We start from the raw sequence: 57,671 nt of genomic DNA on the forward strand, positions 1-57,671 counted from the left end.
CCGCAGCAGCACCGAAGCACCACCACAAACCACCCATAGCACCTGAACACTTTTGCGCTCAAGTCTCAGTAGCGAAGCCCTCGACTATAGCACGGTTTAGGCGGATGCAAAGAAAATCAAACGCGCCACTTTTCCAAAAGCTTTTCAGGACTCAAGCTGTCATAGCCCTCGAAAGGCTGGTGGATCCAAGGATTGCTCGGCAAAAACTCCACCGAGTAGTCCGGAGAAAACGTCGACAGCCCCTTCGTCCAGATCACGGCACTGCGCAATTCGGTGATGGGCGCGTAGTTGGTCTTGAGCATGTTGATCACCGCATGCAAGGTGTGCCCGGAGTCGGCCAGATCATCGACCAAGAGTACTTTTCCGGCAATTTCACCCTTTGGTGTGGTGATAAAGCGTGCGATATCAAGATGCCCTTGCACCGTACCTGCCTCAGCCCGGTAGGAGCTGGTCGACATGATGGCCAGCGGCTTGTCAAAGATACGACTGAGGATGTCACCTGGTCGCAATCCACCGCGCGCAAGGCAGAGGATTGTGTCGAATTCCCAGCCCGACTGGTGCACCTTGAGTGCCAGTTTTTCGATGAGGCTGTGGTATTCGTCATAGCTGACGTAGAGATGTTTTCCGTCTTCGGTCAACATGTGGGATGACTCCTGAATGGTGGGCGCTTAGTGGGTAGCGGCAGAACAAGGCTGTAGATCAGACGGCCACATAAGGGTGGCGCATCATGATCGTGTGGTCGCGATCAGGACTGGTTGAGATCATATCGATCGGCACGCCTGTCACCTGCTCGATCCGCTCAAGATAGCGACGCGCGCTTTCTGGCAGCTTGTCGTATTCAGTCACCCCAACTGTGGAATCGGTCCACCCAGGCAATGTTTCATAGATCGGCGTGCATCGCGCAATGTCCTCTGCACCCATAGGTAGCAAATCAATGTGCTGGCCATCGAGCTCGTAGCCAGTGCACAACAGCAACTCGCTCAGTCCGTCCAGCACATCCAGCTTAGTAATACAAAGGCCCGTCAGGCCATTGACTTGGGCACTGCGCTTCAACAGAGCCGCATCAAACCAACCACAACGCCGGCTACGCCCTGTCGTCACCCCCTTCTCGGCACCCACAGTGCTCATGTGATAACCAGGGGTGCCAGGGACTTCCCAATCCAGTTCCGTGGGGAAAGGCCCGCCGCCAACACGAGTGCAATATGCCTTGGTGATACCGAGAATGTAATGAAGCATGCCCGGGCCCACGCCAGACCCCGCTGCAGCGTTCCCAGCCACACAGTTACTGGAAGTGACATAGGGATATGTGCCGTGGTCCACATCAAGCAGGGTCCCTTGCGCGCCCTCGAAAAGAAGATTCGCGCCCACGCTATTGGCTTCATTCAGTTCGCGCGACACATCCGCCATCATGGGCTTGAGCAACTCTGCATGGCGCATGGCTTCGGCGTAAACCACATCGAACTGCACTTTGCCATCTTGGATGTAGGGCTTCAGCGCGTCGCCGAAAACGAACTTTGCAGAACCCAGATACGTGGTGAGCACATGGTTGTGCAGATCCAGCAATTCACGCAGCTTGGCGGCAAAACGCTCGGGATACTTTAAGTCCTGCACGCGCAAGGCACGGCGGGCGATCTTGTCTTCATAAGCCGGGCCAATGCCACGACCCGTAGTACCGATCTTCTCTGCGCCCCCCTGCTCCCGGGCGGCCTCGCGCGCGACATCGATTGCAGCGTGAAAAGGGAGGATCAGCGGGCAAGCCTCACTGATACGCAGACGCGAGCGGACCTCGACGCCTGCTTTTTCCAAGCCCTCGATTTCTTCGAACAACTTGGCTGCAGAGAGAACCACGCCATTGCCGATGTAGCACTTGACCCCCGGACGCATGATGCCGCTCGGAATCAAATGCAGTGCCGTCTTCACACCATTGATCACCAGTGTGTGACCAGCGTTGTGCCCCCCTTGAAAGCGCACAACACCTTGAGCGCTTTCCGTCAGCCAATCGACCAACTTGCCTTTGCCTTCGTCGCCCCACTGGGTACCGACCACCACCACGTTGCGACCTTTGGTTGCTTTCATCTCAAACCCAATTCAAATGACAATTGCTCAAACAGCCTGCACGACCCAACGGCCCGCAACCTGAACCAGTTCACGATCACAGTGGAACTCGTCCACCTCACTCTCGTGCCCAGGCAACACACACACCACCGTCTCGCCGGCGGACCGGAGTTCCGTGATCGCCGCATTCACATCCGCAGCCTCACCCCAAGGCGCACGGATCGCCGCCTTCAGCGCACGTGGCGGCACCACGCCAACCACCTGTTTAATATCCAAACTGAATCCCGCTGCAGGGCGATTTCGACCAAATACCGCCCCCACCTCGTCGTACCGTCCTCCACGCACCAGGGCATCGCTGGCACCCGTCGCGTAGATCGCGAAACGCGCGCCGCTGTAGTAGGCATAGCCACGAAGATCGGCTAAATCGAAAGTGACAGAAGCCCCCTCGAGGCGCGAAGCCAACCATTTCAAATTTGATAGCACCTCAGGCATGCCTGATATGCGCTTGAGCGCCTTTTCTGCCTCTGCCAAAACAGAAGAATCCCCATACAACTGCACCAGGGCAAGAAGGCCCTGTCGGGACTCCTCAGGGAAACCCTGCGTCAGAGAAGACAGCTCACCCGAATCCTTGGCGGCCAAAGCGGAATGAATGCTGCGCAACAGTTGCGGACTTACACTCACGCCAGCGAGCAGATTGCGAACGATGCGAACGTCCGCCAGATCAATGGTGGTGTCGCGGACATTGGCGACCCGCAGACACTCCCTGGCTAACTGCAACGCTTCCAGATCAGCTTCTACCCCAGTATGCCCATAGATTTCAGCTCCAAACTGAAGCGGCTCGCGGGTAGCGTGCGGGCGATCAGGGCGTGTGTGCAACACCGGGCCACAGTAGCAAAGACGTGTCACACCTTTGCGATTGAGCAGATGCGCATCAATGCGAGCGACTTGCGGAGTGGTATCAGCCCGCAGTCCCATGGATCGACCGGAAAGCTGATCTACCAGCTTGAAGGTCTGCAGATCCAGCGCTTCACCGGTGCCGGTGAGGAGAGATTCCAGATGCTCCAGCAGCGGTGGCATCACCAGCTCATAACCGTAACAACGGGCTGTATCAAGCAGCCCGCGACGCAATTCTTCGATGTGCCGCGCTTCGGACGGCAAGACATCGGCAATGTGATCCGGAAGGACCCAAGCAGACATGGAGAAAAGGGGAGGCTGTTAAAACCGTGATTCTACCGGGACCGGGCGAGACTCCCCAAGGAATCTCCTGGTCGGGACGTGTGACAGCCGTCAGAAGCAAAGCATCAGAACGCCCGTTACAAGAGCTAGCAATGCGAAGAAGCGTATCTGACCATCCTGCAATTGCGCAATCTGCCCAATCACGCGTTTCCAGATTTGAGGGGAAAGGAAAGGCAGAAAACCTTCAATCACCAGCACTAAGGCAAAAGCCGTCCAGAGACTGTCCCACATCATTCCCCCTCGCCTCCGGCACTATCTACTTGCGAGGTGTTGCAGGTACCGACGCGGCAACCGGGCCACGAAAGACCTTGAAGAAATCAGAAGACGAGGGGTCTACCACCATCACATCGCTCTTCTTGTTGAAGCTGGCTTTGTAAGCTTCCAAGCTGCGATAGAACTGAGCAAATTGCGGATCCTTGCCAAAGGCTTCAGCATAGATACGAGCCGCTTCCGCATCACCTTCGCCCTTGAGCTTCTGAGCGTCCCGATAGGCGTTGGCAATCGCGATCTCACGCTGACGATCCGCATCTGCACGAATTTTTTCGCCTTCGGCCGCACCGGTGGAGCGCAATTCGTTAGCCACGCGTTTGCGCTCGGCTTCCATGCGCCGGTACACGGACTCGGTGATAGCTTCCACATAGTCCACACGGGTAATGCGGACATCCACCACGTCAACCCCCCAGGGCTTGGAACCGCGAACTGTCTCCAATACTTCGCGCTTGACATCAGCCATCAGCGCCTCCCGCTTCAGAGAGAGCAGCTCTTTCACCGTGCGCTTATTGATTTCTTCCTGGAAAGCATTGCGAACCACCCGATTGAGCTGCATGGCTCCAGCCGTCTCGTCCAGCCCCACGTTACGAATGTACTCGGTGGGTTCGGAAATACGCCAGCGCACATACCAATCAATCACGACGCGCTGCTTTTCCGCAGTCAACATGGGCTCAGCATCCGTGCTGTCCAAGGTCAACAAACGCTTGTCGATGTAGGTGACGTTCTGGAATGGCGGAGGAAGCTTGAAATTGAGGCCAGGCTCAGTGATGACCTCTTTGATTTGTCCCAGGGCATACAGCACTCCGAACTGCCGCTGGTCTACGACAAAAAGCATGGAGCTCATGAGCGCAAGCACCACCAAGAGGGTGGACGCAATAAAACCGACTCTGTTCACGAACTGCTCCTAACGGGATTCACGTTCACGGGTACGACCAGTGTCGCGCGCCCGAGGGTCATTCGAAAATGTGGGGGCAGGGGCCACAGGAGGAGTCGCTGAAGCCGGACTGCTCGTTGCAGGCGCATCCAGCGCTCCAGAACCGCTCGCAACGCCCTGCATGATTTTGTCGAGCGGCAGGTACAGCAAATTGGAACCTTGGCGCGACTCCACCAGCACCTTGGTCACGCTGCCGTAAATCTGCTGCATGGTGTCCAAATACATGCGATCGCGGGTCACCTGCGGAGCCTTTTGATATTCCGCCAGAATGAATCCAAAACGCTGCGCATCACCCTGCGCCTGCGCAACGATCTTTGCCTTGTACGCAGCCGCCTCTTCGTTCAGACGGGAGGCCGAGCCCACAGCACGCGGAATCACGTCGTTCGCATAAGCCTGGGCTTCGTTCTTCGCGCGCTCACGCTCTTGCCCCGCCTTGAGCACATCATCAAAGGAGGACTGCACCTGCTCCGGGGGGCGCACGCCACCCTGCTGCAAGTTGATGCCGACAACTTCGACGCCGACCTTGTAACGGTCCAAAATAGTTTGCATGAGTGCGCGAACGCGGGGCGCTATCTGATCACGCTCCTCCGCCAGCGCCGTGTCCATGCGCATCTTGCCAACCACCTCGCGCACTGCGGTTTCAGCAGCTTGCACCACCGCGTCCGAGGGGTTCTTGCTTTCAAACAGCCATGCCCTGGCATCGCTCAAGCGATACTGAACGGCGAACTTGATCTCTACGATGTTTTCATCTTCGGTCAGCATGGCCGACTCTCTCAAGCCCGTACTCTTGATGACCGTATCACGCCCCACGTCGGCAGAACGAATCTGAGTCACGAAAACGAGCTCATGGCGCTCGATCGGGTAGGGCAAGCGCCAGTTGAAACCCGCGCCCACAGTGCTTTTGTACTTACCGAATTGCGTTATGACGGCCTGCTGTCCTTCTTGCACAATGAAGAATCCGGTACCCATCCAGATCACGAATGCAATGCCAGCGATCAAGCCAACACCGACACCCGCGCTTTTCATATCTGGCTGAAAACCGCCGCCTGCCCCTCCTCCAGGGCCACGGCCAGAACCATTCTTGATACCAAACATGCTCCCAAGCTTGCGATTGAGGTCGCGCCACAGCTCATCAAGGTCAGGCGGCTGCTGGCCATTGCTGGGCCGCTGATCCCCACCTCTCTGCCCTCCAGGGGGGGTTGAGGGTCGATCTTCGGGGCGCGCGCTACCGTCCTCAGCCTTATCATCCCCGCGACCCCAGCGTGGATCGTTCAGATTGAACATGCCCCGAATACGGTCTGGCAGTGAAGCCCAGCGTAGGGTGCGAGTATGAAAATTCATGCGGAAAATCTCTGGTTCTCTGATGGCATCATTCGATCTTGCATTGTGCCCAATCAAGGCAGCGCATCCGGCAATTCAAGGGCGTCTGCTGGGGTCATATCCGAATGCCCGGCCAGCAGCCTGGCAGCTAGAGCACGACGCAACTCATCAAGACCTTCACCCGAACGAGCACTTACAAACAAGCGGGAGAGTAGCTGTCCTCCCACTTCGTATTGATCCACGAGCACGGCTGGGCGCCGTTCTTCTGATAACGCATCAAGCTTGTTGAACACCAGTATCTGTGGAATGTCCGATGCGCCAATCTCCTGCAAAACCCGCTCCACCTGCTCCATCTGCTCTGGGAAATCGGGGTTGGAAGCATCCACAACGTGGAGCAGGAGATCAGCATCCACCGCCTCTTGCAGCGTGGCCTGGAACGCATCCACCAGTCCGTGTGGCAGATCACGGATGAAACCCACCGTATCGGACAGAGATACTGACCGCGCCGCATCTGCCAAATACAACTGGCGTGTCGTGGTATCCAGCGTCGCAAAGAGCTGATCAGCGGCATATGCCCGCGCTTTCACCAAAGCATTGAAAAGCGTTGACTTACCGGCGTTGGTGTATCCAACGAGTGAAATATTGAACGTATCGCGTCTCTCGCGCTGGCGCCGCTGGGTGGACCGCTGACGTTTGACCTTGACCAGGCGCTCTCTTGTGCGCTTGATCGCGTCGCCAATCATGCGTCGATCCAGTTCGATCTGCTTTTCGCCAGGACCGCCACGGGCACCAATGCCGCCCGTTTGGCGTTCCAAGTGAGACCAACGTCGCACCAGCCGGGTACTCACATACTGCAGCTTGGCAAGTTCAACCTGAAGCTTGCCTTCGTGGCTGCGCGCACGCTGCGCAAAGATTTCCAGAATCAGCAAGGTACGGTCATTGACCGGGAGTTCAATGTGGCGCTCCAGGTTGCGCTGCTGAGCGGGACTGAGCGATTGATCGAACAATATCTCCACCGCACCATGCATCTGGGCTAACGTGCGAATCTCATCCGCCTTGCCGCTGCCAATGAACAGTGCCGCATCTGGCGCCTTGCGCTTGCAGGTGATCCGGGCGACGGGCTGCATACCAGCCGTCTGGGCAAGTAGCCCCAGCTCTTCGAGTTCTGCATCGAAATGAGGAAGACCAAAATCGACACCTACCAGCAGTACCGGGGTGCTAGTGGCCGAGGATGACACAGCCGAACTCAAAGCCACCCACCCTCTTTCCTATTCGCCTCGCTCCGACAGCGAGATTCGCCCCCAGGCAACAACTCAAAGGTTGCCGCTGTCCGCATCGGGGGTTTCTGACGTGGAGAAATTGACTGCACGACCGGGCACGATCGTAGAAATCGCGTGCTTGTAGACCATTTGTGTCACTGTATTGCGCAGCAACACCACATACTGGTCGAAAGATTCGATTTGCCCCTGCAGCTTGATCCCGTTGACCAAATAAATGGACACCGGAACATGCTCCCGACGCAATGCGTTGAGGAAGGGGTCTTGCAAAAGCTGGCCTTTGTTGCTCACGATATTCTCCGTGTTCAAGTGTTGTTGTAAACCAGCACCTTACCACAGCCGAGGCTGCACACCAGCCTCAGCATGCATGCCCCCCTGGCTTAACAGCCTTTATCTTCAGGCTTCGTCTTTGTCCGCAAACGGATTGTGAGAGGTCTTCATCTCTATGCGCAAAGGAGTTCCCACCAGATCGAACTCCTTGCGGAAACGCCCCTCCAGAAATCGCTTGTAGGCATCGGTCACATGCTCCAGCGAATTGCCATGGATCACGATCACGGGCGGATTCATGCCACCCTGGTGCGCATACCGCATTTTGGGACGGAACATGCCCGCCCTCTTGGGGCTTTGAAACTGAACAGCTTCCAGCAGCAGACGCGTGAGAACTGGTGTGGACATCTTGCATGTAGCCGCCCGGTGGGCCTGTGCAATGGATGTCCACAATGGACCAAGCCCCTGGCGCTTTTTCGCGGAAATGAAATGCAAAGAGGCAAACTTCAGAAATGCAAGCCGTGTCTCGATAGAGCGCTCCAGAAGCTGGCGCTGGTAGTCATCGACGGCATCCCACTTGTTCACCGCTAAAACCACCGCACGCCCGCTCTCCAAGATATAGCCAGCGATATGCGCATCCTGGTCCGTCACACCCTGGGTGGCATCGAGCAATAGCAGCACCACATTGGCAGATTCGATAGCCTGGAGCGTTTTCACCACCGAAAATTTTTCAATGGCCTCGAAAACCTTGCCCTTGCGACGCAAACCCGCCGTGTCCACCAGTTCAAACCGCTGACCATTGCGCTCAAAAGGCACGGTGATGGCATCACGGGTAGTGCCAGGCATGTCGAATGCCACCAGCCGCTCCTCGCCAAGCCACGTGTTGATCAGGGTGGATTTGCCTACGTTGGGCCGCCCCGCCACGGCAAGCTTGATGACGCCCTTGTCCAGTTGTGCGTCCAAGTCGTCAGGCTCGGGCAAATTCAGAGGCTCCAGAGCAATATCTACCAAGCTGCGAATACCCTGACCGTGCGCTGCGGAAACAGGATAAACCTCACCCAGTCCCAGTTCATAGAACTCAGCGAGCTGAGCGCCCTGGAGCATGCCCTCCGCCTTGTTGGCGACCAGCACGCAGGGCTTTCCCAAACGGCGCAAATAATTGGCGATGTCATGGTCTTGCGCAGAGACTCCCGCACGCGCATCCACCACAAAAATCACCACATCCGCCTCAGCAACCGCCTGCTGGGTTTGCTTGGCCATCTCACGGTAGATGCCACTGGAGGCATCAGGCTCAAAGCCACCCGTATCGATGACGATGTACTCGTGCTTTCCTTGCTTGCCGTTACCGTAATGTCGGTCACGCGTGAGTCCTGCAAAATCGGCAACGATGGCGTCCCGTGACTTGGTCAGGCGATTGAAGAGCGTGGACTTGCCGACATTCGGACGCCCCACGAGGGCGATTACTGGCTTCATTGAATAAGACCGATCAATCTGGACGGAATCCGTAAATGCCGCCATTGCGGGTAACAACCACCAGCGTATCGGCGGCCACCACCGGGGCAGCTGCAATAGCAGACCCATCTGTCGCCAGGCGGTTCAGGGGTGAGCCATCGGTACGAGACAGCAAATGCACTAGGCCCGCATCGTCACCAACCACCACCGAGCGCCCCAAAAGCAGCGGCGCCGTGAGTTTGCGGTACTTGAGTCTGTCGATGCTCCACAGCCGTGAGCCATCGGCACGACGCCACGCAACAAGAGTTCCGTTGCTTTCCGCACCAAAAATAGCTTCGGCATCGCCGTGAACACCATCCGCTCCGCTGGCGGGTTGCGTCCAGACTGTCTGCCCCCTGGCGGTATTCACACACCCGACTGCGGCCTGAAAGGATCTCGCACACACCGTTTCTCCTGCCCGGCTGGTGCGGCCCACCAACTCCACGAGGCGCTCCACGTCATTCGTGCCCCGCGCGCTGGCAATGGGAGCTTCCCAACGCACACTGCCATTATCAGGATTCAAACCGACCAAACGGCCCGACAAACCAACCACCAGGGTATCGCCCACTGCAAGCAAGACACCGGCCTGGCGCAATATCAAGGGCTCCCCGGGGCGTTGCTGTGCCCAGAGGCGACGACCTGTTGACGAGTCAAAGGCAGACACCGAGCGGTCCGCTGACAATACAAATACACGCCCCCCTGCAACGAGGGGTGGCGTGAACACTGGGGCCGCAAGTGCCTCACGCCAACGCTCTCGGCCCCCATCAATCAAGATCAGCGCATTGTTGCGCGACACCACCGCAGCGTACTTCCCATCACTGCCCACAGCTGCCGACAGAGGCTCGGCAAGAGATGCCCGCCAGATGTCTCCGCCCGTGCGCGCATCCAGGGCAGCCACAGTTCCATCGGCCGAGGCAACGGTCACGACGCTCCCTGCAACGTGCGACTCCAGGGGCAGCCCCACAACACTGCCGACGCGCGCAGTCCAGGCTTGTCGCACACCCAGCACAGCCACATTGGCTCCGAGGTCGGCGGGTACCGGCTTGGACTTGTCAGCACTCCACAATGAACAACCAGCCAGCGAGGCAGCCGCGACCGCCAGCACCAGACCACGTGCGAGAAATTGGCGTCCAGACCGAGTGTTGAGAGGCAATGTCATGTTTACTTGGACTCCGCGGATGTTGCGGTGGCGGCAGCGGCCACGGCCACCCCTTGCAGTGAGACACCCAGCGCATTCAGCTTGATTTCCACCAGACGGCGATATTCGACACTGTCTTCAAAGCCCTTATAGGCCTTGGTGTACTCGGTAATCGCGTCTTGGCGCTTTTCCTGAAGCACCAGGACATCACCTTTGCGATCAGCGACAACAGAGGAAAACTCTGGCGCAAAGCTGCCGGACAGTTGCTTGAGCGCTTCGTCGTAATTCTTTTGGTCCATCAGCACGCCAGCCAATCGCAACTTGGCCAAGGCCTTCAGCCCCTCGTCTGATGATTGCTCTGCCACCCAGGCAAGCGCCTCTTTGGCGCCATTGGCATTGCCAGCGCCTTGCATGGCCTTGGCAAGGGTCAAGCCCGCCTGCCCCGCTTGAACGGTCCCGGCATATTTGGATTTCAAATCGGCAAAAGCTTGTTCCATGCGGGCGTTGTCTGCAGATCGCGCAGCCACATCCACTGCATCGAACAACGCAGCCGCCTGTGCGGCCTGACGGGTTTGCCAGTACTGGTAACCGTTCCATGCAGCGGCCGCTCCCGCCACGACGATGATCACCGAGCTGATCAGTGTGCCCCAGGTGTTCCAAAAATGCTTGAGCTGGTCTAGCTGCTCTTGTTCTTCAAGGTCGAGATGATTTGCCATGGAATGTGATTGGTTTAGCGGGTGGATTGTAGGGTGGCAGACCATTGGGCGACCGAGTCCAGAGGACGCTCGGTTTGAGCCCCCGCTCCGTCACGCAAAGCTTTGACAGTCACCATGCCACGGGACAGCTCATCATCGCCAAATACCAGCGCGTACGGGGCACCACTGGCATCAGCCTTCTTGAACTGCGACTTCATGCTGCCCATGCCCTCCAGCGAGGGGGCAGCATGCATCTGGACGCAAACACCGTGCTGGCGCAATTGCTCGATGGTGGCCACGGCCCGAGGTAAAACCGCAGTGGAGGGAACAATGGCATAGACGTCAGGAGCCAACGAGGGGGGCGCGCTTTGCTGCTCCTTGAGCAACTCCAATACGCGCTCCACCCCCAATGCCCAACCCACTGCGGGTGCAGCCTTGCCGCCGATCTGTTCGATCAGGTAGTCGTAGCGGCCACCACCGCAGATGGTGCCCTGCGAGCCCAACTGATCCGTCACAAACTCGAAGACAGTGAGGTTGTAGTAGTCCATACCGCGGACCAAACGGGGATTCACGGTCCACGCTACTCCGTTCGCATCCAGAATGGCCTTGACCGCTTCGAAGTGGCCCAGAGACTGCGGCCCCAGAAAATCGATCAACCGAGGCGCAGCTTCAACCATCGACTGCATCGCCGGATTCTTGGTGTCGAGGATACGCAAAGGGTTGCTATGGAGACGCCGACGCGCCTCCTCATCAAGAAAGTCGGCGTGCCGTTCCAAATACGCAATCAGCGCCGTCCGGTGCGCCTTGCGCTCGTCTGGCTGACCCAGACTGTTGAGTTCGAGGCGCACGTTTTGCAGACCCAGATCACGCCAAAGAGCGGCGGCCAGAAGGATCAGCTCGGCATCCACCTCAGCGCCCGGAAAACCCAAGGCCTCCGCGCCAATCTGGTGAAACTGTCGATAGCGCCCGCGCTGGGGGCGCTCGTGGCGGAACATGGGGCCCATGTAGTAGAGCCGCTTTCCACCTTCGTACAGCATCGAGTGCTCAGCCACCGCGCGCACAACGCCCGCTGTCGCCTCGGGACGAAGCGTCAGCTGTTCACCATTCAAGCGATCCTCGAAAGAGTACATCTCCTTTTCGACAATATCGGTGACCTCACCCAACCCGCGCACAAACAACGGCGTGGGCTCCACAATAGGAGTACGGATATTGCGGTAGGCGTAACGCGACATCAGATCGCGGACCTTGGCCTCCAGCCACTCCCAGCGGGCAGATTCCGGAGGCAGGATGTCGTTCATGCCCTTCACCGCGACCAGTTTTTCTGGCTTGGACGAGGCAGTGCTTTTTTCGTTGCTCACAGCGCTTCTTTTCTATGTCTGGCAGAAATTGACAAAAGCTGCACCGACCACCTCCCTGAATTTCGCCTCAGGGCAGGCCACGGCAGCGCTATCGGTCAAGCAGGTACCTTGGCGCCAAAACGCTTTTCGATGTACTGCTCGACGATGCGATGGAATTCATTGGCGATGTCATCACCACGCAGGGTCATTGCTTTTTCCCCGTCGATGAAGACCGGGGCAGCGGGGGCCTCACCCGTACCCGGCAGACTGATTCCAATGTCCGCATGCTTGCTTTCGCCGGGGCCATTGACGATGCAGCCCATGACTGCGACCCGCAACGTCTCAACGCCCGGATAACGCACACGCCATACTGGCATTTGCGCGCGCAAGAAATCATCGATCTGCTTGGCCAAATCTTGAAAGGTGGTACTGGTCGTGCGGCCGCACCCAGGGCACGCAGTGACGCTGGGCACAAAAACCCGCATGCCCAACGCCTGCAAGATTTCGGATGCCACGACCACCTCCTGGGTTCGAGCCTCGCCAGGCTGGGGCGTCAGCGACACACGAATCGTGTCGCCAATACCCTCTTGGAGCAGCACGGACAAGGCGGCTGCCGAGGCGACCGTTCCCTTCGTACCCATGCCTGCCTCCGTCAACCCCAGGTGCAAAGCGTAGTCACAGCGGCGTGCCAGTTCGCGGTACACGGAGATCAAATCCTGCACTCCACTGACCTTGCAGGACAGGATGATCTGGTTGCCATCCAAGCCCATGGCTTCTGCACGGCGCGCAGACTCAATGGCCGACGTGATGAGGGCCTCGTACATGACCTGACGCGCCTCCCAGGGAGTGCTGCGGCGGCTATTGGCATCCATCAGCTCAGCCAGGAGTTCCTGGTCGAGGCTGCCCCAGTTGACGCCGATGCGCACGGCCTTGTTCCAGCGCATGGCAGCCTCGATCATCTGGCCGAACTGCTTGTCGCGCTTGTCGCCCTTGCCCACATTGCCAGGGTTGATTCGGTACTTGGACAAGGCCTGGGCACAGTCGGGAAACTCGGTGAGCAGGCGGTGTCCGTTGTAATGAAAATCACCAACCAACGGAACACTTTCACCCATGCGGTCCAGCTGTTCGCGGATGTAAGGTACCGCCGCCGCCGCCTCGGGGGTATTGACCGTGATGCGGACAAACTCCGAACCCGCCTGGGCAAGCTCCTTCACCTGGATCGCCGTCCCGATGGCGTCGACTGTGTCGGTATTGGTCATGGACTGCACCCGCACAGGGGCGTCACCGCCTACGGTCACAACACGCGACCCCCAGGCGATCTTTGCCTGACGCGAACGCCGAGGCAACGGCGATGCAATCGCCACTGGTCCAAAATCAAGCGGGGAGTTTTCCACTATTTCACCTCGAAACGCGCCACGTTTTCACGAGCGACCGCCGTCAGATCAAACGGCTTTCCACGAACAATCACCTCGGTAGCATCCGCGCGACCGACTATCACCGCGAGTGGAGTGGGCGCCGACACCGACACCGACTCTCCCGCCGCCAGGTTGCGTTGCAATGCCAGTGCGCCATTGGCGTCTCGAACCTGCACCCAGGATGAAGCGCGTGCGCGCAACACCAACGCGCCGGTCGAAGCCTCAGCGCCCACATCCGCCGGAACTGCCATGCCAGGCGTTGCGTTGCTTGCAGCGGCAGCAGGCGCCGGAGCCGCCGCGACCGCAGCGGACGGAACAGCAGCCACCGCCTCAGCAGGGCTCTGTGGAGCCGAGGGCTCCATCGCGGGTGTTGGCTCGGCAGGACCAGAAGGCAAGGCGTCAGGCACGGCACCGGGCGTCGAAATAGCGACATCCACCGGCGTGGAATGCCGTGGAAAAAGGAACAAAACCAGGGCACCGACCAACAGTGCTAGAACCACCAGCACCACAGGACGCGAGGTAGACCCTGCCCCACCGAACGAAGACGATGAAGAAGCAGACGATTTGCCCGCACTCCCCTTCACAGGCGCGTTGATACCAGCACTGTCCACGGACAAGCGAGGGCTCTGGCTTTGCGGCAACAAAGACAAAATAGGCGCAGGGTCCACCTTGAGGGTTCGGCACACGCTCGACGCGAGCGCTCGGACAAATACGGTGTCTGGCAGCACCGTGTAGTTGTCCGCCTCCAGGGCCTCCAATTTGCTGACGGGTACTTTCAGTGCAACAGCCAGAGCCGCGATGTGCATGCCTGCCGCCTGCCGAGCCTCTTTGAGCAACCCGCCCGCTGTCATTCCACTCTCTGCCACCTCACTCATTGAAAGCCCCGCGTTCGTATGCACCCAGCTCCCGGGAGTCCGGGAAGCGCTTGCGCAACTGGGCAGCCAGTTGTCTCATTGCCACGGTGTCGCCCAAAGCGCGCTCCACCTTGATGCCCAGCCACAGCGATTCGGAATTGGCGAAATCACTGTTGTTGAGTCGTCGAATGTAAAACTGCGCGCGCGACAACTCGTTGCGCCGCAACAGAAGAGCTGCGAGGTGGTAACCCACTACCGGATTCGCAGCATCAAATTCATAGGCCTTCAGGAACGACTGCTCCGCTTCAGGGAACTGTCCGGCCCCCGACTGGCACAGGCCCCGGGCCATCCACGTTTTGCCTCGGGCGGTATACGCGGGATTGGCAATGGCACGCACAAAATACGGGTCGGCCTCCACGTACTTTTGCTGCTGGCACATCAGCCAGCCGTAGTTGTGCAGTACGTTGGAGTCGTTCGCCCGCAACGAAAGGGCGCGGCGGAAACTGTCTTCCGCCTGCGCATAGTCACTCAGGCGCATGAAAATCAGGCCACGCAGATTGAACGCGTCGGCATAGGAAGGGTCCGCAGCCAGCGACTGCTTGACCTCGTCCAGAGCAACCGCCGTCTGTCCCAATTCGAAATAGTTGGAGGCCAGTTCCAGCCGAATGCGTGCGCGGCGCCGCGACTCTGGCTCATCGGACGGCGTCACCAGACCTGCATCGGCGTCACTGACGGCAGACGAGGTGTTTGTCGCACACCCCTGAAGCCCCCATACGCAAACCACCGCACTGCATGCCGTGAGTGTCCAGCGGCCAAAATGCTGCCAGCGTCCAACCAATCCCGCCATGTAGAGCCTCCTTGAAGTTTGCCGACTGCCTGATCAAGTCACCGGTTTGAGCACGATTGTGCGCTGCTTTGCCATGCGCTCAGCAGCCCTGGTGCGGTCTTTGACGTCTCCCGCCAACTGACCACATGCGGCATCGATGTCATCACCGCGCGTCTTGCGCACCGTGGTAACGATGCCCGCATCGCTCAAGACCTCGGCAAAAGCCAGCACCTGATTCTGCGGCGAACGCAACAGCCCCGACGCAGGAAAAGGATTAAAAGGAATCAGGTTGAATTTGCAGCGGATGCCACTGCGCTTCACCAAATCGATCAACTGACGGGCATGATCCATTTGGTCATTGACACCGTCGAGCATGCAATACTCGAAAGTGATGAAATCTCGGGGCGCGTGCTCCAGGTAGCGTTTGCAAGCATCCAGTAACTCATGAATCGGGTACTTGCGATTCAACGGCACCAGGTTGTCCCGCAAGGGGTCATTAGGCGCATGCAGAGAGACAGCCAATGCCACGGCGCAGTCTTGCGAAAGACGGTCCATCATGGGCACTACACCCGAGGTCGATACCGTCACACGGCGCCGCGACAGGCCATAACCGTGATCGTCCAGCATGACCCGCAGCGCAGGCACCAGTGCCGAATAATTCTGCAGCGGCTCACCCATGCCCATCATGACCACGTTCGAGATCACGCGGTCTTCTGTCTGCAGGCGTTTCCGCAGGGAATGCTCGGCAAACCACAGTTGGGCAACAATTTCGCCCGCGGTCAGATTGCGGCTGAAGCCCTGATGGCCTGTGGAACAAAAACGGCAGCCTACCGCACAGCCCGCCTGCGATGACACACAGAGGGTTCCGCGGTCATCCTCAGGGATGAACACTGCCTCGACGGCATTACCATCACCCACATCAAACAGCCACTTCACCGTCCCGTCTGCAGAGACATGCTCGGAGATGACGGGCAAAGCCTCCACCCGCGCGCACCCTTTGAGTTTGTCGCGCAAGGCTTTGGCCAGATCGCTCATGGCATCAAACTCACTGGCACCGCGCTGGTGGATCCAGCGAAACAACTGGGTAGCGCGAAACCGCTTCTCCCCCAGCCGCTCACAGAACTCAGCCAAGCCGTCGAGGTCAAACTCCAGCAGGTTCGTGCTCATGGTGCCGAGCTCTCCATGGAGCGGGCACAACCAGCCCCATGACGCAGACTCCCCGGAATGACGGGAACAGGCATGGGGAGCATCAGCATCTCAGCGCGAGTAGATGTTCAGGCCGGGGAAGAAGAAAGCCACTTCTGCCTGGGCTGTTTCAGCGGCGTCGGAGCCATGCACAGCGTTGGCGTCGATGCTGTCAGCGAAGTCAGCGCGAATCGTGCCGGCTTCGGCCTTCTTGGGGTCCGTAGCACCCATGAGTTCGCGGTTCTTCAGGATGGCGTTTTCGCCTTCCAGGGCCTGAATCATCACGGGACCGGAAATCATGAAGTCCACCAGGTCCTTGAAGAAAGGACGCGCTTTGTGCACTGCGTAGAACTGTTCGGCTTCCAGGCGGGACAGGTGAGCCATGCGGGCTGCCACAACCTTGAGGCCAGCGGCTTCAAAGCGTGCGTAGATCTGACCGATGACGTTCTTGGCCACTGCGTCGGGCTTGATGATGGAGAGAGTGCGTTCGATTGCCATGTTGATTTCCTGAATGGTTGTTGCTGTGATTCGTTTGTCCATCGGACAAAGCCCTCGATTCTAACCGGGGAGTGTGACGGAAGTAGCGCTCAGCGCCCACCACCTCCACGCCGGGGACCACCGCCACCGGGGCGGCGTTTGTCCTGACGGTGGCGAGAGAGACTGTCCATGCCGATGTAACCCACGGAAGTTTTCATCGGATCGGGCTGCGCCGCACCTCCCCGCTGGCGATCACCACCAGCAGCGCTGTTGTTGCCACGGGCAGCGCTCTGGCCTCCATCGCGGCGCGGCTTCTGCCCACGGGGTCCGCCTGGGACCGGCGGTTGCGACATATCGCGGCGCGCGCCATCACCCCGTGGGCCACCACGACCACGGTTGCGAGGCTTGCCGCTACGCCCGCCAGCGTCGCCCCCTTCGGAGTGTCCCTCAACGGGCGCCGGGCGCCCGGCGCCTGCAGCCTGAACCAGGGCACGGATATCGCTCTCGTCCAGCTCCAGCCAGGCTCCACGCTTGAGACCGCGCGGCAACACCATCGCGCCGTAACGGATGCGGATCAGGCGGCTGACGGCATGGCCCACGGATTCGAGCATGCGGCGCACTTCACGATTGCGCCCTTCGGAGATGGTCACCCGGTACCAGCAGTTGGAACCCTCTCCACCGCCATCTTCGATGGAGCCGAACGATGCCATACCGTCATCCAGGCGCACACCGTCCAGCAGCTTTTGCTTTTCCTCGTTGCTCAGAGCACCCAGCACGCGCACGGCATACTCGCGCTCCAAGCCGAAACGGGGATGCATCAGTTTGTTGGCCAACTCGCCCGAGCTGGTGAACAACAGCAGGCCTTCAGTGTTCAGATCCAGGCGTCCTACGGACTGCCACTTGCCCTGCATAAGCCGGGGCAGCTTGCGAAAGACGGTGGGGCGGTTTTGCGGATCGTCATGGGTAACGACCTCACCAACGGGCTTGTGATAGGCAATCACGCGCGCTGGGGGTGGATCAATGCGGTAGCGGATCGGCTTGCCATTGACCTTGACCTGGTCGCCAAATTGAATGCGCTGACCGATGTGAGCGGGCTCGTTATTGACCGAGATGCGCCCCTCCAGAATCAACTGCTCCATTTCCAGACGCGACCCCAGGCCGGCCTGGGCCAGCACTTTGTGCAATTTGGGAGTCTCGACCTGTGGCAACAGCACCCGCTTGGGCGGCACCGCGTCTGCAGAGGCGTCCTCTTCGTCGAATCGACCCGACACCACGTCTTCGAACTGGTAGCCCTCTACCGCGGCCGCAGCTTTGCGCTTGTCACGCCCAGCCCCCTCAGGATGTGGAGAACGTCGGCGAATTTCGTCGCGGGGGCTGCGCTCTTGCGACAAGGGGCCGCCTTCGCCTTCTGCCGCAGAGACCAGAGCAGTCGACTCAGATTCCACGACCGCTGCCCGCACCTCCTGCGCTGGCGCTTCGGCCACGGGCGCGTCAGACGCAGGGCCTGAAATGGCAACAGGTTCCACAGCCGCGGCTTCGAGCCCGGCCGCCTCAACGGCGCCTGGGGCCGCTTTCTTGCGCGGGGCGCGCTTCGCTGCCGGTTTTTTGGCCGCAGGCACCGCGTCAGCAGCATTCAACCCAGGCAGTTCAGCCGGATTTTCGGGGGTCGAGTCGTTCATCAAGTATTTCCCTGGATGCCACCTGGGGCATCACCATGGTCGACGCGGAGATCAGTCTCCACATTCTCAAAAAAATCATCTACGGGCTGCACACTGCCCTCACCAGAGATAGCCCCCAGAGGCTCCTGCGCGCTGCTGGCTTCCTGCGGCAACACCGCCAGCAGATCGGGCTCGGACTCCAAGGCTCCTTGAGCGGCTGCGGCCATGGCTTCCAGCACATTCACGCTGCCCGTTGGGTCGTCGAGCACCGGCAGTTGGTCCAGCGACTGCAAGCCCATATCATCCAGAAACTGGCGGGTGGTAGCAAACAGCGCCGGGCGCCCCACCGTTTCACGATGGCCAATGACTTCCACCCAACCCCGGTCCTCCAACTGCTTGATGATCAAGCTGTTGACCGTCACGCCGCGAATGTCCTCGATATCGCCGCGCGTGACGGGTTGCCGGTAGGCAATGATGGCCAAGGTCTCCATCGTGGCACGGGTGTATCGTGGCGGCTTTTCAGGGTGCAGACGGTCCAGGTACTCCCGCATTTCGGGACGACTCTGGAACCGCCACCCGGTCGCCACCTGCACCAGCTCTACCCCGCGCTGTGCCCAGTCAAGCTGCAGCTCCTGCAGCAGCACTTTGAGGGTGTCGGACCCCAGCGCATCGTTGAATAACACACGCAACTCGCGCACAGGCACGGGCTGCTGCGCGCAGATCAACGCAGTTTCGAGGACCCTTTTGGCATCCACCGTGTTCATGGTTCAGCGATTCCTGGAAAAGTGCCACGCGTTGCAACGGGTGTCACATCAACAGCAGGGGCAATCATTGGGGCGCCGCGCAATGGCGCTGGAGCGTTGGTAGAGCCTGGCGGGATTCCAGCAGCAGGCTAGGCCCGGCGAAACCGGTCAGGGCGCATTGTAGCCCAGGCCCCATTCTGACAGTGCCTCGCGCATATCGGCTGGCACAGGGGCGCGAAACTCCAGGGCCACACCCGACACGGGATGCGCAAAAGCCAACCGGTAGGCATGCAGGGCTTGGCGTTGCAAGGCCCCGACCGGCGCACCACCGTACAGGGCATCACCCACCAGCGGGTGGCGCAACGAGGCCATGTGCACACGGATCTGGTGTGTGCGCCCCGTGTGCAAGGTGCATTGCACCCAGCACCCCTGCTCGGCCCGCTCAAGACAAACGAAATCGGTGCGGGCGGTTTTGCCCGGGTGCACCGCCAGGTCCACCACCGCCATGCGCAGGCGGTTTCGTGGGTCACGCCCGATGGGAGCATCCACCGAGCGGGTCGGTGCCCCGGCCCAGGCACCATGCGCCATGGCCACGTACTGGCGTTTGACCTTGCGCTCGGCAATCAGGGACACCAAAGCGTCCATGGCCGCACGGTCCCGGGCGACCACCATGAGGCCACTGGTGTCCTTGTCCAGACGGTGGACGATGCCCGCCCGGGGTACCAGAAGTGCCTTGTTGTCGCGGGCCAGCAGGCCGTTGAGCAGGGTGCCGCTCCAGTTGCCTGGTGCAGGATGCACGACCAGGCCTGCGGGCTTGTTCACCACCAGCAGGTGCTCGTCTTCGTACACCACATCGATAGCCATCGGCTCGGGCCGGAAGGCCTGGCTTTGGAGCGTGGGCCGCATTTCCAGCACCACTTGGTCGCCGGCCTTGACCCGCGCGGCTGCCTTGAGAGCCGGCCTGCCATTCAGGCTGACCAGCCCCTGGGCCAACAGTTGCTGCAGATAGCTACGCGAGAACTCCGGAACCAGATCCACCAGCGCGCGGTCCAGCCGCTCGGCATGCTGGGCTAGGCTTATCTGCAGCGAACGCAGTTCGCTCTCTGCCTCTGCCAGCGCCTCCGACTCCTCAGCCAGCAGGAGGGATTCCCCCTCCAGCCCCACACCACTCAAGGGCATATCGGGACCACCGCCCGGCGAGTGATCCGCCATGGGACTCAACGCGATGGCAGGTAGCGCGTGGGATCAACCGGCTTGCCCTGTCGGCGAATTTCAAAGTGCAGCTTGACGCGATCAGCGTCGGTGTTACCCATCTCGGCAATCTTCTGCCCCTTGCGCACGGCCTGGTCTTCCTTGACCAACAACGACTGGTTGTGCGCGTAAGCCGTCAGGAATGTGTTGTTGTGCTTGAGGATGACCAGGTTGCCATAGCCGCGCAGGCCTGCTCCGGCATACACCACGCGGCCATCCGCCGCTGCCAGCACCGGGTCGCCGGCCTTGCCGGAGATATCAAAACCCTTGTTGCGCGCTTCGTCAAAACCCGCGATCAGCGAACCCGACGCGGGCCAGATGAACGCCAGATCATCCTCGCCCGCTGGGGCTGCCGCAGGCGCAGGGGATGCTGGGGCCACCGCCACCACCGTGCCCGACGCGGCAGGGGCGGCTGGCTTGGCGCCGCTGGCCGCCGATGCAGGAGCGGCAGCAGGTGCACTGGCAGGAGCAACGGAGGACGACGTGACCGGGCGCGTCACCACGCCACTTTCAGAGGCCACCGCTGCCGGTGCTGCAGACGGAGGAAGCACGCGCAGCACCTGACCGACTTCGATCAGGTTGGCGTTCTCCAGATTATTCCAACGGGCGATGTCTTTCCAGCTTTGCCCGGACTCCAGGCCAATGCGAATCAGGGTATCCCCAGGCTTGACCGTGTAGTAGCCCGGCTTGCCGGCGTTTTCTGCGCCAGGCAGGGGCTTGATGGGGGTACCCACCACCACGCCCGGCTGTGTTGCGGGCGCCGGAGCCGAGGACGACGAAGAGGTGCCCCGATCTTCCACAGGAGCCTTGTTCATGCGGGTGCCACAGCCGGAGAGCACCAGCCCCGCCATTGCCACGGTAAAACCCACCACAAGACCACGCGATACGAACATAAGCAATTCCCTTTACGCAATCCCCGATTTTAGGGGGACAAAATGCACGGGCTCGAGCACGTTTTGTTTCAATCCGTGCGGGGTTTTGTCGATCACGAGCAACATTTGCTGCCCACCGGACAGCGCCATGGGCGCTACCAGACGCCCCCCCACGGCCAATTGGTCGCACCAAGCCAGCGGCACGGCATCGCCCCCGGCCGCAGCGATGATGGCTGCATAGGGAGCCCCTTTGGCATACCCAAGCATGCCGTCGCCAAACATCAGGTGCACATTGGCCAGACGGAACGGCCGCAGGTTGTCACGCGCCTTGTCGTGCAGGCCACGCAGGCGCTCCAAGGTATACACCTCGCGGGCCAGCAGACTCAGCACTGCGGCCTGGTAGCCGCAGCCCGTACCAATTTCCAGCACCCGGCCCAGCCCGCCCTGGCGCGCGCTCTCTGCGCCCAGCAGCAGTTCACACATGCGCGCCACCACACTGGGTTTGGAGATGGTCTGGCCCAGCCCTATCGGCAGGCTGGTGTCCTCGTAGGCCTGATTGACCAGGGCGCTGTCCACAAAACGGTGGCGCTCCACAGCGCCCATGGCCTGCAGCACAGGGGCCAACGTGACGCCGCCCGCCGCCAGCTTTTGCACCATGCGCGCCCGGACCGCCGACGAGTCCAGCCCCACCCCGGCGGGTGCTGGGGCGACGGCTGGCTTGCGCACAGCGGCGGACTGGGACGGCACCAGCGGCTTGCCCACTGCGGCGTTGCCGGATACAGGCAGCTTGGCCGGGAACCCTGGGCGGCGCTGCATCACGCCCCAGGGGCGGCAGCCGCCCCTGTCGCCAACCGGGCGGCGGTCTGCGCCCAGTAGCCTAGGTTGTCGTGATCGGTCAGGTCCACCTTCAGCGGCGTGATAGACACATGGCCCTGCGCCGTGGCATGGAAGTCCGTGCCCTCAGCATCGTCCTTGGCGGCGCCAGCGCCGCCGATCCAGTACATGGCTTCGCCCCGGGGGCTTTCCTGCACGATGACGCGTTCTGCTGCGTGGCGGCGCCCCAGACGGCACAGTTTGACCGGGCGCAAGGCCTCCAGCGGCATGTTGGGGATGTTCACGTTGAGCAGCCAGGGGGTTTCGTTGACCAGTTGCTGCGCACGCATCTGCGCCACCAGCTCACGCGCCTTGGCCGCAGCGGCCTCCAGCTCAGCCCAGCCCTTATCCACCTGCGAGAACGCAATGGCCGGAATGCCGAAGAGATACCCCTCCATGGCCGCCCCCACCGTGCCGGAATAGATGGTGTCGTCGCCCATGTTGGCGCCATTGTTGATGCCCGACACCACCAGATCGGGCCGGTAGCCCAGCAAGCCGGTGAGTGCAATGTGCACGCAGTCTGCCGGGGTGCCGTTCACGTAGCGAAAGCCGTTGGCTGCCTTGTGCACGTACAGCGGCGAATGCAGTGTCAGCGCATTGGACTTGGCACTGTTGTTGTGCTCGGGCGCAACGACCTCCACCTCGACCCCGTCGAGGGTCTTGAGCGCGTCATGCAGCGCCACGATGCCGGGCGCCTGGAAGCCGTCGTCATTGGAAATCAGAATCTTCATGGTCTGGGGAGAGGTTGCAACGGATTGTAGGTGGGCAGGCCGTTGCCGCACCGGCGAGCACGCGTGGCGACTCGGGTACGCAGCGGCCCGTCGCTCGTGGGACATCCGGCACGCCAGCGCCCCACCTATCATGCGGACCATCATTGACAAGACCGACCGACAGGAGACTTCCCCATGCATGCCTGGCTTTGCACCAACCCCACCGGCGTCGAGGCGCTCACCTGGACGGAGCTGCCCACCCCCACCCCCAAGGCGGGCGAGGTGCTCATCGAGATCAAGGCCGCCAGCCTGAACTTCCCCGACCTGCTCATCGTGCAGAACAAGTACCAGATGAAGCCGCCGCTGCCCTTTGTGCCCGGCTCGGAATACGCGGGTGTGGTGGCCGCCGTGGGCGAAGGCGTCACGCACCTCAAGGTGGGCCAGAACGTGGCCTGCCTGTCGGGCACGGGCGGCTTTGGCACCCACACCGTCGCACCCGCCGCGCTGTGCATGCCCCTGCCTGACGGGTTCTCGCATGTCGATGCGGCCGCTTTCATCATGATCTATGCCACGTCGCACCACGCTCTGGTGGACCGCGCCCAGCTCAAGGCAGGCGAGACCGTGTTGGTGCTCGGCGCCGCAGGTGGCGTGGGCACCTCGGCCATCCAGATCGCCAAGGCCATGGGCGCACGCGTGATTGCAGCCGCCTCCAGCGACGAAAAGTGCGCGTTGTGCACCTCCATCGGGGCTGACGCCACCATCAACTACAGCAAGGACAACTTGCGCGAGGCCATCAAGACCCTCACGGACGGCAAGGGCCCCGACGTGATTTATGACCCCGTGGGCGGCGACTTTGCCGAGCCCGCCTTCCGCTCCATCGCCTGGCGCGGCCGCTACCTGGTGGTGGGTTTTGCCTCAGGCCCCATCCCGGCGCTTCCTTTCAACTTGGCACTACTCAAGGGCGCGTCCATCGTCGGCGTGTTCTGGGGCGATTTTTCCAAGCGCGAGCCCAAGGCCAACGCCGCCATGATGGGCGAGCTGGCGCAGTGGTACGCGCAGGGCAAGATCAAGCCGGTGATCGACCGCACCATGCCCATGGCTGAACTGCCCGCGGCCTATGCCCACATGGGTTCGCGCGGGGTGATGGGCAAGCTGGTCATGGTGAACTGACGGCCTGCCTGCCCCACCTAGAACGTGTTCGCGATCTCGCAGGGGATCGTCTACACGTTCTTAACGGGCACACCCGCCCGGCCCGGTATGCCAGCACTTGCAGCGCCTTGCCTGTGTCACACTTGCGCATTCCAGCCTCCTGACACTGGTGCCCGCCCATGGCCGACCGACCACCTTCCGAGATCGCGCGCGAGACGCTCAAACAGCTGGCCGCACGCCGACTGCCCCCCACGCCAGACAACTACCTCGCGATCTACGATGAAATAGCGGGCGTCCGCAGCCCGCAACCCTTTCCCGAGGGACCGCTGAGCAGCATCCAGCGCGTGTTGCCCGGCCAGACACCCGCCCAAAAGCGCCTGCTGGGACAATTTGAGCGCGCCATCATCACCAGGGACTGGACATCGCTGCAAAGCGTGATGGTGGGGTATGCCAACCTGGGCCTGCATCCGGCCACCGCGTCCAAACCCATCGAAGTTGCCGATGCCCCCTCCGCGCTGGGCGAACTGCCCGCCGAGTTTGCCGAGGCCCTGGCCCGCCTGATCGACAACACCCTGCCCGCGCTGGGCGACGACGACCCCCGCGTCATCGACATGGCGCAGAAGCTCGTCACCTTTCTGCGCGAGCCTGCGCCCCTGTTGGCCACCGCGCAGCCCATGCTGGGCAACTTCAGCTACCGCCTGTCGTTTGCCACCGAAGAGCAGGCTTCCATCCGCACCAGCCTGCTGGAGTTGCTGCACATGATCTTCGAGAACATTGCCGTGCTCAGCGTGGACGACCGCTGGCTGCAGGGCCAGGCCGAGGCGCTGATGAGCGCATCGACCCCGCCGCTGACGCTGCGACGGCTGGACGATGTGCAGCGCCGGCTCAAGGATGTGATCTTCAAGCAGACCGAAGCCAAGGCACGGTCGCTGGAGGCACAGGAGCAGATGAAGGAAATGCTGGCCACGTTCATCGAGCGGCTGGCACGTATCACCGCGTCCAGCACCTCGTACCAGGGTGCGATGGAACGTTGCGCCGACCTGATTGGTAAAGCCAGCACCCTGCAGGAGATTGCCCCGGTGCTGCAGGAGGTGATGACCGCCACCCGGGCCATGGCCCTGGACAGCCGCGTGGCCCACGACGAACTGCAAGACCTGCGCGAGCGCACCGAGGCCAAGCGCGCCGAGGTCGCCAAGCTGCAGGAAGAACTGGACCGCGCCAGCGCCCAGGCCCGCCACGACCCGCTGACCGGCTCGCTCAACCGCAAGGGCCTGGATGAGGCGGTGGAGCGCGAGATTGCCCGAGCCCGCCGCCTGGGCTCGACGCTGTGCCTGGCGCTGCTGGACGTGGACAACTTCAAGACCATCAACGACCGACTGGGCCATGCCGGGGGCGACGCTGCGCTGGTGCACCTGGCCCAGGTCACGCGCGAGGTCATGCGGCCACAGGACCTGCTGGCACGCTATGGCGGCGAAGAGTTCGTGATCGTGCTGCCCGACACCACGGCCGAGGCCGGCGTGACCGCCATGACGCGCCTTCAGCGCGAGCTGACCACGCGCTTTTTTCTGCAAGGTACCGAGAAAGTGCTCATCACCTTCAGTGCGGGCGTTGCCCAGCTGGGCGACAGCGAGAGCAGTACCGATGCCATCGTGCGGGCCGACCAGGCGATGTACCTGGCCAAGCGCTCTGGCAAAAATCGGGTGATGGCGGCTTGACTACCTCCCCCCTGTGTCGCCTTCGGCGCCTTCCCCCCAGAGGGGGGACGCCACCAGCGCGGCGGGGCGGCCCTTGCGCGGTGACGCTGGCCTGGGCCGTGCCAGTTTTGAGCGCCGCGCGGCGACCCAGCACTCCGCGATGACTCCGCAATTGAGGCGCAGGTTTCTGCGACAAGCAGCCCTGGCTGCCACCGCCACCGCCCTCCCTCGCTGGGCCTGGAGCACCCCGCCCACGCTGCAAAGCAACCCCTTTGCCTTGGGCATCGCCAGCGGCGACCCGGCACCCGATGGCGTGGTGCTGTGGACACGGCTCTTGCTGACCGACCCTGCGCAGATGTTGGCGGCCCACACCGTGCGGTGGGAGGTGGCGCACGACGCAGGCTTTGCCCAGATCGTGCAAAAGGGCGAGGCCTCCTCGCTGCCTGCGCTGGGCCACAGCGTGCATGTGGAGCTGCAAGGACTACAACCCACGCGCTGGTACCACTACCGCTTCATGCTGGGCGACGCGGTGAGCTCCACGGGCCGCACGCGCACCGCGCCTGCGGCGGGCGACCTGCCCGGGGTGCTGCGGGTGGCGTTTGCCTCGTGCCAGCGCTGGGAGCATGGGCATTACGCGGCGTGGCGCCATCTGGCCGCCGACCAGCCGGACCTGGTGCTGTTCCTGGGCGACTACATCTACGAATACGCCACCCCCAAAACCACCACCGACCTGGCGCGCACCCACAGCCTGCGCCACGCCACCACGCTGGCCGACTACCGCGACCGCTACGCCCTACACAAGAGCGACCCGGCCCTGCAGCTGGCCCATGCCAACTGCCCCTGGGCCGTGACGTGGGACGACCACGAGGTGCAAAACGACTACGCCGCCGATGCGGGCCGTGGTGAGGGCCCGGGCAGCGCCGCCTTTCTGGCCCAGCGCAGCGCGGCGTGGCAGGCGTTTTACGAAAACATGCCCCTGCGCGCGACCAGCCTTCAGCGTCCCGCGTCCACCACGGGCTGGGACGCGCTGCAAATCTACCGCCGCCTGCGCTGGGGCCGGCTGGCGCACATCCACCTGCTCGACAGCCGCCAGTACCGCAGCTGGCAAGCATGCCGCACGCCCGACGCCAGCAGTGCACCCGCTGTGCGCCCCGCCGACTGCGCTGAGCTGGCCCAGCCACAGCGCAGCCTGTTGGGCAGCGCGCAAGAGCGCTGGCTGGACGCAGGCCTGGCCGCCGATACGGCGAGCGCACAGGCCACGCGCTGGAGCGTGATTGCACAGCAGACCCTGTTCTCACCACGCCACTACCCCTCTGGCACCGTGCCCACCGATGCCTGGGACGGCTACCCCGCCGCACGCCAGCGCCTGCTGCAATCCGTGGCCCGGCACACGCCGCGCAATACGGTGCTGCTGGGCGGCGACATCCACCAGAACTACGTCTGCCGCGTGCATGCAGACGCCGCGCGCGCCGACTCGGCCGTGGTGGCCAGCGAGTTCTGCGGCACTTCCATCAGTTCGCGATCGGGCACCACGCAGGCCAAGGTGGACGCCATCGTCCGCCACAACCCGCATGTGCTGCTGGCACGCTGCGACCAGCGCGGCTATGGCCTGGCCGACATCACCCCCGCGCGCTGGACCACCACGCTGCGCGTGGTGGACGACCCGTTGCGCGCTGACAGCGGCGCATCCACGCTCGCCCGGTTTGTGGTGGAAGACGGCCGCGCGGGGCCCCAGGCGGCCTGATAGGGCGTGGCGCAAGCCTCCAGGCCCGAGAGCCCCTTGTCACTACGCCGCACCAGGGCTCAGAGATGGCCGGAGAACAGCCGCTGACGGTCGGTAACAACTATCTTTTTGATAGCTTCTCAGGCATATTGCACTAGCGCTACCGCCACAAAATACCTTCAATCGCTGCGCAAACCCCTCCAGCAGCCCCCTGGCACGCCCTCGCAGGCTGCAGCAAGGCCCCTTACCATGGCCGCTTCGCTGCTTGCACCCACAGGAGACCCGCATGTCACCCACTGCCCTGCCTGCCACGTCGCCCCTGCGCCGCCCGTTCAGCCGCAACCTGCTGGCCCCTGCGGCCCTCGCAACCCTGGTGGCCCTGGCGGGCTGCGCCAGCGCTCCCTCCCAGTTCGCCTACACCGTGCCCGCGCAGCCCGAGGGCTCGTCCGGCTACACCGAAAAACCGGGCTGGGCCACCGAGAAGTTCGCCGTGGCCGCTGCCAACCCGCTGGCCACCGACGCGGGCTACCAGATCCTCAAGGCCGGCGGCTCCGCCGTCGATGCAGCCATTGCCGTGCAGATGGTGCTGACGCTGGTGGAGCCCCAGTCCAGCGGCATCGGTGGCGGTGCCTTCCTGCTGCACAGCAACGGCAAGGTGGTGGAGGCCTACGATGGCCGCGAGACCGCGCCCGCTGCCGCCGATGAAAAACTCTTCCTGGGCGCCGACGGCAAACCCGTGCCGTTCTACGACGGCGTGGTGGGCGGCCGCTCGGTGGGTGTGCCCGGCACTGTGCGCATGCTGGAGATGGCGCACAAGCAGCACGGCAAGCTGCCCTGGGCCACGCTGTTCCAGCCCGCCGTCACGCTGGCCGAGGGCGGCTTCAAGGTCAGCGCGCGGCTCAACACCCTGGTCAAGGCCGACGCCCATCTCAAGAAGGACCCCGTGGCCGCCGCCTACTTCTACAAGGCCGATGGCGACGCGCGCGATGTGGGCGTGAACCTGCGCAACCCCGAGCTTGCCGCCGTGCTGCGCCGCATCGCCGCCGAAGGCAGCAAGGCCCTGCACGAAGGCGAGATCGCCCAGGCCATCGTGGACAAGGTGCAAAAGCACCCCACCAACCCCGGCAAGCTCAGCCTGGCCGACCTGGCGGGCTACCAGCCCAAGAAGCGCGATGCGCTGTGCCACGACTACCAGGTGGCCAGCAAGGACTACCGCGTGTGCGGCTTTCCGCCCCCCAGCTCCGGGGCCATCGCCATCGGGCAGATCCTGGGCATCCTGAAGAACACCGACGCCGCCGCCAAGCCTCTGCAGGACGGCATCCCATCGGCCGACTGGCTGCACCTGTACACCGAGGCCGCCCGCCTGGCCTTTGCCGACCGCGCCCAGTACGTGGCCGACCCCGACTTTGTGCAGCCCCCCGCCGGCAGCTGGACCAGCCTGCTCGCGCCCGCCTACCTGGCCGACCGCGCCAAGCTCATCGGCGCGCAAAGCATGAAAGTCGCCCAGCCCGGCAACCCCGGCGCCGTGAAGACCAGCTACGCCCCCATGCCCGACCAGCCCGAGTACGGCACCAGCCACATCAGCATCGTCGATGCCTTTGGCAACGCCGTGGCCATGACCACCACCATCGAAGACCAATTCGGCGCGCGCCAAATGGTGAAAGGCTTCCTGCTCAACAACGAACTCACCGACTTCAGCTTTGCCCCCACCGACGCGCAAGGCCAGCCCATCGCCAACCGCGTGCAGCCCGGCAAGCGCCCGCGCTCGTCCATGTCGCCCACGCTGGTGTTCGACAAGGCCACGGGCGAGCTGCTGATGAGCGGCGGCAGCCCCGGCGGCGCGGCCATCATCCACTACACGGCCAAGACGCTGTATGGCGTCTTCAACTGGGGCCTGATGCCCCAGCAGGCCATCAACCTGCCCAACTTCGGCTCGATGAACGGCCCCACGCTGCTGGAAGAAAAGCGCTTCCCGCCCGCCACCGTCGAAGCCCTGCGCGCCCGGGGCGCAGAGGTGCGCGAGATGAACATGACCAGCGGCCTGCAAGCCATCACCCGCGGGCAGGCACATGGCAAGAAGCTGTGGCTGGGGGGCGCGGACCCACGGCGTGAGGGCGTGGTGATGGGCGACTAAAGGCCGCGCTGCGCGGCCTACAAAGGGGCTACACGCCGAGTGCGCTGCCGCCTGGGCGGGCATGGCGTGCGCCAAGGACAGACCCGGCTACATTCTTGCCCCATGGATCTCCGAAGCCTGCGCTACTTCATCGCCGTGGTCGAGGCCGGCAGCCTCTCGCGGGCGGCTGGCAGCCTCTACATTGCCCAGCCGGCACTCACCGCCCAGATCAAGAAGCTGGAGTCAGAGCTGGGCGCGCAATTGCTGGAGCGCTCGCACATCGGCGTCACTCCAACACAGGCCGGCGTGCAGCTGTACCAGGATGCTAGGCGCCTGCTGAGCGACGCGTCTGCGATGCGCGAACGCATTCAGCGTCTGCCGCAGGGGCCGGAAGGCTCTATCACGATCGCCCTGCCTTTTCTGCTGGCGTCCCTGCTCATGGGGCCGTTGCTCGCGCACCTGAAAGACACCCACCCGCGCATTCGCGTTTTTGTACTCGATGACCTCAGCCTGATGGTCAAAAAGGCCATGCTGGATCGGCGGGCGGAGATCGGGATCCTGGTGGACACGCACCAGGCCGAAGGCCTGGTGTGCCAACCCTTCGCCCGGGAATTCATGTACTTCTGCGGGCAGGACTCCAGCGGCTCGGTGCGAGCGCTGCTTCAGCCTCCGCCCGCGTACGGGCAAGCACCGACGCCAGCCACGCGCCCTGACATCGACTTTGCCGCCGCAGCCGCGCAACCGCTGGTATTGCAATCACGCCGGTTCTCCATCCGCCAGCAGGTGGAGGACGCGGGGACGCTGCGCGGTACGGCGTTGAACGTTGCGCACGAGCACGACTCGGCCCGCGTGATTCGCTCGCTCTACGCCTGCGGCGCAGGCTTTACCTTCACCCCCGCGTGCGCCTTGAGCGACACGCCCTCCTTGGGCTCCGATTGGCTGGTAGCGCGGGTGGTCAACCCGGAGATGATCCGCACCTACACCCTGGCAACCTCCCCTGAGCGCGACCGGGACTCGGGCACAGACGCCGTGATGCAAGCAGTGTTGCAGGCACTGGCCGCCGTGGCCCAACGCCTGGTGATCACCGGCCGATGGGACGCAGAGATCGTCCAACCTGCAACGCCCCCATGATCCAGCCCGACGTGCCCCTCTACGACCAAGAGGGGCCCACCCGCACCCCAGCGCTATGGCACGGCCCTGCCGGCAGCGGATCGGCTCGACCACACCGGCAAGAAATCCGAAGATGAGTTCCACCGCTTGCCTCCAAACCATGCCCCTTGACCCGAACCGCCGTATGCGGCGCTTTTGCCAGGGCGCCGTTTTGGCACTGGCCACCTGCACAGCGTTCGTGCAGGCGCAAACCACCCTGCCCACCCCCCCCTCCGTGCGCTTGCAAAACCCTTCGGCAGGGTATGCGCCTGTCCAGCTGCTTCCGGACGGCGTTGAACTGGGCATGGGAGTAGACGCCTTGCGCCAAGCCTTGCCTGGCATCGCGCACGTACCACGGCCACAACGTCTGTCCGGCGGGCTGGTCGGCCAATGGCGTCTGGCCCCGGTCGTCGTCGCAGGCCTGGAAGGGGCGCAGACCTTCTTTTTTGCGGGCCGCGAACTACGGCGGGTGGAATTCGTTGCCGATGCCAGCGAACTGGCAGACAGCGGCGCTGCTGCCTATGGGGAACTGCTCCAGTTCGGGCGCACCAGTTATGGCCCTGAAACGGCCGCCAACGACCCCAGCGGCAGCTACGCGGCATGGACACGCGGCGATCTGGAGGTCTACGCCCAACGCGTTCCCGCCCCCCGCTCCACTGTTCGATGGGTCGTCAAGCGCAGTGAGGGCAAGGACGCCAGTGAGCTCTGAAGCAAGCTCCCGGAGCGCGCCGACAACCTGCCTGTCTGCGGATCATCAATTCAATTGATGGCTATCGATCAGCAATCCGTATTTCCCTGATACCCCTGTCTTCTGGAACAGTCCGGCCAAGCCCCCGCCAAAGGGGACTGCACTCCAGGAGACAACCATTACCGCCACCCCCAACCCCCACAGCGGCATCCATCGCCGTGCTGTTGCCAACGTCGGCGCGCTGGTAGCGCGCAGCGCCCGCGCCCATGCCCGCCGCATGGCGGTCAAGAGCCCCTCGCGCAGCATCACCTATGCCGATCTGGAGCAGCGCACCAACCGCCTGGCCAACGCCTTGCTGGGCCTCGGCCTGGAGCGCGGAGACCGCGTGGGCATCTACCTGCCCAACTGTGTCGAGGTCGTCGAGATCGAGATCGCCTGCTACAAGGCCGGGCTGATCAAGGCGCCGTTCAACGCCCGGCTCTCGCCCACCGAGGTCGGCGCCATTGCCGCCAACAGCGGTGCGACGCTGATCGTGACCACCACCGAGCGCGCCGAGACCATCCGCCCGCATGTGGCGCAATGCATGCCCGGCGCCATGCCCCAACAGCTGCTGACCGACGATGCGGGCCCCACAGGGTACGAAGCGGCACTGGCCCAGGCTAGCGACTCGTTCGCCCCGGTGGCCGTGTTCGAAGACGAAGTCGCCGTGCTGCACTACACCTCGGGCTCGTCCGGCGTGCTCAAGGCGGCCATGCAGACCTTCGGCAACCGCCTTGCGCAGCTGCGCAAGTTCCTCACCCGCTCGGACGGGCAGCAGCCCGGTCACATCCTGGGGCTGGTGGGCCCGATCACCCACGCATCGGGCATGCAGATGGTGCCGGCGCTGTGCCAGGGGGTCACCATCCGCCTGTTCAACGGCTTCGAGCCCCCGCGCTTCATCGCCGACATGCGGGCCGACCGCGTGACCCACACCTTCATGGTGCCCACCATGATCAACATGCTGCTGACCGAGCTGGAGGGCCAGTACCGTCCCCTGCCGGACTTGCTGCGCCTGGGCTACGGCGCCGCCCCCATGGCGCCCGCGCGCATCCTGCAGGCCATGGACGTGTTCGGGCCCATCCTGCAGCAAGGCTACGGCGCGGGAGAGACGACCTCTGGCGTGTGCGGCCTGTCGGTGGAAGACCATCTGTTTGCCCGCGCGGCGCGGCCAGAGCGGCTGGCATCGTGCGGGCGCCCGTTTCTGGAATGCGATGTGCAGATCCTGGGCGACGACGGCCAGCCCGTGGCCACCGGCGAGATCGGTGAAATCGTGGTGCGTGGCGACGACATCTTTGCGGGGTACTGGCGCGCCCCCGAGCTGACGGCAGAAGTGCTCAAGGAAGGCGCCTACCACACGGGCGACCTGGCCCGCATGGACGACGAGGGCTACGTCTACATCGTGGACCGCAAGAAGGACATGGTGATCAGTGGCGGCTTCAACGTGTACCCATCGGAGGTGGAGGCGGTGCTGTACCAGCACGACGCCATTGCCGACGCCTGCGTGTTCGCTGTGCCCGATGACAAGTGGGGCGAGGCCGTGGCCGCGCATGTGGTGCTCAAGCCCGGCCGCGCGGCCGGTGCCGACACCACCGCGGCGATCGACGCGTTCTGCGCCCAGCACCTGGGCGGTTTCAAACGGCCGCGGCGCATCGAGTTCGTCACCACCCTGCCCAAGAACCCGAACGGCAAGGTGATGCGCCGCGCCGTGCAGGCCCCGTACTGGGAAGGGCGTGGGCGGATGGTGAATTAGGTACATCCCCCTGAGGCGCTGCGGGGCGGCCCTTGCTCGGCGTCTCTCGTCTGGGCCTGCGCCAGTTTCCAGAGCCCGCTGTCACAGCCAACGACAAGGAATCCTGACATGAACAACGACATCACATCCCCCCTCCCCGCGCCGCTGTTTCCCGGCATGCCTTTTGAAGGCTCGCCCCAGGCGGCCGAGCTGATTGCGCGCATCAACGAGTTTCTGTACGGCGAGCTGGCCGCGCTGGCGCGCGAGCATGGCATCGACCACGAGCATGCGCCCGACAAGGCCTTGCTGCAGCTGGTATGGAAGCGCTCGCATGCGCTGGGCTTTTACGGCATGACGCTGCCGCAAAAGATGGGCGGCCTGGGCCTGTCCACGCTGGACCATGTGCTGGTCAAGGAAGCCATTTACGCCAGCGGCTCGCCATTCGCCCCCCATGTATTCGGCGAGTTGAGTGGCCCGCCACGCGTGGGCGCGCTGGCGCGCATGGCCACGCCGCACCAGATGCAGCAGTTCATCCTGCCGGTGGCGCAGGCCGAGATGGCTATCTGCTTCGCGCTGACCGAGGCTGAGGCCGGCTCGGACGCCGGCAACGTGCAGACGCGCGCCGTGCGCGATGGCGACGACTACGTCATCACGGGCACCAAGCGCTTCATCTCAGGCTCGCCGTTTGCCGACTACGCAGTGCTGATGGCGTCCACCGCCACACACGACGACCCCGACCCGAAAAAGCGCGAGGTCACGGCCTTCTTTGTGGACCTGCATGCGCCCGGCGTGCGCGTGGAGTCGGGCTACAAGACCATGGCCGGTCAGACGAGCACGGGCAACATCGTGCTGGAGGGTACGCGCGTGCCCGCCGCCAATCTGATCGGTGAGGCCGGGCGCGGCCTGGCGTTGGCGCTGGGCCGCATCAGCGTGAACCGCCTGCTGCACTGCCCGGCCATGCTGGGCCTGGCGCAGGTGGCGCTGCGCGATGCGCGCGACTACGCGCAGCAGCGCCACCAGTTCGGCCGCGCCATCGGGCAGTTCCAGGCCATCCAGCACATGCTGGCGGACATGGCGACCGACTGGGCCGCCGCACGCGGGCTGATGCTGGCCACGGCCCGTGCGATTGATGCAGGCGCCGAGCCGCGTGCGGAGTCGTCCATGGCCAAACTGTTCTGCTCGGAGGCGGCCTTTCGCATCGCCGACCGCGCGGTGCAGATCCATGGCGGCGAGGGCATCGTGCAGGGTCGGCGCGTGGAGTTCCTGTTCCGCATGCTGCGCATGTACCGCGTGCTCACCGGCACCAGCGAAATCCAGCGCAACACCATCGCGAAAGAGCTCATGGCATCCCCCTGAGCGGCTGCGCCGCCCACAGCGCGCCACGACAACCCTCACAGAAAATGACACGGAGACAAGACATGACCCATCAACCCATCCCCCCGTTGCGCCGCCGCGTACTGCTTGCTGCAATCCTGCTGCCACTGCTGGCCAGCACATCCGCCATGGCCGCCGAGCCGTGGCCCGCACGCCCCATCAAGTGGGTGGTGCCCTACCTCGCCGGCACGGGCCCTGACACCACGGCCCGCATCGTGGCCGAGGCGGTGTCGAAGGAGCTGGGTCAGCCCGTGGTCATCGAAAACAAGGGCGGCGCGGGCGGGAACCTGGGCGCGCGTCAGGCAGCCAAGGCAGCGCCTGACGGCTACACCTGGGTCTACGCCGGCTCGCCCATGGCGGCCAGCATGCGCATGTACAGGCAACCGGGCTACGACGTCCTCAAGGACTTCCGCCATGTGATCGGGCTCACCAGTTCGGACACGGTGGTCATCGTCAATGCGCAAAGCGACATCCGCTCCATGGCCGACCTGCTAGCGCGCATGCGCGCGCAGCCCGGCAAGCTGGACTACGCCTCGGGCGGCGTCGGCACGCCCTCGCACCTGGGGGTGGAGATGATGCTCAGCGTCAGCCAGGCCCAAGCCACACATGTGCCGTACAAGGGTGCGTCGGAAATAGTCAATGCGGTGCTCGGCCAGCAGGTGGCGTTTGGCGCGCCCATCACTGCCGTTGCGTACTCGAACATCATGGCGGGCAAGCTGCGCGCACTGGCCGTTACCGGACCCGCGCGCAACCCCAAGCTGCCCAGTGTGCCCACGCTGGCCGAGGCTGGCCTGCCCGGGGTAGAGCTGACCTCCTGGGGCGGCGTCTCCGTGCCCACCGGCACGCCCGATGCCGTCGTATCCCGAGTGCGCGCCGCGTTCGAAGCCGCCCTGCGCCAGCCCGCCGTGGTGAGCGCGCTCGAAGAGCAAGGCGGGATGGTCAACCCGCAAGACGGCGAGACCTTCACACGGGCCTTCGGCAAGGAAATCGGCTTCACCGAAGCCATGATGAAACGCATCAGGCTGGAGCCGATGTGACGGCGCGAACGGGTGAACGGGCCCACGCGCACCGGCACTACCCGTCCATGACAGGCAACGCATTACTTCAATTTTGATAGCTGCCAGCGCATATAAATTGTGCGCCTCAGGCCTTTTTATCTCAAAAAGGTTTCCCCCTATGCGAAACATCCCACTGCTTGCGGCACTGGCCTTGCCACTCGTGCTCGGCCTGGCACCTGCAGCATTTGCCCAGGTGACCGATGTCCGGCAGGACGCAACCGCCGCCACGCGTGCACGCCAGGCTGCGTCCCTAAGCGCTCTGGACGTGAACGCGCCCGCCAGCTTCGAAGACGCGCGCCGCGGCCTCATCGCCAGCCCCAGTGGCCAGGTTCGCAACGCGCAGGGCCAGGTGGTGTGGGACTTCGATGCACTGCAGTTTGCGCGGGGCGAAGCCCCCGCCACCGTGCACCCCAGCCTGTGGCGCCATGCGCGCCTGAACCAGACACCCGGCCTGTACCAAGTGCGCGAGGGCATCTGGCAGCTGCGCGGGTTCGACCTGGCCAACCTCACGCTCATACAGGGCCGCACCGGCTGGATCGTGGTGGACCCGCTCACCACGCAGGAGACGGCGGCCGCCGCCCTCGCCTTCGCGCGCCAGCACCTGGGCGCGCAGCCGGTCTCGGGCCTGGTGTTCACGCACAGCCATGTGGACCACTTCGGCGGCGCATTGGGCGTGCTGACCGCGCAGGACGCCAAGGCACGCAGCGTGCCCATCGTGGCGCCCGCGGGCTTCATGGAGGAGGCCACCAGCGAGAACGTGCTGCTCGGCCCCGCCATGTCGCGTCGCGCGGGCTTTATGTATGGCAGCCAGTTGCCACGCGATGCGCGTGGCGTGGTGGACAACGGCCTGGGCATGGCCGTGGCGGTCGGGCGCATCGGCATCCTGCCGCCCACCGTGCTCATCGACCAGCCCACACAGGCGCTCGACATTGATGGCGTGCGCTTCGTGTTTCACAACGTACCAGGCTCCGAAGCCCCCGCCGAGATGGTGTTCGAGCTGCCCGACCTGCGCGCGTTCGGTGCGGCAGAGCTGGTCTCGCAGACGCTGCACAACCTCTACACCCTGCGCGGCGCCAAGGTGCGCGATGCGCTGGCGTGGTCGCGCTACATCGACAGCACCATTGCGCATGCCAGTCGTGCGGATGTGGTCTTCCTGCAGCACGGCTGGCCCGTGTGGAGCCGCGAGCGCATCGACACCTTCTTGACCACGCAACGGGACACCTATCGCTACCTGCATGACCAGACGGTGCGCCTGCTGAACGCCGGGCTGACGCCCGGCGAGATCGCCGATGCCGTGCAACTGCCTTCTACGCTGGCGGCGCAGTGGGCATCGCGCGGGTACTACGGCACCGTCAAGCACAACGTGCGCGCGGTGGCGCAGTTCTATCTGGGCTGGTTCGACGCGCACCCCGCCACGCTCGACCCCCTGCCGCCTGTGGAGGCCGCGCGCCGCTACGTGGCCCTGGCGGGCGGCGTGGATGCTGCGGTGGCGGCCGCGCGCCAAGCATTTGACGCGGGCGACTACCGCTGGGCGGCCGAACTATTGCGCCATGTGCTGCTGGCCGATGGCGGCCACACTGCCGCGCGTGACCTCATGGCGCGCAGCTTTGAGCAGATGGGCTACACCGCTGAATCCGCGCCCTGGCGCAACTTCTATCTGACCGGCGCACAGGAACTGCGTTCTGGCACAGCACAGCGCAGCGCTTCGGGCCCGCGCGCTGCGGTGGCCGACATGCTGATGCAGACACCCATCCCGCAGTTCCTCGATGCAATGGCCGCCTCGCTCAACGGCCCGCGTGCGGACGGCGTGCGCCTGGCCGTGGCTCTGCGCTTCACTGATGCCAAAGAAAACCATGGTCTGTGGATTGAGAATGCAGTGCTGCACCACCGCCCGGGCACACCACCCTGGCCCGCCGACGCCACGCTGCTGCTCACCAAACCCGCCTTCCTGCGCCTGATGAATGGACAGGCCACACCGCAGGAGCTGGTGGCCTCTGGCGCACTGCGCATGGAAGGCGATACGCAGGCCCTGCGGCAACTGATCGGCATGCTGGACAAGCCGGCGCGCGACTTTCCGATCATGACGCGGTGATATGAACAAAACAGGCCGCTAGCGCCAATAGATAAAGCGCTCAACGCTCCCCAATGAGGAGCAGAACACCAGAGCCATCCCTCGATGGCTGGCTTCTCATCAGCCCGCCGGACCTGAAACACCCCCATCGGCCAGTGAGCTCAGTGCGGTATCGATGCTGAACCGGTTCTTGCCCGCCTGCTTGGCCGCATACATCGCGGCATCGGCCTGGGCCAGCAGTGCATCGGCATCGGCGCCATGGCGCGGGTAAAGCGCCGCACCCACACTGGCCGAGATGTGCGCAACAGTCCCCTCCAGCACAAAAGGCTGGTCCATCGCAGACAGCACCTTGCCGGCCACGACCTCGCAGTGGTCTGCCCGCTCGATGGTGGCCAGCACGATGCCGAACTCGTCCCCACCCAGGCGCGCCACAGTGTCTTCGGCGCGCACGCAGTCTTCCAGCCGCCGGGCCACCTGCTGCAGCAACAGGTCGCCTGCCGCATGGCCCCACTGGTCGTTGACGGACTTGAACCCGTCCAGATCCACATAGAGAATGGCGGCGTGCCGCCCGTGGCGCCGGGCAGTTTCAAGCACCCGCGCCAGGCGGTCGTGGAACATCACGCGGTTGGACAAGCCCGTGAGCGCGTCGTGCAGCGCGTCGTGCGACAGGCGCATCTCCAGCTCCTTGCGTGCGCTGATGTCCTGCGTCACCACCACCAGAAAGTCCGGGTGACCCTGGGCGTCTTTGACGAGGCCCAGCGCTTCATACACCCACAACAGGCCGCCATCCTTGCGCCGGTAGGCCTTTTCCATTTCGGGAGAGAACACGGGCGAGTGGGCCACCAGGCGCCGCACCAGAAAGCGGCGCAGGGCTTCGCGCTCGCCCTCGTCGCTCAGTGCAAACAGGTCGCGCTGGCGCAGCTCCTCCAGCGAATAGCCCAGCATGCGGCAGAACTTGTCGTTGGCGCGCAGGATGCGGCCTTCGGGCGTGATGTGGGCGATACCGGTGGCCGCCTGGTGGAAGGTGGCGCGGAAAAGCCCTTCGCTGGACTCCAGGGCATCGGCCACGGCCCGCTGACGCGCCAGCACCACGATGAGCAGCGCGCCAAAACACAGCAGCGCCACGCTGGCAGCCGCAGCCAGAACAAGGTAGTCAACGCGCCGCTGCATCACCGGCGCCAGCACCTCATCCGAAGCTGAACCCACCGTCACCATCAGCGGGTAGCCCGCCATGCTGCGGTAGCTGAGGATGCGCGGTACACCGTCCACCGCGCCTGCGTCATCGATCAGTTCGCCTTCGGGGTCCTGCGTGCGGTGCTGAAACCAGGGCAGGCCCCGCGCATCGGCGCCAAAGCTGATTTGGCCCCCCGCCTTGCGGCCGCGCACCACACCGTCCAGCCCCGCCAGTTCCAGCAGCCCCTGCGCGCCCAGGTCGGCCTGGCGGTAAAAGTCGGTGAAGTTCGTTGGGTCCACCGACATCACCACCACGCCGCCAAAGCGCCCCCCCTCGCTTACGATGCGCAGCGCCATCGGAATGCGCCACTGCCCCGACACACGGCCCAGCACGGGCTCGCTCACAAACAGGTCATCGCGATCGCTGGCCCGCAGCGCCTTGAAAAAGGCGCGGTCGCTGTAGTTGACGGCCCCGGTCTCCTGGCTGCTGCTGACGATGTCGCCTTGGTCGTTGACCACGCTGATGATGGTGAACATGGGCTCGCGGACCACCCCCCGCGCCACCCAGTCGCGCAGGTCGATGTCGGTGCCCTGCTGCAGGTATTGCTCGCGCACAAAGGCGGCCACCTGTTCGGCCGCCTTGAGGGTGCGGAACACCTGCTGCTCGAAGGCAATCGCCAGGTTGGCGTTGGACTGCATGGCCGAGGCCACAGCCTGCTCGCGCTCGAACGCCACGCGCTGCAGCGTGACCAGCCAGAGGCCCGCCACGGCAACGATGCAGCCCAGCGCAATCGCCAGGCTCAGCGGCGTGGCGAGGCGATAGCGGCGACGCGGCGCCCCGGCCTCAAGACGGTCGTTCGCGTCCGGTGGCCGCGTGGTGTCATCTTTTTGCTCCATGCACCTCGCAATGTAGCGGGGCATGTGCGGCAAGTCGACAACAGGATGGCCACCGGGGGCGGCCCACGCGCATGGAACCCTACGCCAGCCGCACCAGCACCCTGGGCAGACTGGCCACCAACATCGCCACGCCCGACAAAGTCAACATGCCCAGCACGATCTGCCGGAACCGCACATCGCTGATACCGTGGTACAGACGCGCACCCAGCAGCACAGGCACCAGCATGGCGGGCAACACGATGGCCAGCAGTGGCAGCGCCTCGCGGGTGACTAGGCCGGTGGCCAGGTAGGTGATGAAGGTCACCAGCAGCATGGCCAGGTTGAAGTTCTGGATGACGGCGCGCTGCACGTCCTTGTCCAGCCCGCGCAAGGTGCACCACAGCGTGGGCAGCACGCCGGTGAAGCCGCCCAGCCCGCCCATCACGCCGCCCGCCATGCCCACCAGCGCGTCGGCCACGCGGCCGCCACGGGTGATGCGGGGCAGATTCTTGGCCATCAGCATCGCCGGGCACCACAGCACCAGCAGCGTGCCCAGGATGACCTTGAACGCGTCCATGTCCAGCCGGGGCAACACGGCCACCCCGATGGGGATGCCCACCAGGCCACCCAGCACAAAGGGCAGCAGGCGCGCCCCGTCAAAACCCCGGCGCACCGTGGCCGCCGCCACCAGCTGGCCGGTGAGCGCGCCGCACACGGCCAGCAGGGCGGCCAGGCGGGGCTCCAGCGTCCAGGCCCAGAACGACATGGCCACCATGCCAAAGCCAAAGCCCGACAGGCCCTGCACAAACCCGGCGGCCACTGCGCCCAGGGCCACGATCAACAGCACGGAATCCATGTCTCCCCCTCACTTGGTGTGAACGTGCGCGGGGGCTGGCTTCAAGCCCCACGGAGCCCCACGCTCCTTAAGCATCTGCGTGTTCGGCCTATGAGCCCATGAAGCGCAAGCCCTGCGCACCCAGCCGCCATTGTGTGCGCTGGCGGCGAGGGCAGCGCTGTGGCGGCGGATCGCAGGGCCCGTTCAATACAGCGTGGCCTGCTGGCGCGCTGGCAGTTCGCGGTCGTAGGTCACACCGTCAAACTCGCCCTGCGTGATGGACGCCAGGATGGCCCCCGGGGTAGGCACCGGGCGTGCGGTGCCGGGCGGCACGGCATCCCACAGGCGCGAGCGCTGGATGGCGCGGGCGCACTGGAAGTACACCGCCTGCACATCGACCACGATCACACATTTGGGGGGCTGGCCGTTGACCACAAAACGCGCCAGCAGGTCGGGCGCGACGCTGATGCGCGCGTGGCCGTTGACGCGCAGCGTCTCGCCCACGCCGGGGATAAGAAACAGCAGCGCCACGCGCGGGTCGGCCACGATGTTGCGCAAGCTGTCGGCGCGGTTGTTGCCACGGCGCTCGGGCAGCAGCAAGGTTTTGTCGTCCAGCAGTTGCACAAAGCCGGCGGGGTCGCCGCGCGGCGAGGCGTCCAGCCCGCCGGGGCCGGTGGTGGCCAGCACGGCAAAGGGCGATGCCGCGATCATGGCGCGGTAGGCAGGGTGCATATAGGGCAGCTCTTTGTGGACGGAGGCATCGCTCAGCGGGCCCAGCAGGGCCTCCAGGCGTGGCAGGGTGTCGATGGCGTGCGCGTCGCGGGCGGGGGTCATGGGGCGGCTTCCTTCGGGTGAGTAGCAAGGGAGCGGCCATGGTGCAGCAGGCCTGCCGGGCTGACAAACGACTTTGCAGCCGGTGATGCGTGCAGAAAACGCATGCATGGGTTTTCGCCAAGGCTGCCTGCGATTGCGTCGCCACAGGACTGCGCGAGCCGCAGCAACAGAAGCGGCGCGCATCCGGCCCACCGGCCAGACGCGCGCCGCCCCCTCGTTCAGCGCGCCGGGCGCAGCTTGACGCCGGGGAAGTCCACCGGCACGGCCAGCGCCACGTTCACGTAGTTGGTGAAAAGGTTGAGCGCCACGTGGGCCACGATCTCGACGATCTGCTCGTCGTTCACACCCTGGTCGCGCAGGGCCTGCACATCGGCCGCATCGACCTGGCCGCGTTCGTTGACGAGTTGCAGCACAAAGCGCAGCACGGCCGCCGTGCGCGGGTCGGCCGACTCGCCCGCCTGCGCGGCGGCCAGGGCCTCGCCACTCACGCCCGCCTTGCGGCCCAGTGCGGTGTGGGCGGCCAGGCAGTAGTCGCAGGCATTGCGGTTGGCCACGGCCACGGCGATCTGCTCGCCCAGGGCGGCGCCGATCACGCCGCCGCCCAGCGCACCAAACGCGCCCCACATGCTTTGCAGCGCGGCGGGCGAATTGGCCACAGCGCGGAACATGTTGGGCGTGGCGCCAAAGGCTCCGTGGACCTGGTCGAGCACAGCGCGCACAGTGCCGGTGGCGGCGGTACGGTCAACGAGGGGGACGCGGGCGACGGAGGAAGAAGTAGCGGACATGGTGTGTTCCTTGAAGGTCATGAAGGGTTGGTGAGAACTTGTGCCTGTTCTCGGCACCCCTGCAGTGTCCGGCGCCATTGAGTACCATTTGGCACATAAAATCCATAATTCATACCAAATCATCCAAACCATGCCGCCAAGCGCTCCCACACCCGCGCAGGCCTCCACCCCGCTCGACCGGTTGTCCCCACTGCTGGAACGGTTTCGGGTGCGTGCGCACCTGTTTCACAACGGGCCGCTGTGCGGCGTGACGCACTTTGCGGCGGCGCCGGGCCGGGGCTTTTTGCATGTGCTGCGCCGGGGCGAGATGGTGGTCACGCACCAGCCCCAGGCGGGCCCGCCCGAGCGGCTTCAGGTGTGCGAGCCCAGCCTGCTGTTCTATGCCCGGCCGCTGGAGCACTTCTTTCACAACGCGCCCACCGAGGGTTCGGACTTCACCTGCGCTGCGCTGGACTTTGATGGCGGCGCCAGCCACCCGCTGGCGCGCGCCCTGCCCCCGCTGGTGGTGCTGCCGCTGGGCGCGGTGGACGGGCTGCAGCAGTCGCTGGACTTGCTGTTTGCCGAAACCGACCGCCTGCGCTGCGGCCACCGCGTGCTGGCTGACCGCTTGTTTGAAGTGGTGCTGCTGCAGCTGCTGCGCTGGCTGCTGGACCACTCGCGGCAGGCGCAGATGCCCCCTGGCTTGCTGACGGGCCTGGCCGACCCGCAACTCTCGCGCGCCCTCACGGCCCTGCACGAGACGCCCGGCGACCCATGGAGCCTGGCGCAGATGGCGCAGCAGGCGGGCATGTCGCGCAGCGCGTTTGCCGCACGCTTCAAGGCCGTGTTGGGGGACACGCCAGCCGACTACCTCGCGCACTGGCGGCTGACGCTGGCACAGGCCCACCTGCGCGCGGGCCGGTCGCTCAAGTCCATCGCTCACGAACTGGGCTATGCCAACCCCTCAGCGCTGTCGCGCGTGTTTGCGCAAAAGCTGGGGATGTCAGCGCGGGACTGGCGCGAGGCGGTGGACGAAGGGCGTTGACACCCAGCCCAGGCAGCGCCGCAGGGCACCCAGGAGCCCCTGGCCCCGGTTTTCAAGCCAAAAGCGGCGCATGCGCAAGTGGAATATGCGCCATCAGCTATCAATTGGATAGCATATTGATAAACACCGCGCGCGGCCCTACCCTGCAAGGCGCCAGGGTTCCTCTGCACGAATCGAGCGGTAAGTGCGCGCTGCGGATCGGGATGGGCTGCAAGGCGCAAAGCGCAGCAATAGCCTTAGCTATTGCGAGCATTTGCAACGCGGCAGACCGCCCGAGTCCGCAGATGCGCACGGCGCGGTGATTTGTGCAGAGGATCCCTATTGCCTTCTCAGACGTTGATGGCTGCTGCCGACCCGGCCTGCTTGCGCAGCTCGAACTTCTGGATCTTTCCGGTGCTGGTCTTGGGCAGCTCGCCAAAAACCACGGCGCGCGGCACCTTGAACCCCGCCAGGTGCTTCTTGCAGTGCGCCACGATGTCTTCGGGCGTGGTCTGTGCACCGGCCTTCAGTTCCACAAACGCGCAGGGCGTCTCGCCCCACTTGGGGTCGGGCTTGGCCACCACGGCGGCGGCCAACACGTCAGGGTGGCGGTAAAGCACGTCTTCCACCTCGATGGACGAGATGTTCTCGCCGCCCGAGATGATGATGTCCTTGCTGCGGTCCTTGATCTTGATGTAGCCGTCGGGGTACTGCACGGCCAGGTCGCCGCTGTGGAACCAGCCGCCCGCAAAGGCCTCGTCGGTGGCCTTGGGGTTCTTGAGGTAGCCCTTCATGGCGATGTTGCCCTTGAACATGATCTCGCCCATGGTTTCGCCGTCCTGCGGCACGGGCTGCATGGTCTCGGGGTCCAGCACGCGCACGTCGCGCTCCAGGTGGTAGCGCACGCCCTGGCGGGCATTGAGGCGGGCGCGCTCGCCAATGTCCAGGGCATCCCAGGCCTCGTGTTTGGCGCACACGGTGGCCGGGCCGTACACCTCGGTCAGGCCGTACACATGGGTCAAATCGAACCCCATCTTTTCCATGCCTTCGATCATCGACGCCGGTGGCGCGGCGCCCGCCACCATGGCCTTGACGCCTGCAGGAACGCCCGCCTTCATGGCCTCGGGCGCATTCACCAGCAGCCCGTGCACGATGGGTGCGCCGCAGTAGTGCGTGACACCGTGGTGGCGGATGGCGTCGAAGATGGCCTGTGCGTCCACTCGGCGCAGGCACACGTTGACACCCGCGCGCGCCGCAATGGTCCACGGAAAGCACCAGCCGTTGCAGTGGAACATGGGCAGCGTCCACAGGTACACCGCGTGCTTGGGCATGTCCCACTCCAGCACGTTGCTGATGGCATTGGCGGCCGCGCCCCGGTGGTGGTAGACCACGCCCTTGGGGTTGCCGGTGGTGCCGCTGGTGTAGTTGAGCGCAATCGCATCCCACTCGTCGGCGGGCAGGCTCCAGGCAAAGGCCGCGTCGCCGCTGGCCACAAAGGCGTCGTAGTCGGTGCCGCCCAGGCTTTGCACGGCGGGGCCGTAGAGGGCGTCTTGCACCTCAATCACGCGCAAGGGCGTGGTGGCGGTGCGCAGGGCCAGCGCCTTAGCCATGGTGCCGCTGAACTCGGGGTCCACTATCACGGCCTTGGCCTCGCCGTGGTCCAGCATGAAGGCGATGGCCTCCGGGTCGAGCCGGGTGTTGAGGGTGTTGAGCACGGCACCTGCCATGGGCACGCCAAAGTGCGCCTCCACCATCGGGGGCGTGTTGGGCAGCATCACGGCCACAGTGTCGTTCTTGCCGATGCCCGCCTTCGTCAGTGCGCTGGCCAGCTGGCGGCAGCGTGCGTAGGTCTGGGCCCAGGTCTGGCGCAGCTCGCCGTGCACGATGGCCAGGCGGTCGGGGTAGACCTCGGCAGTGCGTTCGATGAACGACAGGGGCGACAGGGCGGCAAAGTTGGCTTCGTTGCGGGGCAGGTGCTGGTCAAAGATGGAGGTCATGGGTCAGTGCAAGAAGGTGAACGACACACAGCCTAGCGCCGCAGGCTGACACGAAAGCAACACGGGCCGGCGGGTAGGCAAGGTTGCAGCAGTACGCAGCCTCACAGCTTTCGCTTGTGGCCCTGCTTGATGCGGTACATGGCCGCGTCGGCGCTGGCCATGAGTGCACGCGCGTCCTGTGCATCGCGGGGGAACAGGCTCAAGCCAATACTGGCACGCACGGCCAGGGGCTCGCCGTCGATGGCGAGCGGCGGCTCGAACGCATGCTGCAGCTTGGTCACGATCTGCAGCGCAGCCTCTTCAGAATCCACGTTTTCGCACAGCACCGTGAACTCATCCCCGGCGAGCCGGGCGACGGTGTCTACCTGCCGCACGGCGCCCACGATGGTGCGGGCCACCGCCTGCAGCACCAGGTCGCCCACGGCATGCCCGCGCGTGTCGTTGATGGCCTTGAAGTCGTCCAAGTCCACGAACAGCAGGGCACAGCTGCGGCCGCTGCGGCGCGACAGCTCCAGCACCTGGGCCAGGCGCTGCTCGAACATGCGGCGGTTGGGCAGGCCGGTGAGCGCGTCGTGGTGCGCCAGGTGGGCCATGGCGTCGCGGCTCAGGTTCAGCTCGGCCAGCTGGCGGCTGATCTGCTGCTCCATGTCCTGGAAGCTGCGGGCCAGCTCGCCCACTTCGTCGCCCCGGTGCACCGGCAGCGCGCCGTGGGACTCCCCGCGCGAAAACGCCTGCGCCGCCCTCACCATGGCCTGCAGCGGCTGGGCGACCAGGCGCGACACCCCGGCCGCCAGGGCCACGCCCACCACGCTGAGTACCAGCAAAATCTTGAGGATGCTGCGCCCCAGGTCCAGCACCTCGCCCTGCACCACCGCCAGCGGCTGCGAGAGCCCCACCACCATGAAGCGCCCCTCGTCCTCATTGCCAAAGGGCATGCGCACAAACGCAAAGACGCGCGCTTCCTCGTCGTCGGTACCGGGTTGGCTGAGCACCGCCTCTTCGGCTCGCCCCTCGACCAGCGCCGCTACCTGCGGGAACGACTCCTGGATCAGGATGCGCTGGCCCCGGTCAAAGCCGAAGGTCTGCGCGGCGTCCGGGTGCACCAAAAAGTCGCCCCAGCGGTTGCCCAGATAGAACCCGTAGGGCGTGGGCAAGGCAGCATTGAAGTTGTGCAGGAACGGCGCGGCCGCCACCCGCACCACCACCACGCCCCGCAGCTGGCCTGCCTGCACCACGGGAGACGCCATGTTGAACACAGGCACGGCCGCCTCCTGCGCGGCGTCTTCGTGGTTGATGCCGAACTCGGACACATACACCTCGCCATCGGGCAGGCTGAGGGCCTCGAACACGAACGGGAAGTGCGACTTCTCCTGCAGCAGGTCATCGGGCACGCGCACCAGCTTGTCGCCCTGGCGGTCGATGCGCACCAGCTCCAGCCCATAGTCCTTGGCGCTGATGAAGCGGATTTGCAGGTACGAGGGGTGGGCCTGCAGGTTGGCTTTGAACAGGTCGGCCAGCCGCGCTTGGTCTTGCTCGACGGCAGCGGCGTCGGCCAGAAAGGCCGTGTCGCGCGCCACCGTGCCAAAACCCGCCTGCATGTGGCGCGCCAGCACCTGTGTGGTGGCCAGCAGCGAGCGCTCGGCCCGCCCCTGCAGGCGCTCACGGCTCGAATCAAACGTGTAGTAGCCCGCCAGAATGGCCGCGAACACACTAAAGGAGGCCAGCAGGGCCCCCAGCCTCAGCGCGATGCTCCATTTCATGCGGGCCATGGGTCAGGACCGATCAGAACCGGTTGGGTCGGTCGCCCGACACGATGCGCTGCCACAGCCGCGCACGCAAAGCTTCGTCTTCCACCGGCTCCAGCCACACGATGGGGCCCATCGGCACATCGCCCGCCAGCGCCGGTGGCTCGTCCAGGGTGTTGGCCAGTCCCTGGCGCCGGGTGAATTCACGGCTCACAGCGGGGTCGAGCATGTAGTTGATCCACTCGGCGGCCAGGTCCACCTGGGTGGAGCGGCGGGTGATGGCCCAGCAGTCCAGCCAGGCCAGCGCGCCCTCCCTGGGCACCACATAGCCCACATCCAGCCCCGCGTCGCGCAGCTGCTTGAGCTGCTGCTGTCCGTAGTTGGCATGCATCACGGCCACCTTGTGCTTGCGAAACAGCTCCACCGACTCTTCCGGCAGGCTGTAGAACGACCGCACGTTGCGCCGCAGGGCAACCAGGTCCTTGGCCAGCGGGCTGAAACGGTCGGCATCGATGCGAAACGGCGGCAGGCCGCGGCGCATGGCCGCCAGCGAAAAGCCGTGGCTGCTGCCGTCAAACGCCAGCACCTTGCCCTGCCAGCGCGGGTCCCACAGCACGGCAATCGACTGCGGCGGCGCGCTGAACTGCTGCCGGTCATACACCAGCCCCATTTCGGAATAGGTAAAGGGCATGGCATAGACCTCGCCCCGCCAGCCAATGCCCGAGATGGTGTGCAGCTGGCGAAACCGGGGCAGTTGCCCTGCGGTGTTGCGGATGTTGCTCAGCGGCAACGGCGCGAGCTTGTCGTGCAGGATCAGCCGCGCGATTTCTGCGGTGTTGGCGGCCACCAAGTCAAAGCCCGGCCCGTCCGTGCTGTCCATCTTGGCGCGCAAAACATCGTCCGACGCCACCGTGGTGATCTCGACCTTGACCCCATGGCGCTTCTCGAACACCGCCACAAAGTCCGGGTCGGCATAGCCCGGCCAAGCCAGCACCCGGAGCACTGTCGCGGCCTGGGCGGCCCCCGGCTGCAGTAACGCGAGCCCTGACAGGGCCAGCAACAGCGCGGGCAGGCTGGCGCGCCACCTGTGCAGCGCCCTGCCCACCCACGCCCGCCCACATGCCGCGAACCCCATGCCAAAAGCCTTTCCAGCAATAACTGGTTACAAAGAGTTTACGCGGACAATAGGCCGTGTGACGATCCCTCAGTCTTTCATTCAGGAACTGCTCACCCGTGTGGACGTGGTGGACATCGTGGGGCGCTACGTGCAGCTCAAGAAGGGCGGCGCCAATTTCATGGGGCTGTGCCCCTTCCATGGGGAGAAATCGCCATCCTTCAGCGTCAGCCCCGCCAAGCAGTTCTATCACTGCTTTGGCTGCGGCAAGAACGGCAACGCCATCAGCTTTCTGATGGACCACGCGGGCATGGGGTTTGTCGAGGCGGTGCAGGACCTGGCCCAGAGCGTGGGCCTGCAGGTGCCCGATGACGACATCTCCCCGCAAGAAAAGGAACGGGCCGCCGCCGCACGCCAGAAGCAGGCCACACTGAACGATGTGCTCGAAAAGGCCGCCGACGCCTACCGCCGCCAGCTGCGCGAGTCGCAGCGCGCCATTGGCTACTTCAAGGGTCGGGGCGTCTCGGGCGCGGTGGCCAAGCGCTACGGCCTCGGCTATGCGCCCGAGGGATGGCGCAGCCTGGCGAGCGTGTTTCCGAGCTACGACGACCCGCTGCTGGAGGAAAGCGGCCTGGTCATCGTCAACGACGAAGACGGCGGCAAGCGCTACGACCGGTTTCGCGACCGGGTGATGTTCCCCATCCGCAACGTCAAGGGCGAATACATCGGCTTTGGCGGCCGGGTGCTGGGAGACGACAAGCCCAAGTACCTCAACTCCCCCGAAACCCCGGTGTTCCACAAGGGGCGCGAGCTGTACGGCCTGTTCGAGGCCCGCACGCCCATCCGCGAGGCCGGGTACGCGCTGGTCACCGAAGGCTACATGGACGTCGTGGCGCTGGCCCAGCTGGGCTTTCCGAACGCGGTGGCCACGCTTGGCACGGCCTGCACGCCCGAGCATGTGCAAAAGCTGCTGCGGTTTACCGACGCCGTAGTGTTCAGCTTTGACGGCGACAGCGCTGGGCGGCGTGCCGCGCGCAAGGCGCTGGACGGCGCCCTGCCCCACGCCACCGACACGCGCAGCATCAAGTTTCTGTTCCTGCCCGCTGAGCATGATCCGGACAGTTTCATCCGCGAGCACGGTACGGACGCCTTTGCGCGCCATGTCGAGCAAGCGACGCCGCTGAGCCGCTTCCTGGTCGAATCGGCCAGCGAAGGCTGCGACCTGGCCACCGCCGAGGGCCGCGCCCACATGGCCAGCAACGCACGCCCACTGTGGACGGCGCTGCCGGACGGCGTGCTCAAGCGCCAGCTGCTGGGCGAGCTGGCTGAGCTGACCCAGCTCAATGCCCGCGACCTGTCAGACCTGTGGGGCCAGGCCGCCGCCCGCGACGGCCTGCGCGCCGCCCACCACGCACCCCCGCAGCGCCAGCAGCCCCGCCCAGCTGCGGATGACGCGCCCAGCTGGGATGCCCCGCCCGACGCCGATGGCTGGCAGCCCCACACCGAGTCGTCAGGCCCCGCCTACGACCCCGGATACGGCGGCTACAGCAACCAGGGCGGCTACGGAGGCCAAAGCAGCTATGGGGGCAGCAAGCCCCCATTTCGCAAAGGGGGCGACTGGAAAAGCGGCGGAGGATGGAAAAAGCGCGACAAGGACGCCCCGTGGCCGCCCCAACCCCGCCTGCCCCGCACGCCGGCCATGAGCCGCGCCGACCACGCCGCGCGGCTGCTGCTGTCGCACATGGCATTTCTGGAAGAGCTGACGCACGACGACCACACCACACTGGCGGCCCAGCCGGGGTCCCATGGGCCGCTGTTCGCGTGGCTGGAAGCGCAGTTCCATGAGCATGGCCCTCTGGCCTGGGCCGTGCTGCGCGAGAGCCTGCGCGACCATGAGTGCGAAGAGCTGGCCGTCAAGGTGATGACCGGCTCGCACGCGCAGACCGAGGGCGAACTGCACGAATTGCGGCTGGAGCTGCGCGACTTGCTCACCCGCATGCAGATCGAAGACATCAAGGAGCAGCAAAAACTGCTGGTGCTGCAGGTAGCACAAGACCCATCAGCCCTGGAGCGCTACCGAGCGCTGGCCGAAAAGCGCAAGGAATTGGAGCAAATAGCGCCAAAAGCCGCTTGAATCGGGCGCTGGCGGTATAATATAAGGTTAGTTATTGGCAAGAGCGACAGCAGCACCTCCGAGCCGGGCCACCGTGACAAACGCGCACCTATGCGCTGATGGGCCCACTTATCGCAAGGACTGCACACCAAATGATCGCCCAGACATCTTGCCGCTGAGGGTGTCCCCTCCAGGCGCAAAGCCCTTGTTGCTTTGCGTTGCCACCCGCGCCGGGATCTGAGGCGCTTGCGTTTTCTTTGTGTCCGTTTTTGATTCTGAGGTTGCTCCATGCCCGCTCAAAAGTCCGCGAAGTCGCCCAAGTCTGCCTCAGGCACCTCCGCAAAGGCTGTCTCCAAAACCGCGGCCAAAGCGCCGGCCAAGGCGGCCCCCAAAAAGGCTGCTGCCGCTGCGCCCGCCCCGGTCGCCAAGAAAGTGAAAACTGTGCCCGTGAAAAGTACTGCCGAGCTGATCAAAGCTGCCGATGAATTGCTGAAGAAAAAGCCTGCCCGCGCCAAGGCAGCGGCTGCCGACGACGAAGAAGCGCCCAAGAAAAAGCCCGGCCGCCCTGCCAAGGCCGCAGGTGCCGCCGAAGCCAAAGCCCCCGCCAAGCGCGGCCGCAAGCCCAAGGCAGCCGCCGGCGGCGATGAGAGTGTGGACGACACCGACCTGTCCGACATCGAAGCCGACCTCGAAGGCGAGATCGAAGAGACCCCCGAGGCAGCCGCCACGGTCGAAAAGGTCAAGCCCCTGCGCATGAAGATCAGCAAGGCCAAGGAACGGGCCTTGATGAAGGAATTCGGCCTGGACGAAACCGTCCTGTCCGAAGAAGACATGCAAAAGCGCCGCCAGCGCCTGAAGGCCCTGATCAAGCTGGGCAAGACCCGCGGCTACCTCACGCACGTTGAAATCAACGACCACTTGCCCGACAAGCTGGTCGATGCCGAAACCCTCGAAGCCGTCATCACCACCCTGAACGACCTGGGCGTGGCGGTGTATGAGCAGACGCCTGACGCTGAAGCGCTGATCATCACGGACAACGCTCCCGCTGGCGCCACTGAAGAAGAAGCCGAAGAAGCCGCCGAAGCCGCGCTGTCCACCGTGGACTCGGAATTCGGCCGCACCACTGACCCGGTCCGCATGTACATGCGCGAAATGGGCACGGTGGAGCTGCTGACCCGCGAAGGCGAAATCGAAATCGCCAAGCGCATTGAAGGCGGCCTGATGGCCATGATGGAGGCGATCAGCGCATCGCCCGCCACCATCGCCGAGATCCTCAACATGGGTGAGGAAATCCGCGAAGGCAAGGTCGTCATCTCCACCATCGTGGACGGCTTCTCCAACCCCAACGAGGCCGACGACTATGTGGCCGAAGAAGACTTCGACGAGTTCGACGAAGCCGATGACGACGACGGCAAGGGCGGCTCCAAGGCGCTGACCAAGAAGCTCGAAGAACTCAAGAAGCAGGCGCTGGAGCGCTTTGACAAGCTGCGCGAGCTGTTTGAAAAAGTGCACAAGGTGTACGACAAGGAAGGCTACGGCACCCCAGCGTACGTGAAGGCCCAGCACGCCCTGTCGGCCGAGCTGATGACCATCCGCTTCACCGCCAAGACCATCGAGAAGCTGTGCGACATGGTGCGCGGCCAGGTGGACGACGTGCGCAAGAAGGAGCGTGAGCTGCGCCGCATCATCGTGGACAAGTGCGGCATGCCCCAAGAGACATTCATCAAGGACTTCCCGCCCAACCTGCTGAACCTGCAGTGGGTCGAGAAGCAGGCCTCCGCTGGCAAGCCCTGGTCGGCCGTGATTGCGCGCAACATCCCGCCCATCCAGGACCTGCAGCAAAAGCTGATGGACCTGCAGTCCCGCGTCGTGGTGCCGCTGGCCGAGCTGAAAGGCATCAACAAGCGCATGAACGAAGGTGAAGCCACCTCGCGCGATGCCAAGAAGGAAATGATCGAGGCCAACCTGCGCCTCGTGATCTCGATTGCCAAGAAGTACACCAACCGTGGCCTGCAATTCCTCGACCTGATCCAGGAAGGCAACATCGGCCTGATGAAGGCGGTGGATAAGTTCGAATACCGCCGGGGCTACAAGTTCTCGACGTACGCCACGTGGTGGATCCGCCAGGCCATCACCCGCTCGATCGCCGACCAGGCGCGCACCATCCGTATCCCGGTGCACATGATCGAGACGATCAACAAGATGAACCGCATCAGCCGCCAGCACTTGCAAGAGTTTGGTTTTGAGCCCGATGCGTCCATCCTGGCGGCCAAGATGGAGATCCCCGAGGACAAGATCCGCAAGATCATGAAGATCGCCAAGGAGCCGATCTCCATGGAAACGCCCATCGGCGACGACGACGACAGCCATCTGGGCGACTTCATCGAGGACGGAGCCAACACCGCTCCTATCGAAGCCGCCATGCAGGCCGGCCTGCGCGACGTGGTCAAGGACATCCTGGACGGCCTCACGCCGCGCGAAGCCAAGGTGCTGCGCATGCGCTTCGGTATCGAGATGACCAGCGACCACACCTTGGAAGAAGTGGGCAAGCAGTTCGACGTGACCCGCGAGCGCATCCGCCAAATAGAAGCCAAGGCGCTGCGCAAGCTCAAGCACCCCAGCCGCTCTGACAAGCTGCGCAGCTTTATCGACTCGCTGTAAGCCTCGCGAACCAGCCTTCGTTGGCACGAGCGCCCTGCCCCGCATCTGCGGCGCAGGGCGTTTTTCATGGTGCACAGATCCGCTCGACCGCTCTGTTTGGCACCCCAATCTCCGCGTTTACCCTGATGCCACCGACAGCAGACTGACAGCTTGGATGGCGACCATTGCGCGCACAGCCCGGGTGGTGGCGTGCGCGCCCCTTTGCATGCCACCGCAGGCTGACTGCGCTGCTTCGGCGTGGCAGCGCGTAAGCAGCGCAGCCAGGGCGCTCCGGCAGCGGCCTGGGCTCTGACTCGCAACGCCCTTCCTGCCTCCCCTTTTGTCAAAGGACTTTCCATGTCTGCAGAGATCGACCGCCGCCGGGCCATCGCCCAATCCGTTGCCGCAGCCCTGGCCTGGACCACACTCGGCCCCTCCGCCGCCTGGGCGCAGAGCGCTGCGACGACTGCACGCCCTGCCCCTGCAGCCGCCAAGGCGGCCAAGCTGGCAGGCACCGTGCGCATCGTGATCCCTGCCAATGCGGGTGGCGGCTGGGACCAGACAGGCCGTGCTCTGGGTGCCGCCATGGTCGCAGCTGGTGCTGCGGACCAGGTGGAGTACGAAAACATCGGCGGCAAGGGCGGCACCATCGGCCTGGCCAAGTACGCCGAAAAGTACAGCAACGACCCCAACACGCTGCTGATGGGTGGCATGGTGATGGTGGGCGCCGTGGCGCTGCAAAAGCCAGCGGTGGACATGACACACATCCAGCCCCTGGCGCGCCTCACCAGCGACTACCTGGTGGCAGCTGTAGCGGCCAACTCGCCCATCAAGACCACCAAGGACCTCGCCGATGCGCTGCGTGCCGACCTCAAGGCCGTGCCCATTGCCGGCGGCTCGGCCGGTGGCGTAGACCACATCTACGCAGGCGTACTGGCCCGCGCCGCCAAGGCCAACCCCGAAGGGCTGGTCTACAAGCCCTTCCCTGGCGGTGCCGAGGTGGTCGAGGCCGTGCTGTCGGGCAACGCGGCGCTGGGCCTGTCGGGCTACAGCGAGTTCAACGACGCCATCGCGGCAGGCAAGCTGCGTGCCGTGGGCGTGTCGTCGCGCCGCAGCGTTTTTGGTCTGCCCTCGTTCCGTGAACAAGGGCTGGACGCCGTGATGGCCAACTGGCGCGGCGTGTTCACCGGCAAGGGCGTGCCCGCTGCGCGCACCGCTGAAATGCTGGCCGCCGTCGAGGCGGCCACCCGCCACGAATCCTGGCTGCGCACGCTCAAGCAGAACCGGTGGGAACCCTCTTGGCTCACCGGCAAGGATTTGGCAGAGTTCATGGAACTGGATCTCACCACCGCCCGCGTGATGGTGTACCTGCTCAAGCTGAAGGCCTGAGCCACCAGCGCCTCTTAGCACCAGCCCACGGGCCTGCTGCAGAACCTTTGGAGCCCCTGATGAAAATGTCCAACTACTCCATCGGTGCACGCATGGCCACCGCCCTGGGCCTGGTGCTGGCCCTGCTGCTGGGGGCCGCACTGTTCGGCATTGCCGCCCTGTACCGAACGCTGGGCACCTACGACACCACGGTGCAACAGCGCATGGCCCAGGAGCGCGCCGTGAGCCGCATGGAAAGCGAGTTCAAGACCCAGGTGCTGGAGTGGAAGAACACCCTGCTGCGTGGCGAGGACTCGCGCAAGCGCGAGTTGCACTGGAACGCCTTTCAGGCCAGCGAAAAGCGGGTGGCCGATGCCGCCAAAGCGCTGGAGCCCCAACTGACCGACGCGCAGGAAAAAGCGGCGCTGCAAAAGTTCACCCAGGCCCACGCGCAGATGGCGCAGGGCTACCGCAAAGGCTTCGAGGTGTTCCAGTCGCTCGGCTTTGTGCCGTCGGCCGGCGATGCCGACGTGGCCGACATTGACCAGGGCCCCGCCAAGCTGCTCACCGAGCTGAGCCAGCAGGTGGCCGCGAGCAGCGCGGCCATTGCCCAGCAGGCGGCGCAGGATGCGCGCCGGGCGCTGGTGAGCAGTCTGGTGGCGCTGGCGCTGGTCACGGCGCTGGGCGCCTGCGCGGGTTGGCTGCTGACGCGGTCGGTGGTACGCCCCCTGGGCGTGGCGGTGTCGGTGGCGCACAAAGTGGCGGCGGGCGATCTCACCACCCGCATCGAGGTCGAGGGCAAGGATGAGCCTGCGCGCTTGCTGGAGGCCCTGCGCGCCATGCAAGACAACCTGGAAAACGTGGTCTCCGGCGTGCGCAGCAACGCCGAAGGCGTGGCCAGTGCCAGCGCTGAAATCGCCCAGGGCAACGCCGACCTGAGCCATCGCACCGAAGAGCAGGCCTCATCGCTGGACGAAACCACCTCGTCCATGCAGCAGCTGCAGTCCACCGTGCAGCAAAACGCGTCTAACGCCCTGCGCGCGAACGAGCTGGCCAAAAACGGGGCCTCGGTGGCACAACGCGGTGGGGATGTGGTCACGCAGATGGTGGAGGTGGTGCAAGGCATCCAGGACAGCTCGCGCCGCATTGCCGACATCATTGGCGTCATCGACGGCATCGCGTTCCAGACCAACATCCTCGCGCTCAATGCCGCTGTCGAGGCCGCACGCGCGGGCGAACAAGGCCGGGGCTTTGCCGTGGTGGCCAGCGAGGTGCGCAACCTGGCCACCCGCAGCGCCAGCGCCGCGCGCGAGATCAAGCAGCTCATCCAGACCAGCGTGGAGCGTGTGCAGGCCGGCTCGGACCTGGCGCGCAATGCAGGCATCACCATGGCCGAGGTGGTGTCGTCCATCCAGGGCGTGAGCGCGCTGATGGAAGAGATCAGCCAGGCCAGCGCCGCGCAGACCAGCGACATGCTGCGTGTGACACAGGCCATCGTGCGCATGGACGAGGCCACGCAGCAGAACGCCGCCCTGGTGGAAGAAAGCGCCGCCGCCGCAGGCAGCCTGAGCGGGCAGGCGCAGCAACTGGTGCAGGCCGTGGAGGTGTTCCGCCTGCGCCACGCCCACCCTGCACTGCCCGCGCCGCGCGCCTGATGCGGGGCCGCAAGGCAGCCGCCCCTCACACTGCTCTGCGATGGCGCCGCAGCCCTGTGGGCGCTGGGCCTCGGCACCCATGCAATTGCTATCAATAAAATTGCGCCTCAGGCATATTGCACTAGCGCATGCGCCCAAAAACCCTCAAAACCTGCCTGACGACCCGCGCCAACACGCCGCAGGCAGTCCCCCGCGCTGCGTCAGTCAATCTTCACGTTCGCGTTCTTCACCACCTGCGCCATGCGCGCTGCTTCGCTGCGGAAGAAGGCGGCGGCCGGCTCGGGCGGCGTGAGCTTGATCTCGTAGCCCTGCGCAATCAGCGCGTCGCGCGCCTCGGGCATGTCCATGGCGGCCTTGAAGCCGTTGTACAGCCGCGCCAGTTCCGCTTTGGGCAGGCCCGCAGGCGCCACGGGGGCGATCCACCCGTCCAGCTCATAGCCCGGCAGGCCTTGCTCGGCAATGGTGGGCACGCCGGGCAGCGCCGCCACGCGGGTGGCCGTGGTCACGCCCAGGGCGCGCAATGAGCCTGCTTTGATGTGCGCGGCCGCCGGTGCCACCGCCACCACGCCCAGCTGCACCTGCCCGCCCAAAATGTCGTTCATCAGCGGGCCCATGCCCCGGTAGGGAATGTGCTTGATGTCCAGCTTGGCCTGGTCCACGAACATGGCCGCACCCAGGTGCAGGATGGTGCCGTTGCCGGACGAACCATAGTTGAGCACGCCGGGTTTGGACTTGGCCAGGGCGATCAGCTCCTGCACCGTCTTGGCGGGCAGCGCAGGGTGCGCGACCAGCACAAACGGCGTGGCGCCCAGGATGGTGATGGGCGTGATGTCGGCCAGCGAGTCGAACGGGATGTTCTTGTACACACTGGGGTTGACCACGTGGTTGTTGGACACCACGCCAATCACCGAGCCATCCTTGGGCGCGCGCACGATCTGGGTCGTGCCAGTGATGCCGCCCGCGCCCGGCAGGTTTTCGATGACCACCGGCTGGCCCAACGCCTTGGCCAGGCTGGTGCTGATGGCGCGGATGGCGCCGTCCGCGCCCGAGCCCGCCGACAGCGGCAGGATCACGCGCAGCGGCTTGCCGTCGCCCTGGGCGTGCGCCATGCGGGGCAGACCCCAGGCCGCAGCACCCAGCGCAGCGGCGCCGGTGGCCAGTGCCTGGCGGCGCGTGAGGAGGCCCGCTGCAGCAGACGCAGCGTGGGATGAGGCAATGAAAGAAGTGGTCTTGCGCATGGGGTTGTCTCCGGTCGTTGGTGGGGAATCCTGGGGCTGCGGTCTGCGCCGCGTTTTCATGCCACCAGTTCGTCAAAAAATCAGGCGATGGCCCCTGATGCCTGCAGCTCTGCCACGGCACCGGCCGTATAGCCCAGGCCCTGCAGCAGTTCGGCCGTGTGCTGGCCCAGGCGCGGCGGGTCGCAGCGCACATCAAGCCGCTGGCCCGCCAGGCGCAGCGGCATCAGCGTGATCTGTGCGGTCTGCCCTGCGCGCTCGCCATCGGGCAGCGTGATGTCGGCCAGGCCACCGGTGGCTTGCAGGTGCGGGTCGTCAAACAGTTCTTCGGGCCGACGGATGGGCGCAAACGGTAGGCCATGGCGCTCGAAGATCGCGGCCAGTTCGTCGGCCGTGTGCTGCGCCAGGCGCTCGCGCAGCACAGGCATCAGCGTGGGGCGGGCGCGTACGCGCTCGTTGTTGGTGGCCAGGCTGGCGTCGGCCTTCAGGTCGGCATAGCCCATGGCGTCGCAAAAGGTCTGCCACTGCGCATCGCTCACTGCGGCCAAAAAGATCTGCCCGCCGTCTTTCACGCTGAACACGTCGTACACGGCCCACGACGAAATGCGGTCGGGCATGGGCGCGGCG

General features: G+C 64.5%; 47 protein-coding genes (1 of these 47 running past the window's edge). 15 read left to right on the forward strand and 32 right to left on the reverse strand.

The window, feature by feature from the left end:
• Positions 1-116 precede the first annotated feature (116 nt).
• The 23 genes from ASD94_RS05620 to surE all read right to left on the reverse strand — a co-directional run bounded on the left by ASD94_RS05620 (position 117) and on the right by surE (position 22,905).
• The gene (locus ASD94_RS05620; RefSeq protein ID WP_056639737.1) at positions 117-641 is read right to left on the reverse strand and encodes a phosphoribosyltransferase; all 525 of its coding nucleotides are present in this window, start codon (positions 639-641) and stop codon (positions 117-119) included.
• A gap of 58 nt (positions 642-699) precedes the next feature.
• Positions 700-2,076: an adenylosuccinate synthase gene (locus ASD94_RS05625; RefSeq protein WP_056639740.1), complete on the reverse strand. Its 1,377-nt coding sequence runs from the start codon at positions 2,074-2,076 to the stop codon at positions 700-702.
• Positions 2,077-2,103: 27 nt separating this feature from the next.
• Positions 2,104-3,252 (reverse strand): ATP phosphoribosyltransferase regulatory subunit, encoded by a 1,149-nt coding sequence (locus ASD94_RS05630; protein WP_056639743.1) that lies wholly within the window; start codon positions 3,250-3,252, stop codon positions 2,104-2,106.
• Positions 3,253-3,342: 90 nt separating this feature from the next.
• Positions 3,343-3,525 carry a DUF2065 family protein gene (locus tag ASD94_RS05635; RefSeq protein WP_056639746.1) on the reverse strand — a complete coding sequence of 61 codons (183 nt, stop codon included), beginning with the start codon at positions 3,523-3,525 and terminating at the stop codon, positions 3,343-3,345.
• 22 nt (positions 3,526-3,547) lie between these two features.
• Positions 3,548-4,456 (reverse strand): protease modulator HflC, encoded by a 909-nt coding sequence (gene hflC, locus ASD94_RS05640; protein WP_056639749.1) that lies wholly within the window; start codon positions 4,454-4,456, stop codon positions 3,548-3,550.
• A 9-nt stretch (positions 4,457-4,465) separates the two neighbouring features.
• Positions 4,466-5,836 (reverse strand): FtsH protease activity modulator HflK, encoded by a 1,371-nt coding sequence (gene hflK, locus ASD94_RS05645; protein WP_056639752.1) that lies wholly within the window; start codon positions 5,834-5,836, stop codon positions 4,466-4,468.
• Positions 5,837-5,889: 53 nt separating this feature from the next.
• The gene (gene hflX, locus ASD94_RS05650) at positions 5,890-7,065 is read right to left on the reverse strand and encodes a GTPase HflX (protein ID WP_056640083.1); all 1,176 of its coding nucleotides are present in this window, start codon (positions 7,063-7,065) and stop codon (positions 5,890-5,892) included.
• A gap of 63 nt (positions 7,066-7,128) precedes the next feature.
• Complete coding sequence (gene hfq / locus ASD94_RS05655) at positions 7,129-7,383, reverse strand: RNA chaperone Hfq (RefSeq protein WP_056639755.1); 255 nt, start codon at positions 7,381-7,383, stop codon at positions 7,129-7,131.
• A gap of 105 nt (positions 7,384-7,488) precedes the next feature.
• Positions 7,489-8,832: a ribosome biogenesis GTPase Der gene (gene der, locus ASD94_RS05660; protein ID WP_056639758.1), complete on the reverse strand. Its 1,344-nt coding sequence runs from the start codon at positions 8,830-8,832 to the stop codon at positions 7,489-7,491.
• Between the two features lie 13 nt (positions 8,833-8,845).
• Positions 8,846-10,009: an outer membrane protein assembly factor BamB gene (bamB, locus tag ASD94_RS23065; protein WP_082576772.1), complete on the reverse strand. Its 1,164-nt coding sequence runs from the start codon at positions 10,007-10,009 to the stop codon at positions 8,846-8,848.
• A 2-nt stretch (positions 10,010-10,011) separates the two neighbouring features.
• Positions 10,012-10,704: a tetratricopeptide repeat protein gene (locus ASD94_RS05665; protein WP_056639761.1), complete on the reverse strand. Its 693-nt coding sequence runs from the start codon at positions 10,702-10,704 to the stop codon at positions 10,012-10,014.
• Positions 10,705-10,718: 14 nt separating this feature from the next.
• Positions 10,719-11,981, reverse strand: coding sequence for a histidine--tRNA ligase (gene hisS, locus ASD94_RS05670; protein WP_056640086.1), 1,263 nt, complete (start codon positions 11,979-11,981; stop codon positions 10,719-10,721).
• Positions 11,982-12,136: 155 nt separating this feature from the next.
• Positions 12,137-13,414, reverse strand: a complete 1,278-nt coding sequence (gene ispG / locus ASD94_RS05675) for a flavodoxin-dependent (E)-4-hydroxy-3-methylbut-2-enyl-diphosphate synthase (RefSeq protein ID WP_056639765.1) — start codon at positions 13,412-13,414, stop codon at positions 12,137-12,139.
• Entirely contained in the window at positions 13,414-14,286 is an 873-nt protein-coding gene (locus ASD94_RS23070) for a helix-turn-helix domain-containing protein (RefSeq protein ID WP_082576774.1), read from the reverse strand. Before ASD94_RS23070 ends, ispG begins: the two co-directional genes overlap by 1 nt.
• A 16-nt stretch (positions 14,287-14,302) precedes the next feature.
• Entirely contained in the window at positions 14,303-15,136 is an 834-nt protein-coding gene (gene pilW / locus ASD94_RS05685; RefSeq protein WP_056639771.1) for a type IV pilus biogenesis/stability protein PilW, read from the reverse strand.
• A gap of 33 nt (positions 15,137-15,169) precedes the next feature.
• The gene (rlmN, locus tag ASD94_RS05690; RefSeq protein ID WP_056639774.1) at positions 15,170-16,282 is read right to left on the reverse strand and encodes a 23S rRNA (adenine(2503)-C(2))-methyltransferase RlmN; all 1,113 of its coding nucleotides are present in this window, start codon (positions 16,280-16,282) and stop codon (positions 15,170-15,172) included.
• Positions 16,283-16,372: 90 nt separating this feature from the next.
• On the reverse strand, positions 16,373-16,798 hold the full coding sequence (gene ndk, locus ASD94_RS05695) for a nucleoside-diphosphate kinase (protein WP_010464162.1): 426 nt from the start codon (positions 16,796-16,798) through the stop codon (positions 16,373-16,375).
• 89 nt (positions 16,799-16,887) lie between these two features.
• Positions 16,888-18,456, reverse strand: coding sequence for a pseudouridine synthase (locus ASD94_RS05700; RefSeq protein WP_056639778.1), 1,569 nt, complete (start codon positions 18,454-18,456; stop codon positions 16,888-16,890).
• On the reverse strand, positions 18,456-19,199 hold the full coding sequence (gene scpB, locus ASD94_RS05705; protein ID WP_056639782.1) for an SMC-Scp complex subunit ScpB: 744 nt from the start codon (positions 19,197-19,199) through the stop codon (positions 18,456-18,458). The genes ASD94_RS05700 and scpB overlap by 1 nt, the downstream gene beginning before the upstream one ends.
• Positions 19,200-19,346: 147 nt before the next feature.
• Positions 19,347-20,390, reverse strand: coding sequence for an RluA family pseudouridine synthase (locus ASD94_RS05710; protein ID WP_082576775.1), 1,044 nt, complete (start codon positions 20,388-20,390; stop codon positions 19,347-19,349).
• 5 nt (positions 20,391-20,395) lie between these two features.
• Positions 20,396-21,322, reverse strand: coding sequence for a peptidoglycan DD-metalloendopeptidase family protein (locus tag ASD94_RS05715; protein WP_056639786.1), 927 nt, complete (start codon positions 21,320-21,322; stop codon positions 20,396-20,398).
• A gap of 12 nt (positions 21,323-21,334) precedes the next feature.
• Positions 21,335-22,117 (reverse strand): protein-L-isoaspartate(D-aspartate) O-methyltransferase, encoded by a 783-nt coding sequence (locus tag ASD94_RS05720; protein ID WP_056639788.1) that lies wholly within the window; start codon positions 22,115-22,117, stop codon positions 21,335-21,337.
• A complete protein-coding gene (surE, locus tag ASD94_RS05725; protein WP_056639792.1) occupies positions 22,117-22,905 on the reverse strand; it encodes a 5'/3'-nucleotidase SurE in 789 nt (262 codons plus the stop codon). The genes ASD94_RS05720 and surE overlap by 1 nt, the downstream gene beginning before the upstream one ends.
• A 174-nt stretch (positions 22,906-23,079) precedes the next feature.
• Between surE and ASD94_RS05730 the strand changes: the two genes are divergently transcribed.
• The 10 genes from ASD94_RS05730 (at position 23,080) to ASD94_RS05775 (ending at position 37,692) form a co-directional block, all read left to right on the forward strand.
• A complete protein-coding gene (locus tag ASD94_RS05730; protein ID WP_056639795.1) occupies positions 23,080-24,054 on the forward strand; it encodes an NADPH:quinone oxidoreductase family protein in 975 nt (324 codons plus the stop codon).
• 158 nt (positions 24,055-24,212) lie between these two features.
• Positions 24,213-25,748, forward strand: coding sequence for a diguanylate cyclase (locus tag ASD94_RS05735; RefSeq protein WP_056639798.1), 1,536 nt, complete (start codon positions 24,213-24,215; stop codon positions 25,746-25,748).
• 139 nt (positions 25,749-25,887) lie between these two features.
• A complete protein-coding gene (locus ASD94_RS05740; RefSeq protein WP_056639802.1) occupies positions 25,888-27,471 on the forward strand; it encodes an alkaline phosphatase in 1,584 nt (527 codons plus the stop codon).
• A 265-nt stretch (positions 27,472-27,736) separates the two neighbouring features.
• The gene (locus ASD94_RS05745) at positions 27,737-29,584 is read left to right on the forward strand and encodes a gamma-glutamyltransferase family protein (protein WP_200954197.1); all 1,848 of its coding nucleotides are present in this window, start codon (positions 27,737-27,739) and stop codon (positions 29,582-29,584) included.
• A gap of 102 nt (positions 29,585-29,686) precedes the next feature.
• Positions 29,687-30,694, forward strand: coding sequence for a LysR substrate-binding domain-containing protein (locus ASD94_RS05750; RefSeq protein WP_056639805.1), 1,008 nt, complete (start codon positions 29,687-29,689; stop codon positions 30,692-30,694).
• A gap of 139 nt (positions 30,695-30,833) precedes the next feature.
• A complete protein-coding gene (locus tag ASD94_RS05755) occupies positions 30,834-31,421 on the forward strand; it encodes a hypothetical protein (protein ID WP_235510587.1) in 588 nt (195 codons plus the stop codon).
• 256 nt (positions 31,422-31,677) lie between these two features.
• Positions 31,678-33,189: an AMP-binding protein gene (locus ASD94_RS05760; RefSeq protein ID WP_156391357.1), complete on the forward strand. Its 1,512-nt coding sequence runs from the start codon at positions 31,678-31,680 to the stop codon at positions 33,187-33,189.
• Between the two features lie 108 nt (positions 33,190-33,297).
• Positions 33,298-34,524, forward strand: coding sequence for an acyl-CoA dehydrogenase family protein (locus tag ASD94_RS05765; protein ID WP_056639811.1), 1,227 nt, complete (start codon positions 33,298-33,300; stop codon positions 34,522-34,524).
• Between the two features lie 62 nt (positions 34,525-34,586).
• A complete protein-coding gene (locus ASD94_RS05770; RefSeq protein ID WP_056639814.1) occupies positions 34,587-35,579 on the forward strand; it encodes a tripartite tricarboxylate transporter substrate binding protein in 993 nt (330 codons plus the stop codon).
• 139 nt (positions 35,580-35,718) lie between these two features.
• Entirely contained in the window at positions 35,719-37,692 is a 1,974-nt protein-coding gene (locus ASD94_RS05775; RefSeq protein WP_056639818.1) for an alkyl/aryl-sulfatase, read from the forward strand.
• A 99-nt stretch (positions 37,693-37,791) separates the two neighbouring features.
• On the opposite strand, the gene ASD94_RS05780 is transcribed toward ASD94_RS05775, so the two are convergent.
• From ASD94_RS05780 to ASD94_RS05795, 4 genes are all read right to left on the reverse strand, one after another.
• Positions 37,792-39,741 (reverse strand): diguanylate cyclase domain-containing protein, encoded by a 1,950-nt coding sequence (locus ASD94_RS05780; RefSeq protein WP_056639821.1) that lies wholly within the window; start codon positions 39,739-39,741, stop codon positions 37,792-37,794.
• Positions 39,742-39,820: 79 nt separating this feature from the next.
• Positions 39,821-40,576, reverse strand: coding sequence for a sulfite exporter TauE/SafE family protein (locus tag ASD94_RS05785; RefSeq protein ID WP_056639824.1), 756 nt, complete (start codon positions 40,574-40,576; stop codon positions 39,821-39,823).
• 183 nt (positions 40,577-40,759) lie between these two features.
• Positions 40,760-41,389, reverse strand: coding sequence for a pyridoxamine 5'-phosphate oxidase family protein (locus ASD94_RS05790; RefSeq protein ID WP_056639828.1), 630 nt, complete (start codon positions 41,387-41,389; stop codon positions 40,760-40,762).
• Positions 41,390-41,607: 218 nt separating this feature from the next.
• Positions 41,608-42,174: a carboxymuconolactone decarboxylase family protein gene (locus tag ASD94_RS05795; RefSeq protein WP_056640097.1), complete on the reverse strand. Its 567-nt coding sequence runs from the start codon at positions 42,172-42,174 to the stop codon at positions 41,608-41,610.
• 130 nt (positions 42,175-42,304) lie between these two features.
• Here ASD94_RS05795 and ASD94_RS05800 point away from each other — a divergent pair, with 130 nt between their 5' ends.
• Complete coding sequence (locus ASD94_RS05800; protein ID WP_056639831.1) at positions 42,305-43,198, forward strand: AraC family transcriptional regulator; 894 nt, start codon at positions 42,305-42,307, stop codon at positions 43,196-43,198.
• A 329-nt stretch (positions 43,199-43,527) separates the two neighbouring features.
• Here ASD94_RS05800 and ASD94_RS05805 read toward each other — a convergent pair whose 3' ends face one another.
• From ASD94_RS05805 to ASD94_RS05815, 3 genes are all read right to left on the reverse strand, one after another.
• Positions 43,528-45,174, reverse strand: a complete 1,647-nt coding sequence (locus ASD94_RS05805) for an acyl-CoA synthetase (RefSeq protein ID WP_056639834.1) — start codon at positions 45,172-45,174, stop codon at positions 43,528-43,530.
• Between the two features lie 101 nt (positions 45,175-45,275).
• Positions 45,276-46,943, reverse strand: coding sequence for a GGDEF domain-containing protein (locus ASD94_RS05810; protein ID WP_235510589.1), 1,668 nt, complete (start codon positions 46,941-46,943; stop codon positions 45,276-45,278).
• Between the two features lie 13 nt (positions 46,944-46,956).
• Positions 46,957-48,054 carry a PotD/PotF family extracellular solute-binding protein gene (locus tag ASD94_RS05815; RefSeq protein WP_235510590.1) on the reverse strand — a complete coding sequence of 366 codons (1,098 nt, stop codon included), beginning with the start codon at positions 48,052-48,054 and terminating at the stop codon, positions 46,957-46,959.
• Positions 48,055-48,112: 58 nt separating this feature from the next.
• Here ASD94_RS05815 and dnaG point away from each other — a divergent pair, with 58 nt between their 5' ends.
• The 4 genes from dnaG (at position 48,113) to ASD94_RS05835 (ending at position 55,809) form a co-directional block, all read left to right on the forward strand.
• Positions 48,113-50,167, forward strand: a complete 2,055-nt coding sequence (gene dnaG / locus ASD94_RS05820) for a DNA primase (protein WP_056639838.1) — start codon at positions 48,113-48,115, stop codon at positions 50,165-50,167.
• 267 nt (positions 50,168-50,434) lie between these two features.
• On the forward strand, positions 50,435-52,807 hold the full coding sequence (rpoD, locus tag ASD94_RS05825; protein ID WP_056639840.1) for an RNA polymerase sigma factor RpoD: 2,373 nt from the start codon (positions 50,435-50,437) through the stop codon (positions 52,805-52,807).
• 336 nt (positions 52,808-53,143) lie between these two features.
• On the forward strand, positions 53,144-54,175 hold the full coding sequence (locus ASD94_RS05830; RefSeq protein WP_056639843.1) for a tripartite tricarboxylate transporter substrate binding protein: 1,032 nt from the start codon (positions 53,144-53,146) through the stop codon (positions 54,173-54,175).
• A gap of 59 nt (positions 54,176-54,234) precedes the next feature.
• Positions 54,235-55,809 carry a methyl-accepting chemotaxis protein gene (locus tag ASD94_RS05835; RefSeq protein WP_056639845.1) on the forward strand — a complete coding sequence of 525 codons (1,575 nt, stop codon included), beginning with the start codon at positions 54,235-54,237 and terminating at the stop codon, positions 55,807-55,809.
• A 200-nt stretch (positions 55,810-56,009) separates the two neighbouring features.
• Here the strand turns inward: ASD94_RS05835 and ASD94_RS05840 are convergent, their stop codons facing one another.
• Together ASD94_RS05840 and ASD94_RS05845 are read right to left on the reverse strand one after the other, a co-directional pair.
• Positions 56,010-57,047, reverse strand: coding sequence for a tripartite tricarboxylate transporter substrate binding protein (locus ASD94_RS05840; RefSeq protein ID WP_056639848.1), 1,038 nt, complete (start codon positions 57,045-57,047; stop codon positions 56,010-56,012).
• Positions 57,048-57,127: 80 nt separating this feature from the next.
• On the reverse strand, positions 57,128-57,671 hold the 3' portion of the coding sequence (locus tag ASD94_RS05845; RefSeq protein WP_056640106.1) for a CaiB/BaiF CoA-transferase family protein. Its footprint extends 671 nt past the window's final position; the window shows 544 of its 1,215 coding nt (coding positions 672-1,215); its start codon lies off the right edge, out of view; the stop codon is at positions 57,128-57,130.

This window comes from Acidovorax sp. Root70, assembly GCF_001428225.1.
Lineage (GTDB): Bacteria > Pseudomonadota > Gammaproteobacteria > Burkholderiales > Burkholderiaceae_C > Acidovorax.

Coding starts and splice junctions, on each gene's coding strand:
- ASD94_RS05620 (WP_056639737.1), bottom strand. CDS start 641: ATGTTGACCGAAGACGGAAAACATCTCTACGTCAGCTATGACGAATAC.
- ASD94_RS05625 (WP_056639740.1), bottom strand. CDS start 2,076: ATGAAAGCAACCAAAGGTCGCAACGTGGTGGTGGTCGGTACCCAGTGG.
- ASD94_RS05630 (WP_056639743.1), bottom strand. CDS start 3,252: ATGTCTGCTTGGGTCCTTCCGGATCACATTGCCGATGTCTTGCCGTCC.
- ASD94_RS05635 (WP_056639746.1), bottom strand. CDS start 3,525: ATGATGTGGGACAGTCTCTGGACGGCTTTTGCCTTAGTGCTGGTGATT.
- hflK (WP_056639752.1), bottom strand. CDS start 5,836: ATGAATTTTCATACTCGCACCCTACGCTGGGCTTCACTGCCAGACCGT.
- der (WP_056639758.1), bottom strand. CDS start 8,832: ATGAAGCCAGTAATCGCCCTCGTGGGGCGTCCGAATGTCGGCAAGTCC.
- bamB (WP_082576772.1), bottom strand. CDS start 10,009: ATGACATTGCCTCTCAACACTCGGTCTGGACGCCAATTTCTCGCACGT.
- ASD94_RS05665 (WP_056639761.1), bottom strand. CDS start 10,704: ATGGCAAATCATCTCGACCTTGAAGAACAAGAGCAGCTAGACCAGCTC.
- hisS (WP_056640086.1), bottom strand. CDS start 11,981: ATGAACGACATCCTGCCTCCGGAATCTGCCCGCTGGGAGTGGCTGGAG.
- ASD94_RS23070 (WP_082576774.1), bottom strand. CDS start 14,286: ATGACAGCGGGCGGGTTGCTCAAAGAGGCTCGGCAGGCGGCAGGCATG.
- pilW (WP_056639771.1), bottom strand. CDS start 15,136: ATGGCGGGATTGGTTGGACGCTGGCAGCATTTTGGCCGCTGGACACTC.
- rlmN (WP_056639774.1), bottom strand. CDS start 16,282: ATGAGCACGAACCTGCTGGAGTTTGACCTCGACGGCTTGGCTGAGTTC.
- ndk (WP_010464162.1), bottom strand. CDS start 16,798: ATGGCAATCGAACGCACTCTCTCCATCATCAAGCCCGACGCAGTGGCC.
- ASD94_RS05700 (WP_056639778.1), bottom strand. CDS start 18,456: ATGAACGACTCGACCCCCGAAAATCCGGCTGAACTGCCTGGGTTGAAT.
- scpB (WP_056639782.1), bottom strand. CDS start 19,199: ATGAACACGGTGGATGCCAAAAGGGTCCTCGAAACTGCGTTGATCTGC.
- ASD94_RS05710 (WP_082576775.1), bottom strand. CDS start 20,390: ATGGCGGATCACTCGCCGGGCGGTGGTCCCGATATGCCCTTGAGTGGT.
- ASD94_RS05715 (WP_056639786.1), bottom strand. CDS start 21,322: ATGTTCGTATCGCGTGGTCTTGTGGTGGGTTTTACCGTGGCAATGGCG.
- ASD94_RS05720 (WP_056639788.1), bottom strand. CDS start 22,117: ATGCAGCGCCGCCCAGGGTTCCCGGCCAAGCTGCCTGTATCCGGCAAC.
- surE (WP_056639792.1), bottom strand. CDS start 22,905: ATGAAGATTCTGATTTCCAATGACGACGGCTTCCAGGCGCCCGGCATC.
- ASD94_RS05730 (WP_056639795.1), top strand. CDS start 23,080: ATGCATGCCTGGCTTTGCACCAACCCCACCGGCGTCGAGGCGCTCACC.
- ASD94_RS05735 (WP_056639798.1), top strand. CDS start 24,213: ATGGCCGACCGACCACCTTCCGAGATCGCGCGCGAGACGCTCAAACAG.
- ASD94_RS05740 (WP_056639802.1), top strand. CDS start 25,888: ATGACTCCGCAATTGAGGCGCAGGTTTCTGCGACAAGCAGCCCTGGCT.
- ASD94_RS05745 (WP_200954197.1), top strand. CDS start 27,737: ATGTCACCCACTGCCCTGCCTGCCACGTCGCCCCTGCGCCGCCCGTTC.
- ASD94_RS05750 (WP_056639805.1), top strand. CDS start 29,687: ATGGATCTCCGAAGCCTGCGCTACTTCATCGCCGTGGTCGAGGCCGGC.
- ASD94_RS05755 (WP_235510587.1), top strand. CDS start 30,834: ATGCCCCTTGACCCGAACCGCCGTATGCGGCGCTTTTGCCAGGGCGCC.
- ASD94_RS05760 (WP_156391357.1), top strand. CDS start 31,678: ATGGCGGTCAAGAGCCCCTCGCGCAGCATCACCTATGCCGATCTGGAG.
- ASD94_RS05765 (WP_056639811.1), top strand. CDS start 33,298: ATGAACAACGACATCACATCCCCCCTCCCCGCGCCGCTGTTTCCCGGC.
- ASD94_RS05770 (WP_056639814.1), top strand. CDS start 34,587: ATGACCCATCAACCCATCCCCCCGTTGCGCCGCCGCGTACTGCTTGCT.
- ASD94_RS05775 (WP_056639818.1), top strand. CDS start 35,719: ATGCGAAACATCCCACTGCTTGCGGCACTGGCCTTGCCACTCGTGCTC.
- ASD94_RS05780 (WP_056639821.1), bottom strand. CDS start 39,741: ATGGAGCAAAAAGATGACACCACGCGGCCACCGGACGCGAACGACCGT.
- ASD94_RS05785 (WP_056639824.1), bottom strand. CDS start 40,576: ATGGATTCCGTGCTGTTGATCGTGGCCCTGGGCGCAGTGGCCGCCGGG.
- ASD94_RS05790 (WP_056639828.1), bottom strand. CDS start 41,389: ATGACCCCCGCCCGCGACGCGCACGCCATCGACACCCTGCCACGCCTG.
- ASD94_RS05795 (WP_056640097.1), bottom strand. CDS start 42,174: ATGTCCGCTACTTCTTCCTCCGTCGCCCGCGTCCCCCTCGTTGACCGT.
- ASD94_RS05800 (WP_056639831.1), top strand. CDS start 42,305: ATGCCGCCAAGCGCTCCCACACCCGCGCAGGCCTCCACCCCGCTCGAC.
- ASD94_RS05805 (WP_056639834.1), bottom strand. CDS start 45,174: ATGACCTCCATCTTTGACCAGCACCTGCCCCGCAACGAAGCCAACTTT.
- ASD94_RS05810 (WP_235510589.1), bottom strand. CDS start 46,943: ATGGCCCGCATGAAATGGAGCATCGCGCTGAGGCTGGGGGCCCTGCTG.
- ASD94_RS05815 (WP_235510590.1), bottom strand. CDS start 48,054: ATGGGGTTCGCGGCATGTGGGCGGGCGTGGGTGGGCAGGGCGCTGCAC.
- rpoD (WP_056639840.1), top strand. CDS start 50,435: ATGCCCGCTCAAAAGTCCGCGAAGTCGCCCAAGTCTGCCTCAGGCACC.
- ASD94_RS05830 (WP_056639843.1), top strand. CDS start 53,144: ATGTCTGCAGAGATCGACCGCCGCCGGGCCATCGCCCAATCCGTTGCC.
- ASD94_RS05835 (WP_056639845.1), top strand. CDS start 54,235: ATGAAAATGTCCAACTACTCCATCGGTGCACGCATGGCCACCGCCCTG.
- ASD94_RS05840 (WP_056639848.1), bottom strand. CDS start 57,047: ATGCGCAAGACCACTTCTTTCATTGCCTCATCCCACGCTGCGTCTGCT.